This is a genomic window from Chloroflexota bacterium, from assembly GCA_026708035.1.
Lineage (GTDB): Bacteria > Chloroflexota > UBA11872 > UBA11872 > UBA11872 > JAJECS01.
In genome coordinates this window covers 1-57,671 of the sequence record JAPOVQ010000013.1, presented here as the reverse complement: position 1 = coordinate 57,671, position 57,671 = coordinate 1, and the positions used below count along the sequence as shown (strand labels likewise).

Genomic DNA, 57,671 nt, shown 5'->3' with positions numbered 1-57,671 from the left:
GGACCTGAACGTGGTCAACGTCTTGCAGTCGCAGTGGGGCTCGCTCTTCACCAACACCGAGGACTTCATCGGCCGGCCACGCGTGTCGAACGACGGCCGCACCATCGTCTACGTCTCGCAGGAGAACCGGCAGCACTTCCTGGGACACCTGACCCTGCTGGGGCTCACGGACCCGGTGATGCCCTGGTGCTCCGACGGGCCGACCGAGGCGGAGCCGGGCGGATCAATGGAGACCACGCTCTCCCACTGGGCCGACGCCTGCCATGCCCAGGGCGGCACGGTGGTCATCCCGCATCTGCCGTTTCCCAACGGCGAGCCGGCTGCCCTGATCGCGACCGGCCGCGCCGACGCCGTCGAGATGCTCACCCAGGGGCCGTTCGCGCACATCGAGTACTACCGCTATCTCAACGGCGGCTACCGCCTGCCGCTGGTCGGGGGCACGGACAAGATGTCGTCCGAGGTGCCGGTCGGGCTCTATCGCACCTACGTGCGGCTGCCGTCCGACCAGCCGTTCAGCTACGAGTCCTGGTGCGCGAACATGGCGGCGGGGCGCACCTTCCTCAGCGGCGGGCCGATCATCAGCCTGCGCGTGGAGGGCCACGAGCCCGGCGACACGCTGCATCTGGATAGCAACGGCGGCAGCGTCACGGTTGAGGCGTCGGTCGAGTCGATCCTGCCGGTCCACAGCCTGCAGATCGTGCGGGAAGGGCAGGTGGTGGCCGAGGCGCAGGCGTCAGGAGGCGCGCGGCAACTGCGGCTGTCCGAGACGCTGGAGGTCGCGGCGCCCAGCTGGCTCGCGGCGCGCTGCGGCGGGCCGTCCTATTTCGACGCACCCGAGCACCACGACGGCTGGCACCGCCAGCGGTTCGCCCACACGTCGCCGGTCTACGTCGCCGACGGCGACGCCGAGTGGTCCATGTGGAGCGACGCCACGGCGCAATACATGCTCACGCTGATCGACGGCAGCCTGGACTACATCCGCCACCGCAGCACGCAATATCCGGCGGGTCACGCCAGCCACCACCACGGCGAAGTCGACCACGGGGCGTTTCTCGAGCGACCGTTCCACGAGGCCCGCGAAGCCATCCACCGGCGCATGCACGCGCTGGGGATCCCGCACTAGGCCGCCCGGCGGCCCAGGCTGCGCACAGCCTGGGAGACCCAACCGGGGCCAGTCCCACGCTGCACGCAGCGCGGGCCACCGGGCATCCGGGCGGCCGCAAGGACCGGCCGGACGCCGGATGCTGTCTTGTAGGGGCGGCCCTTGTGGCCGCCCGTTTGCCCTCTACGCCTTCGGCGAGCCGTTCGTGCCGTTTGGCGCGTGCCGCAGCACCGCGTCGGAGTCGATCGAGCGTACGTGCAGATCGCGCTGCGGGAACGGGATCTCGACGTCGTGCTCCCGGAACGCCTCGTCGATCTGGAAGTGCAAATCGCTGAGCGTGGCAAATCGCTCGCTGATGTCGGCGACGTAACACAGGATGCGGAAATTGAGCGATGAGTCGCCGAATTCGAAGAAGAAGATGCGGGGTTCCGGATCGTCGAGAATCTTCTCGTGGCCGTTGACGGCTTCGCGAATCAGGCGCTCGACTAGACGGGTATCAGAGCCGTAGGCGACGCCGACAATGAAGTCGACCCGCACGCGGCGGTCGTCGTGGGTCCAGTTGGTGACGGTGGTGGAAATGAGGTCGCCGTTGGGCACGATGGCCTGCGTCTGGTCGAACTTGCGCAGGGTCGTGGCGCGGATGCTGATGCGCTCAACGGTGCCCAACTCACCGCCCACGTCGATGATGTCGCCGACCTTGACCGGGCGCTCGATGAGGAGGATGACGCCGGAGACGAAGTTGTTGGCAATATTCTGCAGGCCGAAGCCGATGCCCACGCCCAGGGCGCCGAAGATGATGAGCACGGAATCCAGCTGCAGGCCGATCGACTGAAAGCCGATGAAGAGGCCGGCGAGGATGATGAAGTATCGGCCGAGGTTTCCAATGATGTGTAGCGTGCTTTCCTGGATGTCGGCGACTTCGCCAATGCGGCGCTCGATCAGCCAGCGCACGCGGCCGGCGATGATCCAGGTGACCGCCAGGATGACCAGCAGCACAAGGATGCTGAGGGGGGTGATGGGCTCTTCCCCCAGGCTGAACATGGGCGCATTGAAGGCGTCCCACACGTTGTTCCATAGCTCCATCAGGCGTCTCCGGGAATCGGTGCGAGCGTGGGCAGGTGCATCTTAGGCCAGTGTGAGCTGGTGGGGGCAGGTGATGGCATTGGCGGTCAGGACACTTCCAGCGAACTCACCGGGTCGCACTAGCACTCATCGCCCGTAAACACCGTTCGGTCAGATCGGTTACCTCGGGAGATCGTTCCAAGTAAGTGCCCATTCTCATCAAACACCGGGGATCCTGAATCTCCTAGCACTGCATACGCGTCAATGACGAAGTTATCACCCCAGGCCTCTTGTACCAGTCCGGTTTCCATTCGTAGTGCGCCAGGACCGTATCCCCAAAAGTGGACCTCTTCATCAATCTGAGCAGGAGCAGACGATCTGTAGATGGCTTCAATTGGCCGTGACCCGAAGACTCGGGGAGATACCTGTAGCCGGGCCCTGTCGATCGATGCACAGTGCTTGCGAATCGCCACCGGGATTCGTTGTGCAGATCCGGGTAACGAAATCTCCACCCTTTTGCAGTCGTTTTCGTCTGCGACTACATGATGCACGGTTAATATTGTGCCCTCTTCGGCATCTATAATCACACCTGTTCCTCTGTTTTCCGACGAGAGCCTTACGACACCGAAGACAGATGCTTCCTGAACGCAAAATACCTGCACAACATTTTCGCGAAGCGATCTGATAGATACTTTGGGATATGACTCCAATTCCAGTCCCTTCAATTTACATGCATACATGTGCAATACACCCGAATATTCACCTACCCCTCGGATTCTACCGATCACTGAAACGGATTCACCTTTTGTAATGTGCAATGCTGCTTCTGTATTGGCGTAATAGCAACGCAGCTCTTGAGCTGAGTACCCTTCCTGCGTGGGCGTGAGAACACTATAAAGTTCTTCGATACGAGAAATAAAGCCGGAGGTAGCTACTTCTCGTTTGCCATTCTGCTGGTATCGCAGTTGGGTATTGGCGCGCACTTTGTTTTGGTCATATTCGTCTAGGAGTTCGGCAAGTGCCATCTCGATGGGCGCGGGAGTAGGGGTAGGAGTGGGCCGCGGAGTGGGAGTCGGGGTAGGTACGGGGGTGGGAGTTATCGTAGGCGTAGGACTCGGAGGTGGGCTTTGGGTTGGGGTGGGCGTGCGCAAGAGTGCGGGTGTTGAGGTGGGAGCTGAACGAGAGGCTGGAGTAGGCGTGAGACGGAGAAGTAGAGCACGCGGGGCGGACGGAGTAGGTGTGCTAGCGAGAAAGTTCGGGGTGTAAGAAGGTTGGATTCTGGAAGCCTGATTGTCGGCCACGGCACCCACAATGAACGCGATTAGGACTACTAGGACGATTAGCCCCGTAAAGCTAGTGGTTAGCCACTTTGCCGCAGATCCGACTTGTGAGTGTTCGCCTGGTGACGCTGTCGAGCGCGCTTTTGATCCAGCAGTCTCAGGTTTGTCCAATCGATCGGCGATTGGTCTGCTGGATCGAGTCGTCGGCACTGTGCGCGATCGAGTGGTGGGGTCGACTTCTGGGTCGCGATTTGGTATCACTTTCCGCTGCTCGCCACCGGTGATGGCCAGGAGGACCCAGACGACTACCCATAGACCGACGGTCGGAATGCACAGAAGCAGGTGAAGGACGTGGTTGACGCGATGCCCTTTGACGAGCACTACGTGCTGGTCAGTTTCGCTTTCTATTCGCCAGCCCTGGCGGACAAGGGCGGGAACGTCGAAGGTCCGTGCCGCCCTATTGAATGAAATCTGCCTGATGATGGCTCCGACGAGAGCGGCGATGGCGCTCAAGACTAGGATCGCCAGGATTAGTTCCATGGTCAGTTCTGCACGTCGGAAGCCAGCCGCACTGTCAGGCGCGTGGTCGTCACTCTCACTTGCAACAGGACCGGCGCCGCGGCCTGCATGTGGCTGTCACTAAGCATGCACACGCCCCGCAATGCCTACTCGTTTAACGGCGCGTGAACGTTAGCACAGGAGAATATCCAGATATGATGAAATGTCTATATTCGAAAGCCGCTCGGACGAGGACCGCAACACACGGCCGCTAGGCAATATGTTGGTGCTTGGCCCGATCTGCGCCTCTGACCCACCCGGCGGCTTCGCGGGCGGATGAGACGCAGGCGGTCCTAGTAGTGCCGTCCGCGTACAGCTCCGCGATGCCAAAATTCGTAGTTCCGCCTGGATCGGCCCCAATCCAGACCGCCTGACGATCCATCAGCGCGGGGACCGCGCCTTAGCCCGCCATGATCCGCGCGTGGATGGCGTTCACCACCGCGTGGGCCGCCAGGGCGGCGCCTTCCTGCCAGCCCGGCAGTGCGGTGACCTGGTCGCCGGCGAAGTAGATCGGGCCGTCGGGGGCGAGGATCTCAGCGGGGGGCTGGTAGCTCTCGGGCCAGGCACCGAGCTGATAGGGCGCCTTGAGCCAGGCGCGGCTGATGCCCGACTCGATCTCCTGGGCATATCCGGGGTGGAGGTGCTCGCCCTCGGCGATGGCGGTCCGCAGGCGCTCCGGCGGGGTCATATTCGCCCAGCGCTCGCCCTGGCCTGGGAAGTCGTCCCAGATGTAGGCGCCCATGACGACGCCCTTCTCGCGGTGGTACCCGTTCGCCGGATACCAGATTTGGGTGATGTCCTGGTCGGTCCACGAGATGCCGCCATAGATGGCGTGGTCGTCTTCCCAGAAGCGGCGGCGAGCCTGGAAGCCGATCTTGACGGCGGGAACGAACGCGACGGACTCGATGGCGGCCTGGGTCTCGGGCGTGAAGTCGTTGGGGATGTCCTTCAGGACCGGCGCGGGGATGGTGCAGATGACGTAATCGGCGTCGACGGCTTCGCTGACTCCGCTGCGTTGGTTCCGGTGGACCACGCGGGCGCCGTCGGCAGTCTTGCGGATCTCCTCGACGGGGCTGTTGTAGCGGATGATCCGCCTGACCCTTGTCTCGAAGGCCTTGGCGATGGCGTCCATGCCGCCCACGGGTTGAAACAGGGTCGGATTCTGGTTGAGGAATTGGCTGAAGTGGAGCTTGTATTCCCAGAACTCCGACCGCAGCAGCTCGCTGAAGTCCAGGGGATCGTTGACGTCACCCGGCGCGAGCCCCGCATTGACGCTCTCGCCCTGGTAGCCGGCGCGATTCGAGCCAGCGTAAAGATAGTCGGCGTCCAGGCCGCCGAACTCGACCAGCATGGGCAGGAGCCGCTCTTTGTCGTCGGCGGTCAGGTCGTCGTCCAGCGCGTTGCGGTTGATGGCCTTGGCCAGCAGCTCGGCGATGTAGCCGCGCTGGTCGGTCATCACCCGCCGCCCCACGACCGGCTGCCCGCCAAACCGCTCGGCGTTGTGGAAGAAGGCGGCGCGGTTGTCGTTGGTGAACATCTCGAGCTCGACGCCGAACGCCTTGCAGTAGCCAAGGATGGCGCGGTGGTGGTAGGGGATGCGGGCCGGGCCGAGGTTGGCGTAGAGATGGTCCTCGTGGTCGAAGTCCACCCATTGCCGGCTGTCGACCTCGTGGATCACGTCACCCGCGCGAGCCGTCAGATTGCGACCGCCGGCGCGGTTGGTGGCTTCCAGGATGGTGCAGTGATAGCCCGCCTTGGATAGCTCGTAGGCGGCCGTCATGCCGGAGATGCCGGCGCCCAGGATCACCACGCGCTTGCCGAAGCCCGAGCCGTTCGGCAGGTCCGGCGTCGCCGCCTGCGCGCTCGCCGGGCCCAACAGGCCCAGCGTGTTCATGGTGTGGTAGGTCGCCGCCACGCCGGCGGCCGATCCGACCAGCCGCAGGAACTGCCGCTTCGTCAGCCGCATCGTCATCGATGACATCTATACGCCTCCCTTGTGTGCGCGCTCAACTCGCCCGCCGCGCGCTGCCAATACGAGCATCCGACGGTTCTATTACGAATGAAAACATTCCAATCTTGCATTCAACCACACTCTACAGCCAAACCGAGAGAAAGACTGTTCCAACCGACAGCTCCACAAGCCTTCGGGCCAGGACAACCGACACTTGCAAAGGTCCATATACACAATAACGAGCGATGGCTGTTCGGCAGAGTCACTATAGAGCCACATAGTAATCATGCATCTTTCCAGCCATTAACCTTCGCCGTTCTATAAGAAACCGGTCATAGTCTCCAGCTGTAGCCGAATCCATCCCGCCAGGGATGCAGTGAGAACCAAGATTGTCTTTCAGTTCATCGGCGTCAGTAATCCCTCCGTACCGAGTCTGCCCATTGTTACATTGGTGCCATAGCTCGGAAAAATATGCCGATGGAGCATTGTCTCCAATTGCGATGTTGATTTCCGGCTGCATCACTACATAATTCGCAATCTGATTATACCGCCTTCGTTGCAACCCATGCTGCCTCAAGTAGTTTCGGGGGAAAACATGATGAATGTGCAGTTGACCTTCGATTAAGTCACGAACGGTTATGTCGCGCGAGAGAAATCCCTTGTCCTGTGCTCTTATTTGACTGGCAAGGTAAACGTTGACATAAGGGCTGCTAGCCACAGACGAATCCATCTGTTGAGGCAGACCAACATCCCAGAACGCGCTTGAGAGCTCACCGCGTTCGATGGTATCAAGATAGGCAGCTGCGCCTTGCGAATCAATGTTGCCAATATCGACGCCGAAGGCGGTTTCAGGAGAGCCAGTATACCGGCCAGTCAGGATTGACATCACAAACCAACGGCGAACGAGCCGTTCTATCCGATGAGGAGCTTCCTGCTGTTCACGTAGTGTCAGATAGAGTATGTAAGCAAAATTTACAGTATTGTGGGACCGTATTAAAGACGAATCTACGAATCCAGCAGAGCGTAGGATCATAGTAAACCGCTTGAAGTTAGTCTCGTTCATATAGCTCAGGATGCCATTCTCAAGTGTCTCGAATGACTTCTGCGCCGTTGCTTCTTCAAAGACTCGGGTCTCGAAATTACGGCCCGAGAGTAGTGCAACCAAATCTTCTAAGCTTCCGCGCTTGAACCGTGATGTGAATGCGACCCGCAGCATATCTGTATATGAGGGATCATAAAGGTCGTCTTTTTCGTGCTTCAGCCACTCCAATGTACGAAAGTACTCAGTGGAGGCAAAGTCTCCATCGTTCGCTAGATTCGAGTACGCTTCCGGAGCAACTGCAAGGTGGCAGAAGTAATCGATGCACTTGCGTAGCAGGTGGCCGTTGTGCTGTTCGGTTGCCGCCATCTTGGACATTGCGAAATCGGCCGCATTGAGCGTCACTCCCTGGCGGTTGATGCGCACGAAGATCTCCGCCACGGTCTCCACCTCAAGATCCGAGTTCAACTCGATTAGGCCGAGATGGTTACTGGTAATCCCGCGAAGCTTCTCAAGGCACTCGTAGGATTTGTCCCGGTCTGCCGCTGGATTCGCGTTACAATATTGATCTAATATCTGTAATATCTTAACGTCTGACGAGAACATGGTAGAGATATCGGCGATCCATCCGCGGTCGCGGCGAATTGCCGCATTCGTTACTTCGAAGCGTTCTTCACCGGGGTGAAAAGCTATGGAAACTCGGGTGCGCTTGTAGGCCTTGGTGACTACTTGCTCGCCAAGCAGTGCAGCCAGTAACGCGGTTACGCGCTGCTGACCGTCGATCAATATGCGCTTGCCTGCCGACTGAGTTCCGTCCTTCAGTCGAACATCGTGGTTCCGCCATGCGATCAGATAACCGACGGGATAGCCGTTGTAGAGAGAGTCTATGAAGTCCCTCACCTTAGCCGCGTTCCAAACAAATGGTCTTTGGATCTCTGGGATAGCGATCTCATCCGTCTTGATCCAGGTGAGTAAGGTCTCGATTGGATATTGGTTTACCGAATAGCGTTGTACGGGCATCCTATTCCTTTCGTCAGGCATCTACAGCAGACGGTTGCGGGGTTTGGCCGGTATTCCATCACGCTAGAGCGTGCCCGAAAGTACGTGTTGGAAGTTGAAACGCACGCAGCGCGCATTCCGTCCGGTGCGCCGACGATCTCCAATTGCTCATGTTCGGCAGGCACGTCTCATGCAAGCTCGTAGAAATCAATGGCGTTTCCGCCAAGCAGCGCCGCGCGTTCGCTGGGGCTGAGCCCGCCCAGTGCGGCCGTGACCCGCTCGAACGTGTCCTCGTAGGGGGCGGCCATCAGGGCCACCGGCCAGTCGCTGCCCCAGATCAGCCGGTCGATGTCGAACGCGTCGAGGACCGTGTCGACCGCCGGCTGGATGGTTGCCGTGGTCGGCGACGAGGGGCACTCGGTGAGCAGGCCCGAAACCTTCACCCGCAGGTGCTCGTAGGGCGCCAGCGCGCGCATGCCCTCATGCCACGCCGAGAGGTCGCCCGATTCGAACGGCGGCTTGGCCATGTGATCCACGATCAGCTTCCCGCCATCGTTTTCCCGCGCGATCGTGGGGATGTGGGGCAGGTGCGGCGTCTTGACCAGCAGCTCCACGATGTAGCCGCGCGAGACCACGGTACGGATGCCGCGGCGCACGTCGTCGCGGGCCAGCCAGGCGGTGTCGGGCATGTTCTCGGCCCCGGCGCGCAGGCCCTTGAACCAGGGACTGGCCGCAAGCTTTTCCAGCTTCGCTTCGAGATCCGAGGCCGTAAGATCCAGGTTGGCGATCACGCCGACGACGAAGTCGTACTCGTCGCACAGGTCCAGGTACCAGGGCTGCTCGGCCCACTCCGTGCTCGCCTCGACGATGACCGAGCGATGCACGCCCGCGGCGTCCATGCGCGGCTTGAGGGTGGACGGGGTGTACGTCCGGCGCAACGTGTCGGGGATGGAGTCGTCCATCCAATTCAAGTGGGACTTCCCGATCACCCAATAGTGGTTGTGGGCGTCGACAACGATGGGCGCGTCAGACGTCATGGCTGATCTCTCGCACGCGCGGGATGGCCGAGGGTACCAACGCGCCCTGGGTCATGTGTCGGATGACGCGTGGTCGCCGATGGGCTTGCCGCAATGGGGGCACGCCTGCACTTGCCTCGCGGACCGGCGGGCCTCGATTTCGTCCACGAAGGCCGACCCCAGGATTCCGGCGGGCAAGGCGAAGAGCCCAATGCCAAACAGCGCGACCACGGCGCCCAGAATGCGACCGACCGGCGTCGCCGGCGCCAGGTCGCCATAGCCCACGGTCGTCAGCGTCACCATGCCCCACCACATGGCGGCCGGAATGCTCGAGAAGCCTTCGGGCTGCGCGTCGCGCTCCGCCAAGTACATCAGCACCGACGCCATGAACAGGAGGACGAAGGTGACGAACAGGGTGGAGAGCAACACCTCGCGACGACTGCGCAGGACCGAGCCGACGATTGTCATGGACTCGGAATAGCGCGTGATCTTGACCAGCCGGAAGACTCGCAGCAGCCGCAGCGAGCGCACGAAGCGCAAGTCGGCCGTCACCAGCAGCGGGATGTAGAACGGAAGGATGGCGATCAGGTCCATCAGCACCATCGGCTGAATCGCAAACCGCAGCCGTCCCTTTATTGGGTGGGCGAAGGCCGGATCTTCCGTGCACGCCCAGACGCGCACGAGATATTCCACCGTGAAGATCGCCACGGATACGATCTCGAAGACAAGAAAGGCGCCGCCGGCCCGCTCGTCAAGGGGCGAAATCGTCTCGAGGGCGATCGCCAGCAGGTTGAGCGAAATGAGCGTGATAAGGGCCATGTCGAAGAAGTGGCTTGGGCGGTCGCCTTCGGGCGTCGGCTCGACGATCTCGTAGGCGCGGCGCTTGATCCGGCTATACATCAGGCGCTGATCTCGGTGGTGGTGCGGCTATGGCGTACCGGCCGAGCCGCTCCCTGTCAATGCCGCGAGCGCGTCACACCGGGACTGTCAGCGGCTCCAGCATCTCGTCGGTGATGTATTTGCCCAGCGAGAACAGCTTGCGGTCGGTGTACCAGAGGATGCGGCGCCCGTCGCGCTCGGTGAGGCTGGAATACATGGACAGCCACCACATGAAGAGCGGAAAGACGCCCACCTTGTGCGTGTCGAACAGCAGCAGCGGCTCGCTGAACCACACCGGCTGATGGGCCTCCGGCCGGTACTCGCCGACGGCCAGGAACTGCGGGCGGCGGCTCTCTAACGCGAGCGGTCCCTTGCCGCCATAGCCCCAGCCGTCGTGGTTTTGGAAGAGGAGCAGGTAGCGCCCGTCCTCCAACCGATACATCGGCGACGGCGAGTTGGGGTTGAGCATGGGCTCTCCGCCATCGCGAAAGCGCAGGACCTCGGTGGGACGCCAGGTGAGCGCCTCGGCGTCGTCCGACACCGTGTACCAGAGCTCGCCGTTGGCGGTGCGCATCTCGGCGAACAGGCGGCCGTCCGGCAGCAGCACCAGCCCCGGCTCCTCGCAGAAGGTGTAGCCGTCGGAGGCCTGCGGCTCGAAGCTGACCGGCACCTGGATCAGGTTCTCGTCCTCGGGCAGCCAGGTGATCTGCACGTCAGTGGGGTCCGGTCCCTCGTCGATGTTTTCGAAGCGCAGGAACTCGCAGCGAAACTCGCGGAACATGCCGTTGGGCCGGTCGCCCATGTGCGGCACGTAGGGCTTGGGCGTGATGTACTGCGCGGCCCAGCGGGTGAACGCCACCACGTGGCGCCCCTTGGCGTCGCGAATCGGCTTCTGCCAGACGATCCCCATGGGCGGAACCGTGGGATCGGGATGATCGATGGGCGTGCGGCGGTACTCGATGTCGACGCCGCCGTCGATCCAGGTGTGGCCGTCGTCGTCGGAGTAGCGACAGCGCAGCACGGCGTTGAGAGCGTTCTCGCCGTAGCCGACGGACCGGTTGTAGTAGCAGTAGATGCGCCCGCTGGACGCAATGACGGGAAAGCCGAAGCTGCTGACCTGGCCGGCCGTCCCGGCCTCGTGAATCTGCGCCGGCTCGGTCCAGGTGTGGCCGTGATCCGAGCTGCGGGCGAAGTAGACGCCGTAGTCGCGTGCGTCCGGCTCATAGGCCAGGGTCCAGATGGCGAGCAGGTCGCCGCCCGGCGTGTAGTCCACCAGCACGTGGTCCTGGTGCTCGGGGTGTTCGGGCACCCGCGTGGGCAGGTGGAGCACCAGGTCCGGGTCCGTGCGCCGCCAATCCTTGCTGTAGCAGGCGTAGTCGCCTTCAACCGGCATTGGCGCTTTCCTCTCTTCGGCTAGGCCTCGTTGCAGTGGAACACGCCGACGCTCCAGGGCTCCATGGTGACCTGGAAGCCGCTGTCATCGATGGCGACCGGGGCGTGCGCGATAAGGTCCGTGACCTCCGACACCGGCCAAGCCGGACGCAGCGTGGCCGAGGCCCCCTGCCGCGACAGGTTCTGCGTGAAGATGAGCCAACCGCCCTGCTTCGATCGCCTGAGAACCGGCACGATGGGGTCGCCGTCGACGTCGACCGGGGCGCTGACGCCCGCGTCGTCGACCGCGCCCTGCACGACGGCGGGAATGGCGACGTCGTCGAATCCCGCGGACAGGGTGAGGCCGTACCAGGTGATGCGGCCGTCTCCGCTGCGCACGGCAACCGTCTGATCACCCAGATGGGCGATGGCTTCGGTCGAGCCCTGAGGTTCGAGGATGGCGTAGCCGCACGTGGTCGTGACGGGTACCGGGCCGTGGGGCGTCTCGAGGACGTTGCGCCCGTTTGCGATGTCGGTCTCGGTGACTGCCGAGAGGTCCGCCACGCGCACGCCGATCCGGTCGGCGAAGCCCTCGGGCGGGTTGTAGCTGGACTGGCCGTCATGCGAGTAGGTGCCGAAGCTGCCCTCGATCAGCACCTGGACCTCAGGGTCTTCGTCGAGCGTGCGCGCCAGGCGGTCGCGCGTCGCGTCGTCCATCAGCGCCACGTTCGGCAGCACCAGCAGCCGGTAACCGGACCAGTCCATCTTGGGCGTGACCGGGTCCGCCGGGATTCCCCGCAGCCAGAGCGTGCGGTAGACGCCGCGAAAGTCGGCCATGAAGCGCTCGTCCTGCTCGCCGAATTGGAACAGCTCGTGCGCGTGGGCGTCGTAGACGATGGCCACGTCGGCGCGCGGTACCTCCAGCGGCAGGTGATCGCTCAGCCCCTCAATCTGCTCCAGGGCCTCGACCACCGCTCGGAAACGGGGCGTGGGCTCGCCGTCCAGCGCCACCATGTTGTAGCCGGGCGACTCGAAGCTCAGGTATTCGGGCCGGTACTGCCAGAACATGGCGCCGGCCGCGCCGCCGATCAGCGTCATCCAGAGCAGCATGGTCTGTTCACAGGGGTGCGACTGCTTCTTCCAGGTCACGCCACCGCGCGACATGCCGGCGTAGATCTCCTCGTTCCACCAGCGCCCGTTGCGCCCCACCTGGCGTGACCAGTCGAAGCCGAGGGCCCGGTCGGCGATGAAGTTCGGGTCGTCCACGGTCAGCAGGTGGTTGGACGACATGGACATGCCCCAGCTGTCGACCAGCGGGGCGCAGTACTCGTCCTTCGGCTGCGGCCGCCAGCCGCCGTGGGCGCGCTTTTCGTGCACGGGGTCGATAGAGTTCGCCAGGTCCATCATCCACTTCAGATAGTCGGCGATGTTCTCGTGATGGAAGCGCCGGTACCAGCGCATCTCGACGACGTTGCGGTTGGAGCGCGGCGGCTCGACGTCCTCCCAGCGGCGGAAGCGGCGGTCGAACACCACGTTGAGCTCGTCCAGGGTGAATTGCTTCCGCAGCCAGGCCTTGTAGAGCGCCAACGTGTGCACGCAGTAGCAGGGGAAACCACCGCCCTGGGCCGCCCAGGCCGACGACAGGTTCGGTCCGTCCCAGATGCCCCAGATCAGCAGATTGGGCCGGTCCTTGTAGCGGTTGATGGCGTGCCGCAGGAAGTCGCCGGCCAGGCGGCGAAACTCGGGGTGATCGAAGCAATGGACCTGGGCGCCCTGGGCATAGGCCGGGTGCGCGTCCTGCACGACCAGCTCGTTGCGGTAGTTGACGACTTGCATGTCGGGGTAGTGGCGCAGCAGCCAGTCGGGACCGGCGCCGTGAGTGGCCGTGGGCACGTCCAGCCAGACGTAGAGCCCGTGCTTCTCGGCGGTGTCGAAAAGCAGGTCGATGTCGTCCATCTCGTAGACGCCGGGGCTCGGCTCGAACCACTGCCAGTAAGGGAACGAGCGCACGACGCGCAACCCGGCGGCGCTGAGTCGCGCAAAGTCCTCGTCCCAGACCTCGGGCTTGGGCGTGGGCGGGCGGTAGTACTCCACCCCGACGGGAAACGGCACGCCGGGGATGCCGAATCGGTTGTCCTGCGCCATCACGCCACCCCCACGCCTCCGCCACCACGTGCCGCGCATCGTACCCGCGTGGGAACGCGGACGTGAGGGGCGCTGAATCGTTCGCGCCGCTGCTTGGGACGGACTAGGCTGCGGCTAGCCGGACGGAGCGCGTCCGGGGTGATGGTGAGCGGGGTGTGTCATGCCGGTCGAGGGCGACTACGAGTGCTTTAGCGACGATTGGCGCCGCACGAATCCTGACCTGGTCTTCTTCCTGCCCAAGCAGCCGCCGGAGTGGGTGGAGGCGGTGGACCACGTGCTGGTGTCCGAGACGCCGGGCGGCGATCTGCTGGCCATCTGGACCTATGGCACCAAGCAGGACGCCTCGGACCACACGGTGCTCTACGCGCGCAGTGAGGACGGCGGGCGCAGCTGGTCCGAGCCGGGCGAGTTCGACCCGCCGGGACCCAAGCCCGGCCAGGCGACGTGCTTCGGGTTTCCGGTGATCAGCCGCACGGGCCGCATCTATGCCTTCTACAACAAGGGGACGGGCGTCGGGCTCAGCTATCAGACCAGCTTTCTGCGCTGCAGCTACTCCGACGACGACGGCCGCACCTGGACGCCGGGCGGCGTGGACATTTCCTACCGGCGCACGATCCTGAGCCATCCCGACCCGAGCATTGGCACAAACTCCATCGTGTGGCAGAAGCCGATCCGGGACGCGCTGGACCGGGTCCTGGTGGGCTACACCGAGTGGGCCTCGCCGGCGGCGCGGCAGGTAACCGGGGTGCGCCGGCCGGACGGCAAGGTGCAGTACTACCGCAGCGACTGCCGCTGCCAGTTCATGCGCTTCGACAACATCGACGAGGACCCGGATCCGCGCGACGTGAAGATCACCTGGCTGCCGGACGACGAAGAGCTGATCACCGTGCCGCTCGAAAGCGACCCGGACGCCCCGGAAGGCTCGTCGTTCTGCCAGGAGCCGGCGCCGGTGCTGCTGCCGGACGACCGGCTGATGACGGTGATGCGCACGCGCAATGGGCAGATCTGGTACACGGTTTCGGACGACCACGGCCACTCGTGGCGGCCCACGGAGATGCTCCGGTACAGGGATGGCGGCGAGCCGATGGAGAACCCGGTGTCCCCGACGCCGCTCTACCGCCTCAACGACGGCCGCTATCTCCAGCTGCTCCAGAATCACGACGGGTGGGGCTATGGCTCGGTAGGCATCGGCGACTCGAACAGCAGCCGCCGGCCGCAGTTCATTTCGCTGGGCGAGTACCGCCCCGACGCGCATCAGCCGATCTGGTTCAGCGACCCAGTGCTGCTCTTTGACACCAACTGCGTGGGCGTGCCGCCGTTCTACAAATGGTGGCTCTCGATGTACGCCAGCCTGACGGAGCTGAACGGCGAGCGGATCTTCTGGTACTCGGACCGCAAGGTGTTCGGGCTGGGTCGCTACATCACGGACGAGATGCTGGCGGAGATGCCGGTGCCGGAATGAGGTAGGCGGGCGGCCGATCGCCGCGCCCGTTGTGCAGGCGATCATGGCTGAACGGCCCAGTTAGCCGAGCGGCTGCGCAGATTGAAAGTACTACTTGCAATCTGTGCGAGCCGCTGATGGCGGTTGGCATTTCGGTGCGGCTCTCCGATCCCTGCTTCCGCTGCGCGGCGAGGCCAACGCGACTTGGGATCAGGTCCAGGGTTGGGGCAGCGCGTTCAGAATCTCGGCATCGCCCGGCTCTATGCATGAGTCCGGCCGGAGCCGGTCCGTGAAGATGGCGATCGTGAAACCCGCGCCCGTGGCGGACGGCGCCAGCAATCCTTCGAGACCGAGGTAGTGCGCCGCCGTTGCGACCTTTCGACATCGCCGCAAGTCGTCGCTGCGAATGGCATCGAGACTCAGACCCACAGCCTCCCGGCCGCTCGCATCCCGCAGGTCGAGACAATGGTGGAGCGCTATGTAGAAGCGATAGACCGCTCGCGGCAGCAAACTCTCGGGCGGAATTCCGAATCTGAGCGCCGTACGCTTCAGTTCCGCCAACATCGTGGGACGGTCCAGCGCCAGGTAGAGCGTGGGAAAGCTCCTTGGTGGGTTCCACCGTCCGCCGTGTAGCCGGGCGCCTTCGCCCGACATGGACGAGTGTGTCGGGGAAACGTGCCGATAGGCGCGGCCGCCAAAACCAACTGGCTCGATCGAATCGATGCGTTCGACGATCCGCGGGTCCAACACGACGGCTAGACAAACACCCCTTCGGCCAACGCGTCGATCGCGCCCAATACTTCGCGGTAGCGGCCTTGGGCGAGGAGATCGGCGGGCTTTCGATGCTCGAGAGCCGGAATCGGTGAATAGAGCCAGTCGTAGGCGGCCTGCCCGTGGACGGTCTTCGACAAGGCGTTCAACACCGCGACGAGCTCCAGTATGCGCTCGCGCGTATCTCTTCGCGGCGCAGTTTCTTCCTGGAGCCAGCGCGCCACGGTGCGGGGACTCGCCCCAAGGATTCGCGCCAAGTCAGCCTGATCGAGACGCAGTTCCGTTGCTACCTGCCCCAGGCGCTCTGCGAGCAATGCCATTGTCGTCTCGCGGATCAAGTTGGTGTCGTGGATTATGGCATAGCAATGACAGCATGTAAGACCTGCTAATGACAAGAGCGCTGGAATTCTGGCCGCAGATCATTCGATCTGGCGCTCGAACGCAAAGTAAAGCGTCAGGTGATTCCCGGCGGCTCTTCGCCGTCAGGCGGCGGTGACTTCGACCCTCAGGCTGCGCCCTAGGGCCCTGAGCGCCTTGTGGACCTGGCTGACGTGGGAGCGATGGTCCGGGTTGGTGAGCTTGCGCGCGGCCGACTCGCTGATGCCCAGCCGGCGGGCGAGTTCGACCTTGGTGATGCGCTGCGTTCGCATGGCCGAATACAGCGCGAGCTTGGCGGCCACGACCGGAGACACGGGGACCAACGCCTGACCTTCTACCGCTTCGCTGGGCGCGGGGATCTCCCGCTTTTCATGCACGTAGCCGGCCAGGGCCGCGGCGAGGGCGTCCTCGGCCATCGCCAGGGCTTCGGAACGGTCCGCGCCGCCGGAAATGGCTTCCGGGACATCCGGAAAGGTGGCAATCAGGCTGCCGTCGTCCACCGGCGTGAGCTCGCAGGGGTAGGCGTAGGTCATGGTCAAAAACTCCTCCCGGTCAATGTTCAGTTGCCAAAGCATTGCGGCAACCAGACCCCTCGACAGTTCGCCTTGCTTCACCGTGGTGAAGCGGGAGCCGACGTAGAGACTCGGCTCGGCATGGTGCATGTTCGCACCTAAAGGTGCGATCGGCGACGGTGACTACCCAGTGGCCCAGGCTGCGTGCAGCCTGGGAGACACGATCACGGCCGGTCCCACGCTGCACGCAGCGCGGGCCACCGAGCCAACTACCTGAAGATCCTTCACGGCCGAATACAGAATCTCCGAGTGAAGCGAGGAGTCTCGGACCATCCGTTTCAGGTGTCCGACTGGGACCCGGCCGCCCCGGACCTGGCTTCCGGCCTTCGCCGGAATGACGGAGGGGTTGCGCGAAGGTCTCGCTAGGCAGGTATGTGAAGCGTGAGCGGACTGTCCAGATGCACCTCGCATCCGGCATCGAACTCCACGCGACCGACGTCCGTGAGCTCGAAGGCGCGCAGGCGGACCTCGCCGCCGAGCACGTCCAGACGCACGTGCCAGCCGTGGTCGTTCTTGGTGCGGGTGCAGGTGCCCCAGGCGGAGCCGTTGGACCAGAAGGCCGTGCCGGGGTCGGCGGCGAAGCGCATCTCGGCGCGGACAGCGGAGTAGCCGAAGCCGGCGACGGCGACCACGGCACCCCAGGCGGCCATGGCGCGGGCGTAGTGATGGCCGTATTCCGGCTCGTCGAACGGATTGCGCCGCGCGCCGTCGTGGCGGGCGCGCACGGCCTCGATCACTTGCAGCGCGGCGTCCGGCTGGCCCTCCTGCAGCATGCCGACGGCGGCCGTGTATTCGAGGCCGGACCAAACCTCGTTGCAGTAGGGGAAGGGGCGCTCGGGGCGGTCGCCGCGGGGATAGGCGGCGATGACTAGGCCGGCCTCGTCGGCGAGGGCGTAGCTGCGGAAGTGGTTGACGTGGCCCCGCATCGACGGGCGGAAATTGTGGCGCATGATCGACCGCAGCGTCGCGGCCACGTGGTCGGGATCGAGCAGCGGGCCGAGCCCGCCGAGGCGGGCGGCGGCCTGGCCGACGAGCTGGCCGACCAGACAGCCGCTGCCCACCTGGTGCTCGGGGTCTTCTAGGTTCTGGGCGGCGTACTTCTCGGGCCGGCGCAGGCCCGGGGCGATGCGCGAGCGGTCCGGCTGCGGTCGGATTTGGTGCTCGAAGTAGTCGCCGTTGAAGAGGTTGGCGTCGATCCAGGCGCGTCCCTGCTCGAAGAGGCGGCGGCACTCGGCGGCGAATTCGGTCTCGCCGACGTGGGCGGCCATCTCCTCCCCCGCGCGCAGCGCCGCCAGATACCAGCCGCCGATCTCGGGGTTGGGGCCGAAGTACTCCACGTCCATGGTGTTGTGCTGGCAGCCCTCCATGACGCCGTCGCGGTCGGCGTCCCAGCCGCCCTCGATCCAGCAGAACTCGAGCGCGCGGCGCGCACCGGGCCATAGGCGCCGCAGGAAGTCGTCGTCACCGCTGAGCTGCCAGTCGCGGTAGAGCTTGACCAGGCAGCCAAGCTGGCCGTCGGCGGCGGCCAGACCCCAGGCGGAGGCGCGGCCGCGGGGGAGCGCCGCGCGGAACTCCATGTGGCCGTCGCTGGCGGTGGACTCGTTGAACTCGACGTCGCGCATGCCCCGCGCCAGGTCGCCGAAGAGATAACCCGTGGCGTGCTCGTAGTTCCAAACGTGGGTGCAGGTGCCGAAGCCCGCGCCGGCGTCGTCGAAGCAGCCCTCGAAGCCGTAGAAGCCGCCGTCGGCGCTGCGAAAGGCAGTCTGGGAGCGCAGCGTGCTGAGGTTGAAGAGCGCGGCTTCCTTTATCGCGTCGGGAATGTCGGCGTCACAAAAGGCGCGCACAAACCGGACCGTGTCGCGCTCGAGGTCGGGCAGACGGGCTGCGGCGTCTTCGGCGGCGGTCCAGGCGTCCGGGACGCGGGCGGCATAGTGATTGCCGACCCAGTCAGCGCGGTCATCGCCGGTGCGCATGACGTCCCAGGTGAGGCGGTTGGGGAAGTGCCAGGCGAGCAGGAAGGTGACGGCGCGATCCTGGCCCGGTGCCAGGTCCACCGTTGCGGCGAGTGAGGCCGTGGGCGAATCGGCGGCGCCGGGCGGGCGATCGTCTAGCCGGCCGTCGGCGCTGAAGTCCTCCCAGAAGTCCAGCAGCGCGTCGCCCCAGGGCACGTCGTACCAGGCGGTGCGGGCGGTGACGGTCTGGTCAGGGGCGTCGAGGACCGTGAGGGCCAGGGTGCCCCACTGCTCGGCGTCGGCGGGCACACCGTCGGAGCGCATGTCGAGCCCGCGCAGGCCGTTGCCCAGGCGCCAGCGGTTGACGTTGCGCTTGGGCTGGCCGTGCTTTCCGTCGGTGCCGATGAAGTTGGCCAGGACGGCGCAGACCGAAACCTGCATCGGGACGTCCGACGGGTTGCCGGCCATCCAGCGCAGCACCGCCACGGGAAGTCCGCTGTCGTCGGCGCGGCCGGGGATGAGCGGGTTGAACGCTTCGAGGCGGAGGTCGACGGGAACATCGGGATCGCGCAAGCACACCTGCGCCAGCGGATAGGCGGTGTGAAACGAGGCGTCGGCAAAGCGCGGCAGGCCGTGGTGCGACGCTGGGGAGCCCAGCGTCCCTTCATATTCGACCGGATCGAGATCGCCTTCGAGCAGTCGGGTGACAGGAGGATGGCCCTGGACCTGAACTCGGGCGGCGAAGAATGCGCGCGGCTCGGTCATGTTGCGCGTGATGGGGACGTTGGGGACGAAGCCCTTGGCGGGGCGGTTGACGATTTCCCAGTCGCGGAGATTGCCGCGTCCGCCCAGCGAGACGGTGCCGGTGCCGATGCCGCCGATGGGCATGGCCACGCGCCGCAGGTGCTCGCCGCGATAGCGGCGCAACACGGGCCAGGCGGGATTGAGGGCCGGCTGGTCGGTGGACATGAAGGAATCGTGCCTCACGTGCGCGAGCGCGTCAGCATCCGCTGGGAAACTCGATGCAGATTTCACCGCACGGGCCATCGGCACAGGCGAGATGATCGAGGATCGGTCGGCGGTGACAACCCGTTGTAGTTCGACGGAGCCTGCCCTGAGCTTGCCGAAGGGCTCACCACGAACGGGCCGGCGGATCACATGGGCTGTGGTCGCCTGCCACGTTCTGATCGTGAACGCGTGGCGCACGGGCGCTGCGGCGCGTTGTACACGGCGAAAAGGCCGCTAGGGCGCTGGAGTGAACAAAGGAGTAGCCAGGAATGCCAAAGCCCACCGACAAGCTCAAGCTGCCGCATCCGGAGCTTCAAGAACTCGTGGCGGTCCTCAAGGCCAATGTGACCCGTGTGGGTACGTGCGAGGTGGAGGGGACCGACGTCCGCTATTTCATCTGCGATCCGTGGCCCGAGTGGGCGGACCTGGCCATGTACGACGAGGACGGCAACATCTATCTGCCGGAGAGCTTTGTCAGCGCCGAGCCGGAATTCGCCTACCTGGTGGTGCTGCACGAGCACGTCGAGATCGTCCACAAGCTGGCGGGGCGATCCCACGCCTATGCCCATCGCCGGGCATACCTGGCCGAGCTGTTGGCGGCGAAAGAGATGTTCGACGGACCCGGTGAGTTGCGGCAGTTCCTCAAGAGGAGGATTGGCGGATATCCCGATTGGAAGGTGCCCAACAAGGCTGAGGTCGAGGAGCGGCTCTACGATCTGTTGCAGGCGACGAGGCCCTTGCGGGGTCGGCTGATCGAGGTGATGACGGCGGCGAGGCTCTAGGCGGACACGAGTGCTGCAAGTGAGGGCCGGTTCGGCGCCGGCTCGGATGGAATGGACGATACTTAGCGGCGTCTTGCCATTCGGTGACGATCGCGGGGGAGCGGCGCATGAGCGATGGCGTTTACATCGCGCTGCTGCGGGCCATCAATGTCGGCGGCACGAAGAAGCTGCTGATGGCCGACCTTCGGGCGATGTTCGAGGCGTCGGGCTGCTCCGATGTGCGGACGTATATCCAAAGCGGCAACGTCGTGTTCCGGGCGGAGCCGGCGCTGGCGGAGCGTCTTCCGTCGCTCATCGAAGCTGAGATCGCCGCAAGCCACGGGTTCGAGGTGCCGGTCGTGACACGGACGGCGGCCGAGTGGACCGCGGTCGTGGACGGCAATCCGTTTCTGGCGGCGGGGGCCGACCCGGCCCACCTTCATGTGGGGTTCTTGGCGAGTACGCCGAGCGCAGCGCGGATCGCGGAACTCGATCCGGACCGCTCGCCGCAGGACGCCTTCGAGATTCGGGGACGCGAGGTCTATCTGCACTTTCCGAATGGCACGGCGCGGTCGAAGCTGACGGTCGACTACTTCGACCGGACATTGGGAACGACGATCACCATTCGCAATTGGCGCACGGTCGGCAAGCTGCTCGAGATGGCTGGCGCCGACTGAGCGGGAGACCCGCAGTTCGGGATGCCGACGCCCCGAGTGGCTGGATTCCGGCTTCCGCCGGAATGACGGACATGGCGGCGCCCGATAGCGCGCCTGAGGGTGCAGTTTGGACGGAGGTGCGGCTGGAGCGGAGATGCTGGGTTTGTGCGTTCGGAATCCCGCCGCCTAAAGTAAGTTCACCTCTGCGGCGCGGGATCTAGTCGCGGGGCTGAGACATCCACCGCAGCCCCTTCAAGTGGGTGAGGTGTATATGGCAGACGGCATCGCCGACCGCGGGTTGGTCAACGACCCGGTCTACATCACCGACCTGAGCGACGTGCAGCCGCCGGACGCCGTGGGCTCGGTGCCGGCGTTTCACCGCTGGCGCGCGATGTCGTACACCGCCGGCGACATGAGCGGCCGGATGCTGCTGGCGGGCCCCGAGACGGCCGCGCCGGACGTGACGCTGGACCTGAACGCGGCCGGATGGCACGCGGTATCGCTGGGGGTGATGCCGCCGCCGGGCTACGAGAGCGCGCGGCTATGCGTGACGGCGCGGCTGAGCGGCGACGCGACGCCGACGATGCTGACGGCGCAGCCGGCGCATCCAGAGGTCGGGCACGACCTGCAACTCGTGGAGCTGTATTGGCGCACGGCGGACCTGACGGGTCAGCAACTGGTGCTGGGGCAGCCGCAGTGGCAGACCGCGCCGGTTGACGAGGTTGGCGCGTGGCGGTCGGAGATCGTGCGTATTGCTTATGTCAAGCTGACGCCCTTGTCCGACGCTGAGGTGGCCGAGGCGCAGGCCGAGCGACAGCGCACCGACACCCGCACACTCTTCGCCCACCAGGACGCGCACGGACCGCACTACCTGTGGCGATTGAACGATGCCGAGGGCATCCGGCGCGAAATCGAGCCCTATCGTCACACCGACTTCTCCCGCATGTATTGGGAAGCCGGCGAAGGCGACATCAGCTACTACTTCAGCAAGATCGCGCGCTGGTGCACGTTCGACGAGGCCGAGGATTTCGCCCGCGTGGGCGACCGGTTGCACGCCGAGAGTTGGCGGGAGTTCCGCGAGCTGGGCGTGGATCCGCTGGATGTGGCCATCGAGCACTGTCACGACGTCGGGTTGGAGATTCACGCGTCGTACCGGGTCGCCGGCTTCCTGTATCCGCCGCCTATGGACTACATCAACGTGGGCGACACCTTCGCCGCAGCGCACCCGGAATGGCGCGGGGTGGACCGCAACGGCCAGACGACGCCGCGCATCGCCTATTCCTATCCCGAGGTGCGGGCCTACATCGTTTCGCTGCTGCGCGAGATGGCCGAACGGCCCATCGACGGGGTGTGCCTGCTCTACAACCGGCGCCTGCCGCTGGTGGAATACGAGCCGCCGGTGGTGGCGGGCTTCAAGGATGAATACGGCCTCGATCCGCACGCGCTGCCGGCGGACGACGAGCGCTGGCTGCGGTTCCGCGCGCGCGAGCTAACCCAGTTCATGCGCGAGGTGCGGCAGGCGATGGATGAGATGGGCGCGGTGCACGGCAAACGGCTTGGCGTGTCCGCCGTGGTGGTGAGCAGCGAGCAGGAGAACCTGCAGCATGCAATTGACCTGGGAGCCTGGGTCGAGGAAGGCATCGTCGACACGCTGATTCCCTTCACCTCGGTGCCGATGGGTGAGCCGCGCGAGGAGTCCTGGGAGGATCCGGAGGATCTGGCGTACTTCGTGGACCTGGTGCGCGGGACGGACTGCGTGCTGGCGCCGGGGATGCTGCCGCGACACCGCCCGCCCGAGGAGGTGCGCCGTCAGGCGGCGGGCATCTACGGCGCGGGCGCCGATCACCTGTTCTTCTGGGATTCGGCGGGCGGCGCCGGCCGGGCGAACTTCGGCGCGATGTGGAATGCGCTGCGACGTCTGGGACATCGCGAGGAGATCGAGGCCTGGCGCGCGGCGGGGGAGCCTCCGCTGCAACCCACCGCACACGACGTGGACGTGCTGGACGAGTGGGATCTGTCCTACACGACGCCGGGATGATGGCGGCCCTCGGTTGTGTGCCGGATCACCCTCGCTTCAGCCCTCTCCTATCGAGGGACGGGAGTCGGGTCGCGGCTGCAGCGGTTTCCGAGAGCGCGAACACGGGCGTCCCCTCACCCCAACCCTCTCCCCCCGGGAGAGGGGGCCGGACGACCTTCGCCCATCGAGGGAGAGGAGGGCGGTTCGCGAAGCCCCCCTACCCGGCCGGACGATGCGCGGACAGCGGCATGAGCGATAGGAGGCGGGAGGCATGACGACAGCCACGACCGATCTCTTTGCCGACGGCTGGCTCAGCAGCCCGCCGCAATACCGCACGGACCTGGACCGCTGCGAGCCGGCCTCGGCGCTGAGCGCGACGGGCAAGCGGGGGCACTGGCGAACCATGTCATTCGAGGCCGACGACGTGGCGGGCACCATGATCACGGCGGGGCCGGAGACCGCCGCGCCTGCGGTGAGCTTTCCGCTGCGCGCGAGCGGCTGGCACGCGGTGTCGGTGGGCATCGTGCCGCACTTCAAGTGCACCGACGACACCGCCACGGTGGCCGTGCCGGTCAAGCTCAGCAGCGAGGACACCTATTCCCTCCTGACGCTGGACCTGTCCCCGCTGCAAACCCGGCTGCTGCCGGATTGGCCCGGCGGCGGAGTGGCGGAGATGTTCTGGAAGATCGCCGACCTGACGGACCGGAGCCTCGATATCTGCCAGCTGGTCCGGCGAGTGGCGCCGGGCAACGCGCCGGGGTCGTTCAGCGGTCCGGCGGCGCGGGTGGCCTACGTCAAGCTGGTACCGCTGACCGACGACGAACTCGAGATTTGGCAGGCGGACCAGGCGCGGACGGATACGCGGCGCCTGTTCGCCCACAACGACTCACACGGGCCGCACTACCTGTTCCGGCTCACCACCGAGGAAGAGGTGCGACGCGAGATCGAGCCTTACCGCGACACCGACGTATCCCGCATCTACTGGGAAGCCGGCGGGGGCGACCGCACGCGGTTCTTCAGCCGCATCGCCCGCGCCGAGATCATGGAGGGCCAGGAGGACTTCGGACGGCGCGGCGATCGCATGCACGCGGAAAGCTGGCGCGACTTCCAGCAGCAGGGCGTGGACCCGTTCGACGTGGCGCTGGCGCACACGCACGCGCTGGGCATGGAGTTCCACGCGTGCTACCGCGTCGCGGGGTTCAAATACCCGCCGCCGCTGGACGGCGCGAGCCTGGGGGAGGTCTTCTTCGACCGGCATCCCGAGTGCCGCGGCGAGGATCGGGCGGGCAACCGCACGCCGCGCATGGCCTACAGCTATCCCGCGGTGCGGGAGTTCGTGATCTCACTGCTGGGGGAGATCGTGGAGCGGCCGGTGGACGGCGTGTGCCTGCTGTTCAACCGCCGCATGCCGCTGGTGGAGTACGAGCCGCCGGTGGTGGAAGGATTCCAGCAGGAATACCGACTCGACCCGCGGGAGCTGGCGGCGGACGATCCACGCTGGCTGACCTACCGCGCGCGCACGCTGACGGGCTTCATGCGCGAGGTGCGCGCGGCGATGGACGAGGCTGGCGAGGCGCGGGGGTCGCGCATCGACGTGGGCGCGGTGGTGGCGGCCACCGAGCAGGAGAACCTGCATGACGGCATCGACCTGCGCGCGTGGATGGACGAGGGATTGATCGACACGCTGATTCCCTATAGCTCCGAGCCGGTCTACGACAGCCACCACTCCTCATGGACGGACCCGTCACAGCTGGCGTTCTTCGTGGACCTGGTGCGCGGGACCGACTGCGTGCTGGCGCCGAACCTGATGCCGCGGCACCAATCGCCGGAGGATTTTCGCCGTCGGGCGTCGACGGTCTACGAGGCCGGGGCGGGACACATGTTCTTCTGGGACGCCGCGGGCGGCTGCGGGCGGGCGAACCACCAGCCCATGTGGAGCGGCCTGAAACGCCTGGGTCACCAGGACGAAATCGCGGCCTGGCAAGCCGCCGGCGAGCCCGACCTCCCACGCACCATCAAGCCCCTGCGCAAGTGGGATGGGTGGGACTTCGCCTACGAGACGCCGGGGTAGGACCCGAAATCGCAAGGCACCGCCGCCGATCAGGCGCCCTGGTTCGACACGCCGCCGCGCCGTGCAGCAGCTAGGATTCGGCGGGGAGGGATGGCCGATGAGGGCGGAAGAAGACCGGTTTGGCGACTACTGGTTATGGAATGACGCAATTGCGAGGCACTACCTAAGCGGAGAGTGGCGCAATCGCCCGCTGTATCTGGATTTGGACGCCGAAAGGCTCCAAGAACTCGCGGCGCAAATCGACGCGAGCATTTCGGATCCCAAGGCGGCCTTTCGCCGGGCCGTCCGCAGGACGCTGGACATCGACTGGCGGGCCAACACCTTCAAGTCCCATGCCTCCCTGCTCGAAGAATGGGAAGAAGCAGAGGACGGAGACACGCCGCCTTTCATGGGGCTGCTGGCATTCTTCACCCTCGCGGCTGAGGCGATGCAAAGCGATGCCAAATTCAGGGCAACCAACTACTACGGTCGACTTGCGCAAGCCGTAGAGGTCGAGATCGACCACCCGCTCGGGAAGAAGCTCCAGCGAGACTTCAGAAAGTGGTCGCACCTATTCTGGGACTCGCTGAACGCATTTCTCGTCAAGCGAGACGGGCGGCTTGGGCGGCCCACCGCGTTTGCTTTCGACTCGCGCGTACACGTCGGCATTCCCATCTCCCAGGCGCTTATGCGCGACGAGGATCGCCAGTGTTTGTCTGAACTGTTCGCGGAAAACGAACTCGCGCCCGGGTCATTTTCCGTGGAGGAGATGGAGCAGTTGCTCGATGAGTGGATCGGTCGTTCGAGCAGCCAAGCGTCGAGCAATCTCCGCCGACTCTGGGGACCATCGGAGCATGTCCACGAAAGAGGGGAAATCCGAATACAAATCGCGGCCATCGCATGCGATGAGCTTGCGGCATGGGACGGCGTGGCCGCCCAAAGCACTGCGCCAGGCCAGAGGCGATTTCCCCTCCGTCTGGTTGCTGACGTGCGGACGTACCCCAGCCGAAGGCTCGATTTGAGGCTGCGCCTCCGCGCCGCCGAGGCGCTGCCCGGCCAAACCGTCACGCTGTCGGATGCCAGTGAGGCGGCACGCGCGGCATTCGAGACCTGCGGCGACTGGCTCACGCTGGCCGAATCGATCCCGGACGGCTGGTGCGGGTTCAGCGAAGACGCACGCATATCCATTCCCGACGTGCTGATTGCCAACGTAAAGCTCTCCGATCGCGACGGCGACATCGAGTTGGAGCGTCGCGCCAAGCAGATTGTCATGCTCGCCTTCGACCAGGAGCGTCATTGCTACGTCGAGATCGACCGAATCTCCCTTTTGGCGAACCACGCCCTGCTCGTACGTAGTGGTCTCGAATCGGAAGTGATGGGGTTCTTGGAGAAGTACGCTCGTCCCGGATGTGAACGATTCGAAACCAAATCGATGTCCGGCTGCCCAGAAGGGTGGACTCTCATCCGGAACGTCTCGGTGGCAGCAGTCCCGGAGGACGAGTTGTCGGATGACCTGCTTCCGCTCGTGCCCACGTCATCGGCCGCAATCGCGTTCAGCGGCGGCCTGGCCCTGCCCGAACGGCAATCGTGGCACGCGGCACTGCCCCCGGAAGTGTCGTTCTCGACGGATACCAACGCATCGATCGATTTGGTCGTACAGCCAATTCTCGAAGCATCGGGCGCTGATGGAGGCGAGATTGCACTGGGCCGGTTCGAGGCTGTGGGCGTGGCCGGTCTGGGCGAGTCCAATCCGGCCGCCGGGGAGTATCGTGTGGCGGCCTATGGAGTCGGTAAATCAGGCAAGCGTTCCAGCCGCCCTGTCGCGACGGCGACGGTTCGTCTGCGCTCGGCCAATGCCGCGCGTCCTCTCGACCAAGCGGCCGGGCTGCGTCGGGCCGTTTTCGGCGATCCCAGCTGGGCCACGGTTTCTGCCATGCGCGGGTCCACTGAGCCGGGCGAACCTGTTGTGGCTGGCGGCGTCGCCGAGCTCGAGCGCGTGACCGAGCGAGGCGGACTGCTTCCGTCGCGAACTCTAGAGCCAGCGCACCATGCCGAAGATCGCGACGAGGCGCCAACTCAAGGAACGACGGCGCGAAGCGGTGCCGCGCCAAGCTGTTTCGTTCGGAGCGGTGCCCACTACTGGGACCTCGGTGAAGGCGTGGCCAATGAGAACCGGCGCCGGCTTGGTCGGTGCAAGCGCTGCGGACTGACGCAGTGGCAACGCACGAGGCCAACTCGGCGAAGGCGGCGAGTGCGCGACGTGGGTGGGAACCAAAGCAGGTCCGAGCGTCCGGCGCGTGCCTTACCGCGAGTCATAGCAGAATCCATGAGCGATCAGTCGCGGACAAACTTTGGGATAGTCCTCGACGCCATTTCCCTGATTGGGGAAGGCACGTGGGCCGCACTCGCCTCGCTTGCCCGTCACATCGGCGATTCGCCGTGGTTTACCTCCGAGTTTGCGCGGCAGTTGGCGGGGTTGGGGTACATAGAGATCGAGCGAAACCGCGAGACGCTGGCGGTGGAGCGCTGGTCAGTCGCCCCTCCGGCGCTGGCAGGATTGCCCTATGGTGACGCCTTCCTGACGGGGTTTAGGTCCGACCGGCTGCTCGACCAGTTGCGAGGAGATGTCGAAGAACTTGGCGGTTCGTTCGATGTCGAGCCTGTGGACGGCGTTCCGCCGCGCGTCCGTGTGACTGGGCTGGAGCACGCCGACCTCTGCCTCGCAACCGAATCGTCAAGCGCTGCGCTTGGGTTCGAGGTGCGGGCAGTCGACAATGTTGCGGCGCGGCTCCTGTCTGGGTTGCCGCACATCGCCAGGCTCGTTGAGACGCTCCCCAAGTGGCGACTGCCTCATGACGACATCGAACGGTTCAATGCGGCATCTGGCCGTTGGACGCGGACAGATCGATCCACCGCGCCTGGCGCGATTCGCACGCGTTCCTTCCCGCGCACATACGCCTTTGTCCCACCGATCACGAACGGCCGAACCGAGGCACGGCTCGGTTCGGCGCGGCTCGTCAAGCACTTGGAGTCGGTGAGGTCCGGCGCGCCACTGGTCGCCTACGACCCCGAGCGACGCGAGCTGGCGGTACGGCTGGGAGCGCAGCTGCCCGGGCTGTACGAGCGCGTTGCCATGCTCTGCAGCGGTTCCCCGCCGCAGCGGTTCGATGATGGAACGCACCGCTACGCAAGCGTTCCGCCGGAGATTGCGGCGGGCCTGTGGACTCGCCTGCAGTCGAATGGAGTCGCGATTTGACCAACGCGATGCGCAGCCGCGGCGGGCCCGCCGCGCTTTATCAGGACATCCGCGACAGCTACCTGCGCTACTACGACACGGCGCTCTGGCTGCGAGACGACGCGATGCTGCACGAGCGGCGCGAGCTCTTGGAGCGCCCTGGCACGGTGTTCACCGATCCGCTCATCGAGCCTGTCCTGTCCTACCCATCCACCACTTCCATCTTCGATGCTTGCGCTTCGATAGGCACTGATCGCGAGACCGCCGATCTCCTTGGCGCTGCGCTGTTTAGTGAGGACGGGCACTTCCGTTTGCGCGAGCATCAAGTCCAGGCGCTGTCCACGCTGCTACGGGATGGTGCGTCACAACGCAACGCCGCCGTCACTTCGGGTACCGGCTCCGGCAAGACTGAGTGCTTCCTACTTCCCATCTTCGCCCGGCTGCTAGCGGAGTCGCGCGCGTGGCCCAACGACCGTGACGAACATCGCTGGTGGCGGGAAAGCGGCGGTAGGTGGCGGAGCGTTAGGTCGAGCGCGGAGCGACCAGCGGCCATGCGGGCCATGATCCTGTATCCAACCAACGCGCTGGTTGAGGATCAGATTTCGCGCTTGCGGTCAGCCGTATCGCGCCTGCGGGACGAGGGTTCACGGCGCCTCTACTTTGGCCGGTACACCGGCGTGACGCTCGGCGCTGGCGACCGTCCAAGGCTGAACAGTCATCCAAGCGTTCGCGAGGCGGCGGAAGCGCTTCGCTCAATGGAACATGAATGTGACTCTATTGTCCAGCTTGACCGCTCGACTCGCGTTCAGTTTCCCGATCCCCGCGAAGGGGAGTTGCTCACGCGGTGGGACATGGTGGCGGATCCGCCAGACATCCTAGTCACGAACTTCTCCATGCTCAACGTCATGCTCATGCGCCACCGCGAGGAACCGCTATTCGAGCAGACCGCAGCCTGGCTCGCCCAGAGCGTCGATCACACGTTCACGTTAGTGGTTGACGAGCTGCATCTCTACCGAGGCACGCAAGGCAGCGAAGTGGCGCTAGTCATCCGGAACATGTTGCGTCGCCTGGGGCTCGCTCCCAATTCACCGCAGTTGCGCTGCGTCGCGACAAGCGCGTCCCTGGCTCAAGACAATGCGGGGCGCGGGTTTCTCGAACAGTTCTTCGGCGTACCGCGCGAGACGTTTGCGATCATTCCTGGCAAGCCAAGCGAGATCAGACCGAATCAGCCGCTTTCTCGGGCGACCTACGGCGAGCTTGATCACGCGGATGCTTCGCTTGCGACCGACCTGCGCCTACGGCAGGCGCTTGAGCGCGACGACCTTCGCGCCGCACTGGCCAGCGCGTGCCTTGACGAATCGGGCGCACCGCAGCCAACTACGCGAGTCGAGGTCGACGAGCGTTTATTCGATGCGCCGGCAACGGCTGAAAAAGACCAAGCGCTGGACGCCGTGCTCGCCGCCGTCGCAAGGGACAAGGCACGGCGGGGCGAGCCGACCTTCCGCGCGCACATGTTTGTGCGGACGATTCGTGGGCTCTGGGCGTGCAGCAACCCCGAGTGCCCGGCGGTTGACGATCGCTGGCGCTCGCCCGACCGCCGCATCGGAAAGCTGTTTGCGCGACCAACCCATACGTGCGCCTGCGGAAGCCGGGTGCTTGAACTCCTTTGCTGCGATCAGTGTGGCGAGACTTTCCTGGGCGGGTTTGCGGTCCGGCCGCCTGCTGTGGGGAACAACGAGCTGTGTTGGTACCTCGGTCCGGGACCGACCGAGCTCGCCGAGTGGGATGTTGCGCCAGTGCACCGGCGTAAGTGGGGCGACTACATGTGGTATTGGCCGCGGCGCGGTGCACAGCACATCAAAGACTGGACGCATACGCCGCCTGGGGCGACGAGTTCTGCCACGTTCAGTTTCGTGCCTGCCGCGTACAGTCACCGTACGGGGCTGCTCCAGCCACGCGCCGTCGGGAGCGCAACAGGAACAATGTTCAACGTTCCGTCGCAATCCCGCAGCGGCAAGCATCGGGCACCAGCACTGCCCGAATCTTGCCCCCATTGTCAATCGAGAGGATGGAATCGTGACCCTCGGCTGTTCTTCCGCGGCGTCGTCCGCTCGCCGGTCCGAGCGCACACGACCCGGGTCGCGGTTACTGGCCAGATCATCACGGACCGCTTGCTCGCCAGCTTGGGTTCCGAAGACGAACCGTCGCGAACGATCGTCTTTACAGACAGCCGTGCGGATGCCGCAGCCACGGCTGCGGGACTGGAGTTGAACCACTTCCGCGACCTCGTGCGTCAACTCATATGCACGGAGTTGGCGGAGTTTGCCTCCCCTGCGGAGATCCTGCGGCGAGCAGCAGACGGCAAGTCGCTTGCCTCGTCCGAGGCCACAGTCGCAGGCCGCCTGCAACGGCTGCACCAAGAAGTTTGGGTGGCCTATCTCCTGCGCGCTCGCGGTGTGGCCGATCCTGAACACGAGCGCCTGATTGGCGAGTTTGAAGCGCGGGAGCAGGCACGGCCGTCGGGCCGCGCCTGGGGTGACCTATTGCTGGCCTTGCAAGATCGCCTGGTACGCCTTGGCGTGAACCCGGCGGGTCCCGGCGCCTCGGTGCAGGAATGGAACCGCCAGCCGTGGTGGCGAATCCACGACCCGCCGCAAGTTGAATGGGAGCCAATCGACTCCCAGGAGTTGCGTGGGCGGGCCAACGATGAACACCTCGAGCGCCTTGCAGTTCACGCCGCCGACGTCCTGTTTGGCAGGGCGAGCCGCGACTTGGAATCCGCGCGCCTCGGGTATCTCGCGCCGACCACAATTCCCATTTCAGATATCCCGTTGCGCGGCGAGTATGCGGAACAGTTGGTCCTCGGCGCGATTCGCATTTGTGGACTGGCCGGGCGGCGCCCAGGATCCCGTTGGCCGCCTTCGCCGAACGCACCAAGAGTGCTGCAGGACTACGTATCAGCCATTGCCGACGCGCACGGCGTCGAGGCGAATGACCTTTGGGAGGCTGTCAAGACAGGCTTGCGAACCGCAGGTGTTGTCGATGCGCACTGGCGCTTGCCACTGGACGACCTGAACGCCCCGTTCGCAGTCGTGCGCACGCGGCCGGACGCGCCCGTTTGGGAATGCCGGACGTGCGCCCGCGCCCACCTGCACGCCAGTGCCGGCGTGTGTACGAATGGCGCCTGTCTCTCGACGAGCCTGCAAGACAGGCCTGGAGAGCATGGATTCGACGACTACTACGGCTGGCTGGCCCGCAATGATCGCCCACGCCGGCTCCGGGTCGAGGAGTTAACCGGGCAGACTCGTCCGCTGGCGGTTCAGCGCCAGCGGCAGCGGTGGTTCAAAGGAGCGCGTCTCGATCCACCGCGTGAGAACCCGCTGACCCATGGCATCGACGCGCTGAGCGTGACGACCACGATGGAAGTGGGTGTCGACATTGGGTCGCTAGAGTCGGTGCTCATGGCCAACATGCCGCCCGAGCGCTTCAACTACCAGCAGCGCGTTGGGCGGGCCGGCCGGACTGGCCAGCCGTTCGCCTACGCGCTGACGCTGTGCCGCGACCGCGCGCACGACGACTTCCATTTCAACCACCCGAAGCGCATGGCAGGCCTGCCGCCTCCGTATCCCTACCTGGACCTGCGGCAGCCCCAAATCAGCCGCCGCGTGGTGGCCACGGAGTGCCTGCGTCGGGCGTTTCGGAATCTGCCGCCGCATGAGCGTCCGCGAACCGGCCGGGACAGCATTCACGGCGCCTTTGGGCGTGTGGACGGCTGGAAGTCCGCCTACCGCGCCTCCGTCGCGGCGTGGTTGCGCGACTCCCATGAGATTGACTCTATCGTCGAGGGGATTACGGCGTTCACTGGACTAGACCCCGGCGAGCGGAATCAGCTTGCGCCGTGGCTGCGTACGGATCTAGTGCGTGCGATCGATGCCGCGATCGATAACCCGAATTACACGCAGCAGGAGTTGAGCGAGCGTCTGGCCTCGGCCGGCGTGCTGCCGATGTTTGGATTCCCCACGCGCTCACGCGATCTCTACCGCGACCAGCCGCGCAGTCTGCGGGAGCAAGATCGCGCCATTGTTGCTCAGCGCGATCTCGAAATGGCGATCTCGGACTTCGCACCCGGCGCAGAGGTTCTCCGAGACAAGGAGATACATGTCTGCGCGGGGTTCGCTGCGTGGGGGTTTCAGGGGCAGAGTCCATACCCCATCAATCCGCTGGGTACGCCCCTGCGAATTGCCCAATGTGCCAATTGCGAGTCAATTGTTGAGGATGTTGAGGGAGAGCACCAAGGAAGTTGCGTCGTCTGCAATGGCGACGACATAAATCGGTTCAAACTTTTCCAGCCTCGTGGATTCCGCACGACGTACGCCCCGAGGGACTATGACGACTACACCGAGCGCGGTCCACTACTGCCTTCGCCGCAGCTAGGAATCACATCTGAGGATGACGAATCATTTGCGGTTGGCATGGTCACCGTTACTCGATATCCACAGGCTGACGTCTTTGTCGTGAACGACAACAACGGCGAAAGATTCGAGATGTACCAAGATGGACGTGAGGTCATAGTCCCGCAGCCTGATCTGTACGGGCGAGATTCGCCTTTTCCAGAGCCAGAGAATACTCCAGATGACGAGGGCGCCATCGGCTACGTGAAGCGCACCGACGCTTTGGTTGTAGCGTTTGATCGCTCCGAGCTTCCGATTCCCGGCGGGTTCGTCCCCCGCGACAACGACGCGATGCCCGGTGGAATAGCGGCGCTGTGGTCGTTCGCGGAGTTGCTACGCCGCGCTTGCGCGTCTGAGCTAGACGTAGATTCCAGAGAGCTTCAGATCGGGCTGCAGCCGAGGCGAGGCAGTCGTGGGTTGACCGCGCGCGCCTTCGTCGCGGACCGCCTCGAGAATGGGGCAGGATACGCAGCCTTCCTCGCGCGACCCGAGTCAATGCGGCGAGTCTTACACGTGATGCGCCGTGAGATTGGCGTGACGTTTGAAGACCCAGCACACGCAGAGACCTGCGACGCCGCTTGCCCGGACTGCCTGCGCAGCTACGACAATCGGCAGCTTCACGGTTGGCTCGACTGGCGTCTCGCGCTCGATCTGACCGAGGCCGCGCTGGGCAAGGCGCCCTCTTTCGATCGGTGGGCGCAACTGGCCGACAAGCAGACACGCGCGTTCGTTGGCGGTTTCCAAGACGCGTTACCTGGCCTCCGTCTTGAGAAGTTTGGGCTGCTGCCAGGGATCGTTGCACCCGATGGAGAACGAATCGCGGTCGTTGGCCATCCGCTATGGCGGCGTGATCCAGCGCACTACACTCGGCAACAACACGAGGCGGCAGCAGCAGCTCTAACCGCGCACCCCGCCGCGAGAGTTCAGGCGTTCGACGTTTTCACCATCACGCGCCAGCCGTATCACGTATACACATGGCTCGCCGCCGAGGCTTAGGCGAACTCATACCCTCGTTGAGGACGGTTTGGTAAAGGTCGCAAACGGAAAACCGTTTGCCGCCCTTCCCAACTCAACCCGCGCAAGGGCGCGGCTACCGCCAGGAGAGCTCGCGCCTCTCGGTGACGGTGGATTCGTCGATGTCGAGGCCGAGGCCGGGGGTGTTGGTGGGGGCGATGCGGCCGTTGACGGGCTGGGTTTTGTGCTCGAGGTGCAGTTGGCGGATGTCGTTCCACTTGATGAGGTATTCGACGTAGGGGCAGAGGGTGGGCGGCAGCGCCGCGCTGACGTGGACGTTCACCGGCACGCTGGATCCGTGGAGAATGATCGGGACGTCGTAGACCGAGCAGATGGTGGCCATCTTCATGGTCTCGCTGATGCCGCCGCACCACATGGTGTCGGGCTGGAACACGTCGACGGCGCCGGCGCGCATGTAGTCGCGCGTGCCCCAGCGGGTGTATTCGTGCTCGCCGCCGGCAATCGGCACGGGTGAGGCGGCGCGGATGCGGGCATAGGCCGGGATGTCGTCGGGCTTGACCGGCTCCTCGATCCAGCGCGGGCGGAATTCGGCCATGCGCCGGGCCATGTCGATGGCGTAGCGCGCGTTCCAGCTGTTCCAGGCGTCGAGCATCACCTCGACGTCGTCGCCTACGGCCTCGCGCACGGTTCGCGCCAGCTCCACGTTGGCGCGGGCGCCCGGCTCGCCGTCGTCGGGACCGTGGCGCATGAACCACTTGGTGGCGGTGAAGCCGGCGTCCACGACCTGGCGCGCGCGGGCGGCGACGCGGTCGGGCTGGAGCGAATAGCCGAGCATGCTGGCGTAGGCCGGGATACTTTCTCGCACGGGACCGCCCAGCAGACGGTAAACCGGCTGGCCGAGCCACTTGCCCTTGAGGTCCCACAGCGCCACGTCGAGGGCACTGATGGCGAACATGGGCTGGCCCTTGCGGGCATGGATGAGCTGGCGGTAGAGCTTGTCCCAAATGCGCTCGATGGCCAGCGGGTCCTCGCCGATGACGTGTGGCGCGACGTCGGTGTCGATGACGAAGGCCGTTTGCCGGTCGATGGTCCCCGCCAGGCCGGTGATGCCCTCGTCGGTCTCGACCGAGACGAAGATCGACGAGACTGGATAGGCGCCATGCGCGTTGCGCTGCTGCCCGACGCCGCCGCTCGCTATGGGATAGCCGCGCTCGTGCTTGTGCTCGGGGTAGACGTCGATGGGGCGAACGACGCGCTCTTCCCACAGCTCGCCGTCGTAGTCGAGCTCGCCGTGAAGCTCGAAGAGCCGCACGCGGGTAATGCGCATGGCGGAGTCCAGGTGAGGCCGGGCGGCCGGGGGTGAGGCCAGTCTATAGCGGCGGGTGATAAGTGCCGCCGCAAACGGTCGGTGACGGTCCCCCTCACCCCGACCCTCTCCCCGTGGGAGCGGGAGCCGGACTGGATTCGGGCCTTCGCCAGAATGACGAGTCAGCGCGGCCCCCTCACCCCAACCCTCTCCCACGGTGGGGAGAGGGAGCCGGACGTGGGATTCCGGCTCGGGGATCAACTCGGGGTAGATTCCCGCCTACGCGGGAATGACGGAGGGGTGACGCGTCACTTCCGGCGGCCGTGGACGAACGTCCTGGATTCCTCGCTGCTCTCGGAATGACGGTGGGGCCGACGAGGTTCTTTGGGTTGGCGTCTCGGTGGCCCGCACAGCGTGCGACGTGGGACTGGCCGTGGTTGTATCTCCCAGGCTGCCCGCAGCCTGGGCCACCGGGCAGGATTGACCGGACTTGGATTCCGGCTCCCCGCCTGCGCGGGGACAGGCGTCGCCGGAATGACAGAGGGGGGCGCGGAAGTGGTCGGGAGGCTCGCCCTTCGACAGGCTCAGGGCGAACGGGCGATGGTAGGTGCCGTATCCTTGCCGCATGAAATCCTTGGTCGTTTTGGCCGCCGTCGCGCTGGTCGGCAGCTTGCTATTGGCGTGCGGCGAGGAGGGTCCGCCGGAGGGCGCGGAGATCGCGCCGGACTTCACCGTGCAGGACGCGCACGGGAACGCGGTGACGCTCTCGGGCCTGGTTGAGGACGGTCAAGGCGTCATCCTGGTGTTCTACCGGGGCTTCTTCTGAGGAATCTGCCGCGCGCAGCTCGTGGAGCTGCAGGGAGCCATTCCCCTCTTCGCCGAGGTGGGGTATCGACCGGTCGCCATCAGCACGGACGATGTCGAGGGAGCCGCGGATATGGCCCGGTACGTGCGCGCCGAATACCCGATCCTCGCCGACCCTGATCACGCGGTGGCCGAGAGCTTCGGCGTATTCAATCTGCTAAAGGACGATGTGGCCGCGCCGGCGGTGCTGCTGATCGGGAAGTGGCGCGTGGTGCATTGGCGCCAGGTGGGTACGAACATTGGCGACCGTCCGTCGCTCAGCACGATTCTCGACGCGATTCTCGAGGTGGAGGGGACGCTGGACGGGAGCTGAGGGCGCGGGGCGACAAACGGTGCGGGAGTGCCAGGGGACCCCCTCACCCCAACCCTCTCCCTCGAGGAGACCTTTGAATGAATGGTCGACATCCCATTCCCAAGCCGCGAATCACCCTCACCCTAGCCCTCTCCCATCAAGGGAGAGGGGACCCGACCTGCCCTCAAATCTGTACTGGAGGGACTAGGCAAGGGTCTCCTCAAGGGTGAGGGCGTCGGGCGCCGAGAGACAGCGGGGGGGCGGCATCGTTTGTGACCGTTGCTACATCTCAAGGCCGGTCCGTGCGGTACCGTTCCGCCTGGCTGCCGCCTGACCCGTTTGCCGAGCACGCACCTGATGTACGTCATCCGAATTCTGCGCAACCTGGCCCGCCGGAGATTCCGTACGGCGCTAACCGTCGTCGGCATCACGATCGGGATTTGGGTGCTGGTCGTGATGAGTTCGATGGCGAACCGAATCAGCTTCATCGTCGACGGCGGTTCGACCTACTACCAGGACAAGATCATCGTCAGCGATGCCACGAATCCCGCGTTTGGCCTCGGGTCCACCCCAATGCCGCTCAGCGTGGCCGACCAGATTGCCAACGTTCCCGGGGTAGCGGTCGTGGTTCCCGAAGTCCAGCTGCTGCTCGATCCGAACGAGGCGGGGGGCGGGGGCTTCGGTCTGCCGGACTTCATCGTCGGCGCCGTCGCGGACGCCGACCAGGGGCGTGAAGCGTTGCAGGTCCGGGCGGCCCAAGGGCGGCTGACGACGCCGGACGACGAAGGAGCGAACGTGGTGGTCCTGGGCGCCGATCTCGCCCGGAAGTTCGGCAAGCGCGCCGGCGACTCCATCGAACTGCGTCGGGTGCAATTCGACGTCATCGGCGTTCTCGAGCCGACCCTGACCGGCCCTGACACCTTCGCTTTCGTCCCGCTCCAGGCGGCCCAGGCGCTGCTCGCCGCCGACGCGCCCATTCTGGCCACGGCCGGCCTGGGAGCCGACCAATTGATTTCCCAGGCGACCGTCTATCCGGAAGCGGGTGTGGACACGGAAGACCTGGCCGACGCCATCGAGGCCAGCGTGGCGCAAGTGGGCACGCTGACAGGGACGGACTTCGACCAGGAGATCACCTCGGCGACGGAGATCTTCAACGCCATCGTCATCGGCATCGGCCTCATCAGCCTGGTCGTGGGCGGCCTGTCGGTGATCAACACCATGGCCATGAGCGTGGCGGAGCGGACGCGCGAGATCGGCATCAAGCGAGCGATCGGGGCCACCCGCGGACGGATCATGCGCGAGATCGTGATCGAGGCCGCCAGCATCGGCCTGCTCGGCGGCCTGCTGGGACTGGGGCTCGGCGCCATCGTGGTAAGCGTGGCGAACGAGCTTGGACGCGATTCAGGAAACATCCTGTTCCAACTAACGGCGCCGACCGCGGTGGTGGCGCTGGCATTCGCCACCGTGCTCGGCGCGGTGGCCGGACTGCTGCCGGCCTGGAACGCCGCCCGGCTCGATCCGGTCCAGGCGCTCAGGTACGAGTAAGGCGCGCATGGCATTCCTCGAGGCCCGCCACCTGCATAAGACCTATCGGCTCGGCCGACAGAATCACGTGCTCGCGCTGCGCGGCGCCGACATTTCCATCGAGGCCGGGGAGATGGTGGGGATTATGGGTCCTTCGGGCTGCGGCAAGAGCACCCTGATGCACATCCTGGGCCTGCTGCACTCGCCCGACGACTCGGACCCGCCGGCCAGCCTGGTGATCGGCGGCACGGACGTGGCCGACCTGTCGGACCGCGAGCGCACCAAGATGCGGGCGGAACGGATGGGTTTCGTTTTCCAGGCGTTCAACCTGGTGCCCACGCTGACGGCCATCGAAAACGTGGCGCTGCCGGCCGAATATGCGGGCCGCCGCCGGTCCGAGGCCATGAAAGCGGCGGCGGAGGCGCTGGACTGGGTTGGGCTCGCGGATCGGGCCGACCACCGGCCGACGGAGCTCTCGGGCGGCCAGCAGCAGCGCGTCGCCGTCGCCCGGGCGCTGGTGACCCAGCCCGACCTGATGCTGGCCGACGAGCCGACGGGGAACCTCGACTCGGAGAGCACGAACGAGGTCCTGGACCTGCTGCGCCGGTTCAACACCGAGCGCCAGCAGACGATCCTGATGGTCACCCACGATCCCCGCGTCGGCGAGGCCTGCGGCCGGATCGTCGAGATGCTGGACGGCCGGATCACGAACGGGGAGGCGGTCTAGCAAGGCCGCGGCCTTTGACCGTCCGGTCGCTAAGCTTGGGCCGGGTCGGTAGCTCAGTTGGTAGAGCAGCGGACTTTTAATCCGAAGGTCGTGGGTTCGAGTCCCACCCGGCCCACCCAGTTTGTCCAGCGTGACGATGTGGCCAGCTTGAGACGCGCACCCGACATCCCGGTCGGCCAAGGCCCACGGAGTCAGCAACTGGCGTGATCGGGAACGTGCGGCGCCCGCAAATCAAGTGTCGGTGGCGTGGTCCGCCCGTAGTAGCGTTGCGGGGTGGACCGGCACCATTGCCGCAGCGTTGGCAAAGGGACCATCAGTGACCAATCCCACGGATCTGACAACTGAGCGACTGCTCTTGCGGCCGTTCAGGCTGTCGGATATCGACGACGTGCTCAGATACGGCAGCGATCCCGAGTGGGCCGAGTTCTATTCGCGTCCGTACGAGCGGGGCGCCGCCGAGCACATGGTGGCGCAGGCCGTGCTGGCGTCATGGGACAAGGGCGCCAGGTTCGCCATCGTCCTGAAAGATCGCGTCATTGGCGTGGTCAGCCTCGACGTCGATTCCGAGGACCAAACGGCCGAGTTGGGCTACGACGTGGCCAGAGATATGTGGGGACGGGGCATCGCGACCGAGGCGACGGCTGCCGTCTGCGATTGGGGCTTCCGCCAGTACGGGCTCGCGAAGATCTACGCGGCCGCCGACGCGCGCAACACGCGCTCGCTGCGAGTGATGAAAAAGCTGGGAATGGCCCGCGACGGAACGCTTCGGAGCGAAGTGATGGGCGGAACACGGGTCGATGCGGCCTACTACTCCGTGCTGCGGGACGAGTGGAGCAGGCTCGTCGAGCCTCTGCCTCCAATCCCCGCACCGATCGACGAGTACGACTCAACCGACCGTGGCGAGCTCCGCGAGTTGACCACCCGCCGGCTGCTGCTGCGGCCATTGGAACCAGGCGACGTAGACGGCGTGTTTGCGTTCACCAGCGACCCCGAGTGGGCCAGGCATCTGCTGGACGAGGCGCCGCGGCCGTACACACGCCGAGACGCCGAGGAGGTGGTTGCGCGTCATTTGCTCGATTCGCCGGACACCAGGCCCTCCTGGGCCATCGTGCTGGACGGCGCCTGCGTCGGGATCATCACCCTCAGCATCGACGCAAGGCACGAGACCGGCGAGCTGCACTACGCCTTGGCGAAGTCGAACTGGGGCAAGGGCCTCATGCCGGAGGCCGCCGGCGCCGTGATCGACTGGGGGTTTCGACGGCGTGGCCTGGCCAAGATCTGGGCCCGAACCGACGCCGAGCATCGGCAGTCCCGGCGGGTGATGGAGAAGCTGGGTATGCAGTGCGAAGGTCTGGCCCGAGACCACTACAAGGCTCCCGGCACCGGCCGTTCGCGGGTCGATGTCGTGTTCTACCGCGTGCTGAGCGACGAGTGGGAACAGGCCGACGCGTAACTCGGCGAAGCTGAATATTCGGTTGCTGGCGTCGTCACCCGGTTTGCGTCACAGCCTCTTCACATAGGCACGCTCCAGACCCGAGCCGCCGGAGTTGTCCAGGCGCAGACTCGCGCTAGCAGCGGCTCGTGCGCCGCCACCGCCCGTCGACCGTCGGACGGCCGCGGGCAAGCCCTAGATTGAGGCTACTGCCACAGGAGGGGATCGGGTCGCCGCATCAGTCCGAAGCCCAGGTATCCATACCAGATCACCAGCAGGACGTAGAGGCTCCGGGCCAGCGAGATGAAGGTGTCGCGGCCCTCGTTGCTGAGTATGGCTACCGCGAAGAAGACCATGATGGCCAGGCTGACAAGGGCAGCCAGCAGCGAGACTATCCGGCTGTGGTCGTCGCGCGTGGAAAGGCCCAACGCGAAAATGAAGCCGCCGAATCCAAGGGCAATCCCGCCGGCGTAGACGAGGGCGGAGCCGGCGTAGTAGACGGGAACGCTTCCGCTGATCTGGTCGCTGGTTTGAGCATCGGCCAGAATGAAGTCCATGCCGCCGGACAGGATCCAACCGGTCAGTCCGACGAACATCATGAAAAAGCCCATCTGAACCAGCGCCTTGCCGTTGCCCTGCAAGGTCACGTTCCGCATGAGCGCGTAGAGGCCGGAGAGGATGAGGGCCAGGCCAAGAATGATTCCGATGTTCGTGACATTGGTCAGCGCGGCGTTGTCACCTTTGGCCGTGATGGAGCCGACGGCGTCCGACACGGGGGCGCTGTCTATCAGTAGCCCGCCCGGCTCTACGAGAAAGAAGACGAAGGCGATTATCGGGCCGAATATGAGGGACAGACCCGCTAGTCGGTTCACGGATATTGTGCCCATGTTTGAATCTCCCCTATGTGATGTCGCGAGAAGGATCCACTGGGTTCGATCCCTCTTCGCATACATCGTGACGCAAGTGTTGTGGCATGGCAATCAGGAAGTAACCCTTTCCTACTAGTTGCATCGCCCACCATGTCCGTTTCGTGGGGTATTCGCGCCTACAAATGTGTCCATAACCAACCCTCTGAACCGCGGCGGCTGGAGGCTGGCTAAGGGCCTAAGTCAGTTTCCCCATATGGGAATCTCCCGGCGAAGAGCGATGAATTCAGCCATACCTGCCTCACGTGCGCGCAGAGTTTGCCTCCCGGAGCGGGTGATGGGGCGAATCGACGCTCCTCGCAATCACCAGGGGTTGGTGGCGTCCATCTCCCATTTCACGAGGTTCGTGACGCCGATAGGCCGATCCTCGGTGAAGAGCTTGAAGTCTTCGCTGTCGTCCCTGGTGGGGTAGACCCGCTGGACGATGCAAATGCGTGAGTTGACGAACATCTCGACGACGGAGCGGTCGACGAAGAGGTCGATGTCCAGCCGCGCGTCGCGCTCGAGCGCAAAGGGCACGACCTGTCGGCGGACGCCCCTGGAGTAGACTCCGGCGTCGTAGCCGTAGGTCAATTCCTCGTCTTCGCTGGCCCGCTCAAAGTCGACCACGAACTGCTGCCGCTCGGCGTCGTAGGTCACCACCGTTTCCTCCTGGCCTCCGGGCGCGCACAGCACCTTGATCCCGAAGCGGGCGGCGTCGTTGGGCTCGATGGTCAGCTTGACCTCCATGCAGTCAGACCCGAATTCGCGGACGGTTCGCTCCTCGCCCTCCGAGAGGGTGACGTCGCCATGCCGCCGCTCGTCGTAGCGCAGGGCGCGCAGCTCCGCCACGGGGTCGATGCGAAGGCTGTGGTCGCCGGCGGGGGTGAAGTGCCAGGGCAGGGTCATGACGCCGTTCCAGCCGTGTTTCTCCCATTCGTGCTCCCGCGCGTCCCTGATCCATCCCCAGAAGATCCTGCGGCCCCGGTCGTCCACCAGCGTCTCGGGGCCGGCAACCAGGCTGCCCAAATGGCTCAGCTGCCCGTGGATTTCGGGGGTGAACCGCTCCTGCTCGTAGCGTCCGATGTAGTACTGGGCCTTGTTATAGGGCCAATGGGTGTGCATCAAGAGCATGTGCCTGTCGCCGAATGGAAAGAAGTTGGAGCAGGCGCAGTCCTCCACCTCCGCCGTCCACCGCCGATCGGACTTGTAGAACGGGCCGACGTACTCCCACTGCCTGAGGTCCCTGGACTTGAACAGGCTGGTGGAATCTCCCTCGTAGCCGGGGCGGAGGTTCTTGTTCCCGACCAGGGCGTAGTAGACATCGCCCTGCTTCCAGCCGCTGGGATCGAAGATCACGCACTCCGGAAACTTGCTGGAGGACTTGGGCGGTGCTCCCTCCTCGGGCGGGTCCAGGGGTATGACGGGGTTTTCGGCCAGCGGGACCCAGCGGTCAAGGTCGTCGTCGTGGCATTGGTAGATGCAGATGCCCCGCGTGGGCATGTTGGTGATGATGGTGGGCGGGGCCGTGCCCTCCATCACGTCTCCGCTGTTGAAGTAGTCGCCCTTGGCGCCTTCCAGGGGCTCTCGCAGCGAGGCCGTGTGGTAGCGCCAGTGGAGCAGATCCCGGCTGCTGATGTGCTGCCAGCTTGAGAAGTAGATCTCGCCAGGACCATTGGCGATCTTCTGCAGGTAGCCGAGGTGATATCGGCCCTTCCAGAAGATGGCGCCGTTGATGTCGTTCCAGCGGCCTTCCGGCGGAACGAAGTGGTATCGCGGTCGAAACTTGTCCGCGACGAGCTTCTCCCGCAGCTCGTAGGACTCCATCAGGTAGTCGTCGAAGTCAGTCATTTGCGCGACTGCCTGCGGCGTGAGCGTCGGGCGGGCGGAGTCTAACGTCAGGCACCGTCGCGATTGCTGCCTAACACCTCGACGCAGTCAAACGCCGGCCGCAGAGACACTCAGGGGACTGCACGCAATTGCGCTGAGGCGCAGTCGGCTTCAGCCCTGGAGCATTGAGCGCGAATCCTCGACAAGCTCCGACGCCAGCCGCGCTGATCGCGGCTGGCGTCGGAAGTGGACGGCGTGCGCTCGATCGGCGCTACATCATGTCCATGGACATGTCGCTCATCTTGTTGAGCTCGTCCTCCGAGGTCCCCACGCCGTAAATCACACCCTCGTCGGTGCCGGCCAGGAACTCAGCCTCGGTGCCTCGACTGATCACGTCGACCGCGATGCGGTGCGACAGACCCATGCCCATGTCGTCCATGCCCATGTCGTCATCCATGGACATGTCATCGTCCATCGACATGTCGTCGCCCATGGACATGTCATCGCCCATCGACATGTCGTCGCCCATCATGGCCATACCGGCAGCGATTCGAGCTTCGGCCACGGCAACGATGCGGTCGTAGTACATGTTGTCGGTCGGCGAGTCCATCATCATCATCATCGAGTCGAGCTCGGCGTTGTGATCGTGAATCCACTGACCCGCGGCGTCGTCGCCGTAAATCGCGCGGTAGGTCGCCTGCACATCAGCGGACTGATCTTCGAGCCGCTGGCCGTCTTTGGCGGCCGGATGCATGTCCGCCAGTGCCGGCGACAGCGTGGCGAGGACCAATGCGCTCACGACGACCAAGAGCATCAGCGCACGCAACCGCGCGGGCACGTAGCTAGTTCTAATCAATGGAGCACGCCTTTCTCCAGTTTCGCCCGCCACCTTGGCGGGCCAAGGGAGCGCAGTCTTTTACACCAGCGATGATTTCAAGTCAAACCTCCCGCGCGGACCGTGAGATGGCTTACCGAAATGGGCTCGAGCTACTCGTACACGCCATAGAATGGCGGGCGGCCGGGTGGGCATCCGGCCCGGCCACAGGCACGTATAGGTGTGTGGGAGCGCTGTGCGCCTAGGAGGACCGGATGGCTGACGAGATCGCCCGGCGGCTGGCCCGCATTTTGAAGTCCTGGGCGCCCGCCGGCCTGGCGGGGGTCTTATCCGGACTGCTGGCCGTGGGTGTCAGCGAGCTCTACGCCGGAATCTTCGGTGGCTTGCCGTCGCTGCTCGTCTCCATGAGCGGCCGAATCGTCGACTTGAGTCCGCGGGCCATGGAAGAGTTCGCGATCAGCGTATTCGGCACCAGCGACAAGCTGGCGCTCATCATCTTCCTCGTGGTGCTCACCGCAATCTTCAGCGCCACGCTCGGCGTCGTGGCCTTGCGGTCGCGACCGGTGGCGGTGGCCGGCTTTGTGGCATTCGGCATCCTGGCAGGTCTGGCGAACGCCTTCGACGCCCAATCAACGCCGGCCCATGGAGCGGCCTCGGCTGCGGTTTCGGTCGGGCTGGCGGTGGCGGCGCTCCTGTGGCTGGTCCGCCTGACTCGGGAGCCAGCACCTGCCGCTGAGACGCCACTGGCGATCCAGATGCGGCGACAGCGACGGCTCTTTCTTGGTACGGCCACGCTGGTTGCCGCGGCCTCGGTTGCGACCGGTGTCGTTGGACGCAATCTGATTGAACGCGCCAAGGTGGTCGTGGCCAAGCGTGAGGACGTGGTGCTGCCACCCGTGAGCGACCGCCCGGCGGTGACGCTGCCGGGACCGGCGCCGACGATCAGCGTCGCGGAGGCGCTGGCGCCAACGCCCACCCCCGAGCCCACGCCGACTCCCACGCCCGAGCCGACGCCCACGGCCACTCCCGAGCCCACACCCACGGCCACGCCTGAGCCGACGCCTACGTCGACGCCCGAGCCCACGCCGACTCCCACACCGGAGCCCACGCCCACTCCCACGCCCGAGCCCACACCGACGCCCACACCCGAACCGACGGCCACGCCCACCCCCGAGCCCACGCCGACCCCCACACCCGAGCCCACACCCGCGACCGTGGCCCGCGCCGAGCGGACAGCCGCGCCTGCGCCCACACCTACGCCGGAGCCCACGCCGACTCCCACGCCTGAGCCCACGCCTACCCCCACACCCGAGCCGACACCAACTCCTACACCCGAGCCAACCCCAACTCCCACACCCGAACCGACACCGACTCCCACACCCGAACCGACGCCCACGCCTACGCCCGAGCCCACACCGACTCCCACGCCGGAGCCGACGCCCACTCCCACGCCCGAACCCACCCCAACACCGACGCCGACGCCCGCACCGGTCCAACCGCTGACAACGACGACGGTTCCGGTGGACGGGATGACGCCGCTGGTCACGCCGAACAACGACTTCTATCGGATTGACACCGCGTTCTCGATTCCACGCGTCGACGTCAATAGCTGGCGGCTCAACATCTCCGGCATGGTGGAGCGTCCGTACAGCATTTCCTTCGACGAGTTGCTCGGACTCTCGACCTTCGAGGAGTTCATCACGCTGTGCTGCGTCTCGAACCAAGTGGGAGGAAACCTCATCGGCAATGCCAAATGGCAGGGCGTGCCGATCTGGCACCTGATCAACCACGCCGGGGTGAAGCCTGAAGCCACCCAGATCGTCGGGCGGTCGGTCGACGGCTTTACGGTCGGGTTCCCGCGCGATGTGGCGTTCGACGGACGTCCGGCGCTAGTGGCCGTGGGCATGAATGGCGAAGCGCTGCCATTCAAACACGGCTTTCCGGCGCGCCTGATCGTGTCGGGGCTCTACGGCTACGTATCCGCCACCAAATGGCTGCAAGAGATCGAACTCACAACCTGGGAAGGGTTCAACGGCTACTGGATCCCGCGCGGATGGTCCAAGCGCGGTCCGGTCAAGCTGCAATCCCGAATCGACGTTCCCAGGCCCGCAGCGACGATAAGCCCCGGCCGGCAACCCATCGCCGGTGTGGCGTGGGCGCAGAATCGCGGTGTCAGCAAAGTGGAGGTGCAGATCGACGGCGGCGACTGGCAGGAAGCCAGGCTCGCCCTGCCGATCAGCAAGCACACCTGGGTGCAGTGGGTGCACGAATGGGATGCCACCCCGGGCGCGCACACGGTCAGGGTGCGGGCGACCGAGGCCAACGGCGAAGTGCAACCCGAGGGTCCCAGGCCCCCAGCGCCGAACGGCGCCGAGGGCTGGCATCAAATCAGGTTCAACGTCTCGGACTCATAGGCGCCGCCGACTGAAGCACGCCGGGGCCACCCGCCCTACGGCTCTCACGTGCGTCGGCGCCGAGGCGGCGCACGGGGAGACTACGACGGGCGAGGCCGGTCGGCAGACTCCATCCGGTAGCTGACGAGCACCTCGACGCTGGCGAGGCTGAGCTGACAGTCGATCATGGGGTTGCGTCCGATCACCGTGACGCGGAGCCGGTTCCAGCCCTGTCGCGCAAGGGGTGGCGACACGTCGAATTCGAGCCAGGTGTCGTTGTAGAGCTGGCGCGTTCGGGCCTGGGATGCGTCGAGCGTGTGGCCGTTCAGGTCGAGCTGGAGCTCGTCAGGCGCCGTGAGCTGCTCGACGAGCAGACGCAGCGTGACCGACGTGAGCGACCCGTCCCCGGCGGCTGACGCGAGGTCATCCGCGACGTCGACCGAGACTTCGACTTCATCTCCGGGTTTCTCGAGCGTTGCCGGCAGGGGACCGCCGGCCCACTCTCGCTGATCCACCAGGTAGTGCTTGTCTTTGCGAGCAATCAGGTCCGGGTCGGCCATCTCCTTCCAGGGTTGGCGGTCGTAGCCCAGGTCGCGGGTGAAGGGGATGAGGTGGTTGTTGAAGAGGTAGATGCCGTCCGCGCCGGCCCGCCAGTGGGCGGCGGCTACCGCGCGACACATCTCGGTGGAGTAGTAGTCGCGCTCGTTCCACAGCAGCCGGGCCGAGAACGATCGGTTCTGGCCGAACAGCCCAAGGTTCTGTGCGATGACCTGCACGCTGGTGCCCCGCGCCGCCTCGACGTACTCCTCGACCGGCAGCCGGTGCTTGTTGCCCAGGGTGTGACCGACGACGAGGATGTCGAGCAGACCCTCAGCCAGCCACGCTCGAACGTCCATTCCCTCGGACCGGGCTTGATCCAGCGAGCCGGGAATTCGGGCGGAGAAGTGGACAGGCCGGCCGGCCTGCCGGCCCTTGGCGTCAAGCGCGGCTCTGATCTCGCGCATCAAATCGGTCAGCAGCACCGAGCCCGCTTGCTCTTCGCCTTCGGGGAATAGCCTTGGATAGCGGCAGAAATCCCAGTCGAGGCCGTCCAGGTCGTAGTTGGCAATGGCCTCCCGGGCCAGGGCCAGCTTGTAGTCCCGCACCTGCGGAATGGCGAAGTTATAGGCCGTGCGCGCCCGACCTGCGTCCCTTCGGATTGCCCGATCTTCGGCGCGCTCGGGAGCATCCTGCCCCAGAAGCCAGTCGGGATTGGCCCGCTTCGTGGGCGACATCAGCGGATCGTCCAGCCCACCGGCGAGCCTGAGGTCGTGCACATCGTTGACGCGCATTGAGAGGAAGACCTCGAGCCCGGCCCGGTGGCCGTGCTCGATGACGACGGCGGCGGGATCGGCGCCCGACTCGGACATCTGCCTGGCGTTCTCATGGATGCGCCAGTTGGAAGCGGTCGTGAACGGCGATCCGTCCTGGCCCCAGCGCGGGCCAACCGCGGTGTCGTGGCTGTAGTGGTCGGACAGGCGATGCGTGGGCGTGCCGAGGAAGGGATCGGTGCCGAGCTGCCAATACAAGGTGTCGATCTGGGTGTCGCGGAGGGGGGCGATGGCCAGCCGCGCCAGCCCTTCGGCGCCAATCGGCGCTTCCATGGTCGGCGCGACCAGCGTGCCTCCGTCGTTGCAAAGGATCAGTCGGTGCGGTTTCATCCCGCCACGCACTCCGTTTCCGCAGGAGCGAAACCCGACGGTCCCGCGCCCACAGGGTAAGGGCCGCACCGAAGATTTCGCACCTGGCCGCTCTTTCTTCCTACCGTGCCCCACATGGCGTCAGCGACGCTCTTGCGGCAGGGCGCCGATTCCTGGACTAAGCTCCGGACTAACACTCCGCACGTGAACGGCCGGTGGAAGCCCATGAACTTCGACGTCGACCATCACCTCGGGGCGATGGAGCGCTCGGTGTCATTGCGGGATCGCGATGGACGACCCGCCGGCGGGGTCACGCTTGCGCGCAGCTACGAGACGACGCTTGCAGACCTGTGGGACGCGGTGACCAACGGCGAGCGCATACCGCGATGGTTTGCGCCGGTGAGCGGGGATTTCCAGCTCGGCGGGCGCTACCAGGTGGAAGGCAATGCCGGCGGCGCGATCACCGACTGCGAGCAACAGTCACACTACGCCCTCACATGGGAGTTCGGCGGGAGCTTGAGCTGGGTGGATGTGCGCGTGGCCGATAAAGGATCGGGCCGCGCACGGCTGACGCTCACGCACACGGCGCACCTGTCGGAGCACTGGGACACCTACGGGCCGGGGGCGGTCGGCGTCGGGTGGGAGATGGGCTTCCTGGGATTGGCGCTGTATCTCGCGGAGCCGGACGCGCCGAAGCCTGACGAAATGGAGTTCGCCACCTCGGCGGACGGCAAGGCGTCCATCACCGGCAGCAGCGAGGGCTGGGGACGAGCGTCGGCGGCGGCCGGAACGGATCCCGAATCCGCGGCCGCGGCGGCGAAGCAGACGACCGCGTTTTACACCGGGGAAGCGCCCGAGTCCATGTGAGGCGTCGGCGCCGTCAGGCCGACCACTCGAGGAACGACTCCTCGCCTCGCTCTTTCTGCTTGCGCCTCGCCTCGGCGATTTCTTCGTCCGTCAGTCGCTCACCGGCCGTCACCACCGTCCGCTCGATGAGCTCGAGCTCTAGCTCCCGTTCGGTCAGCCATTCCCAGCGGTCGACATTGACCGGATGCGGATGCGGGTGGACGTCATCGGGTCCAATCTCTTCGGCAACGATGTATAGAAATCCGGGCGCAGCACCGTCATGCCGAATCCGGGCTGTGACGGACCATGAAACGAGTGACGGTAGGTGCGAGAATGCCTTCGCGACACTCTTCGCCTTGGTGATTGAGCTTCCGCGTCTGAGTATGGTTAGCTTTCGATCGGATCCGTGATACCAGGGGCCGCCATAGTTGTGTTTACGACTAACCATATCACTTAGTTCTTGTGAACATTTTTGCTCTTACCGGGGGCGGCAATCTCGACAATGAGCCACGAATCAAGTATCGCGAAATGTTGCGCCTTCCATGATCAATCCACGCGTGTATTCTCATGAGATATCAACTTGAGGTCAAGCCAATGAAACTCGATCCAACTTCAAGGCGTGCTAGAGTGCGGGCGGCTCGGCGCAGAGTCTTGATGGTTGGCGACCCGACGCAAGCGGATCGAGAACGCCCCGTTGCCCTCTCCGTTTCCCGAGGGCTGGTATTTCATCGCCAGCCGGGCGGACCTCGTCAAGTCCAGGCTCATCCAGCGGACGTGGATGGGGGAGAACATCGTCGCCTGGTGTGACGCCGGCGGGCGCGTCTGCGTCGCCGAGGCCTATTGTCCGCACCTGGGCGCCGACCTGGGGCCTGACGCGGGCGGCCGGATCTGTGACGGCCGGCTGGTGTGTCCGTTTCACGGCTATGAGTTTGACGCCGGCGGCCAGTGCGTCGCCACGCCCTACGCCGACCCGCCCAAGACCGCGAAACTGCGGGTCTTCGAGACGCAGGAAGTAATAGGCCTGGTCTTCGCCTGGTGGGGCATCGAAGGGCGGGCGCCGCAATGGAGTCTGCCGCCGTACCCGCGGGAGGAGCCCGGCTGGACCGACTTTAAGATCAGGACCATGCGCTTCGCCGGTCACCCCCAGGAGACGACGGAGAACTCGGTGGACCTGGGTCACCTGCGATACGTGCACGGCTACGACAACGTCGACCGTGCCGAGCGGCTGATCGTCGACGGGCCCTGTCTGAAGAGCGACTTCGACTTCAAGCGAGTGAGGACAATTGCCAAGATCGCCAAGCTGACGTTCGAAATCACCGCAAAAACTCGAATCTTCGGGCTGGGCTATTCGTACGTGAAGATTCGCGAGCACACCATCGGGATGGATTTACGGTTTTGGGTGTTGTCGACGCCGGTTGACGGCACGCTGATCGACTTGTCCTTGGTCTCGCAGATGCGGGAGATACGCAGACCGAAGCGCTTGATTGCCGGCCTCGGCTTTCTCCCGGTGAAGCTTCGCGCGCCGCTAATGAACAGATTTATCGCGGCCATGCAAAACCGGGACGTCTTGCAGGACGTGGTCATCTGGGAGCACAAGCAGCACCGCTCCCTGCCCCGCCTCTGTCGTTCGGACGGTGAAATCATGCCGTTTCGAACGTACTGCAAACAATTCTATTCCGACCCACTCGAGGTTACGAATCCACTCCTCAAGCAACCCGACGAAATCCTACAATGACCGGCCAAGTTGGCCCTGACTCCCAGGCACCGTATCGGGACGCCATGCGCAACGCGTCACGAACCCAATCGAGATTGAAGGGCAGGCTATGAATCAGGTACTCGGCACGCTGAGCCGGCTGGTCACGGCGCGCCCGTGGATCACACTCCTCGTCCTTTTCCTCGTCACTCTCGCGCTGGGAGCCGGAGCCGTCGTCCGCGCGCCGCCTCCGACGACCGCGGAGACGCTCCCCGACAACAGTCCCATTTCCGACGCGATGGCCGAGATTAATGAGCTCTTCGGGGACCACGGCGAGATCAGCGCCGTCACCCTCATTTTCCGCGGGGACGCGCTCACGCCCGCCGGGCTCGCCCAGATGGACGGTCTCGTCAATGACATCGTGAGCGACCCGGCCGTGCAAGAGCTCCTGGCTCCGACCAATCCAGTGTTTGCGCCGTCGGGACTGATCAAATTCGCACTCCAGACCGATAGTTTCGACTCGGTGACGCAGGCCCAAATCGATACTGTCCGCGTACTCCCGGAGATTCAGCCGGCCCTTGCGGCGATGACCGGCACCGACACCGACGGCACGCGGGTCGCGATCGGCAGTATCAGCTTGCTCGACACCGGCGACGAGCGCCTGAAGACCGCTGAGCGAACGATCAATGAACTGTCTAAATCTTCTGAGGGTCCGCTAAGCGCAAGCAGCGTGTCGTTCATCATCCTCGAGGACGAGTACACGGAGGCCACGGAGACGGGAATGGGTCCCCTCATCGGCGTGGCTTTCATTCTGATCGCGTTGCTGCTGGTGCTCTTCATGCGCACGTTGTCCGACATGTTGCTGACGCTGGGCGGACTCCTCGTGTCGATCATCTGGATTATCGGCGCCGAAGGCTGGCTCGGTCCGAATGCGCTGGGGCTCATCGGCCCGCCGAACTCGCTGACCACCATGGTGCCGATCATCGTGATCGGCCTCACCGTGGACTACGCCATTCAGACCATCTCGCACTACCGCGAGCAACGTCTCGAGGGCGGAGAGGTGCGCCAGGCCATTCGCACGGGACTGCGCATTGTGGCCGTGCCGCTGCTGCTGGCGGCGATCACGACGATCGTCGGAATGTTGGCCAGCCTCTTTTCGCCAATCGGCATCGTTCGTGACTTTGGCGTGGTCGCGGGCATGGGCATTGCAATGAGCCTGATCGTCATGCTGACGCTGGTCCCGGCCAGCCGGACGATCATGGACCGGCGGCGCGAGAAGAAGGGCACGTTGAAGCCGCCCCGCCCAATCGTCCACGCCTTGCCGGGCATTGAGCGTCTGGCCGGCCTGCTGGGCCGCAGCGTGACCCGCCGGCCGGCGTATTACATCATCGCCGTGGCCGCGGTCACGATTGGGCTGGGGATTGCGTCAACCGGGCTGAAGTCGGAATTCAACATCCGCGACGTGCTTCCCAGGGGCGGAGCCGTGCTGGCGGACCTGGACACCCTGGAAGCGGCCATTGGCGGCACGGCCGAGGTGACCAATGTGCTCATCAAGGCCGAGGCCACGGAAACACGCACCCTGCTCAACATGCAGGACCTGACCACCGCTTTCGCGGACGAGACCCGGCGCCCGCCGGCGGCCGCAGGGCCGATTCAGACCTCGTTTGAATTGCTGCTGCGCGACTGGACGACCGACAGCGGCGTGCCGGGCGACAAGTACGACCCCGAAATCGCAGCTCTCTTCCAGGAGGCCTCAGCGGGCCTGCAGCTCGATCCTGAGCTGATGCAGGAAATCCTCGACCGGCTCGAGGCCATGGACCCGGCCGTTGGCCGCCTGCTGGTCAACGATCCGCAGGGCGTCGACTCCCTGCTGGTTCAATTTCAGAGCTACGGGGGCGACCCCAACCTGACGACGGCGCTGCAGCAGGATCTCGAGGACCTGTGGGCCGGCGACGACGAGGACATCACCGCAACGTCGGAAAGCATCATCTCGATCACGGTCACGGACTCGATTACCGAGCGACAAACCGAGGCGATCGCCACGACGGTCGCGGCGGCCCTCACGGTGCTGGCCCTGTTCTTCTACTTGACGGTGCGCCAGCCGGCGCTCGCGGTTGTCGCCGTGGGGCCCATCGTGCTCGTGCTGATCTGCGTGCTGGGCACGATGGCGCTGCTGGGAATCCCCTACTCGCTCATCACGTCGATCATCACCGCGCTCTCGATCGGCATCGGCGTGGACTACACCATCCACGTGATACATCGCTACCGGGAGGAATTCGCCCGTCTGCGCAACCCGGAGGAAGCGGCGGTGCGCACGCTGGCGACGACGGGCTCGGCGCTGCTGGGCTCAGCCATGACCACGGCGCTCGGCCTGGGCGTCCTGGCGGCTTCGCCGCTCCTTGCATCCCAGCAGTTCGGTATAACCGCGGCGATCACGATCGCCTATTCGCTGATCGTCAGCATCGTGTTAGTGCCGCCGGCCATGACCGTGTGGGGCGCCTACCAGAACATGCGGCTGCGCTCGATGGTCGAACGCGAGTGGGCCGACCTCGACGTGGCCATCGAAGAGGTGTATCGGCGCCACGAGGACGACGAACAGGCTTCGCCGACGACAGATTCATGACATGCCGGGCGCGCTCGCGTGTCCCCGGCCGCCGAGCGGCTGCTTGAACCAGGCGTGCAACTCCCGCTAGCCAAGGAGCTTGGACAGCTCCGCAACCTTTCCCGAGGGCTGAAAGGCGCGTACCGCGGGGGAGACGCCAACCGCCGCGTGCGGCACTTCAGCGGATGGCTGCGCCGAGCGACGGAGGATGACGACGGCGGGAGCGGCTACGACCACGCCACAACCGTGAAGGAATACTATGACCTCTGCGGCGAATTCATGGTGTTCGGCTGGGGCGAATCGCTCCACTTCGCGCCGCTGTCACCCCGCGAAAGCCTGGAGGACTCCAAGACCCGGCACCAGCGGCTGATAATCGACAAGCTGGAGCTGCGCGAGGGCATGACGGTGATCGACGTCGGCTGCGGCATCGGCGGCCCGATGCGCCGGGTCATCCGCGAGGCCCGCGTGAGCGTCCTCGGAGTCAACAGCAACGACATCCAGTTGGAGAAGGCGAAGTCGCTCGACGCCGAGGCTGGTCTTGACCACATGGCCGACTACCTCGCGTGCAGTTTCATGGACATGGGCGCCATCGCGGACGACACCTTCGACCGGGGCTACGCAATCGAGTCGACGTGCCACGCGCCGGACAAGGCCGGCGCGTTCGCCGAAATCTACCGCGTGCTAAAGCCGGGGGCGCTCTTCTGGGGTCAGGAAATGTGCCTGACGGACGCGTTCAATCCCAGCGACAAGCGGCACCGGCACATCGAACAAGAGCTCAAGTACTCCATCGCGCTCAAGGACATCGCGACGATGGGCCAAGTCAACCGCGACCTCGAAACGGCGGGCTTTCAGGTCGTCGAGGGGCGGGATTTGGCCGTCGCGTCAAATGATGCGACGACTCCCTGGTATCAGCCCATGGTGAGCCAGCGCCAAACGCTGAGCAATGCCCTGCGCCGAACACCGCTCGGCCGACGAGCGCTCATCGCGACCTTCAAGCTGGTCGAGAAGCTGGGAATGTTCCCGAACGGCTCCGCTAACGTCGTCGCCCTGATGCATCGCACTGCCAACGCCTATGTCGCGGGGGGCAGGGCCGGGATCTTCACGCCGCTGTACTGTTTTCTGGCTCGCAAACCCGGCTAGGCTCGGCGCGTCACTCGGGCGAGCCGAGGCGCCCTAGACGGTCAGTTCGCGGCGCTGCTCGGCAATGCGGAACTTCAGCTTCTTGCTCGGTTTGCTCGACGGCAGCGGGCTAAACCCGAGCTCGAAGTTCGGCGGGGACGTCTCAATCGTGAAGTGGCGCGCGATCATCAGCACGTTGACCGCAAGCTGCAGCTCCACCCATCCCGTCCCAAGGCACCGGTGCGTGCCCAACCCATAGGGGGCGTACCCGGGACCGCGATGCTCATTGCGCGGCGGCTGGTAACGGTCGATGTCGAACTTGAAGGGGTCTGGAAAGACATCCTTCATGTAATGCGTGGCCGTCTGGGCAATGTGCAGCCGGGACCCGACGGGCAGCTCGTAGCCTTCCACCACGCACGAATTCATCACGTTCCGAATGGACATCGGGACGATCGGGTACACCCGCAGGCACTCCATGAGGAAGCGGTGGGTGACGTCAATCTCCCGTGGCCTGAATGCCTCTCCACTTGGGTCGCCATTGGCAAACAAGGCGTCAGCCTCGTCACGGATTTTCGCGTGAATTTCCGGCTGCGACGCCATGGCGTACAACACGAAGCTGAACATGTCGCCAAGGTAGACGCTTGCGATCAGCGCGGCCGACAGCGCGAAGGGCAAATTCGACTCCGGGACGAACTGCGGATCGCTCGCGTGCAGGCTGAGAAGGTCATCCGCAAGATCGCGCGGACATCCAGCCCGCTGGGCGGGCGTGTGGCCAATCCGCACCCTCTTCAGCAGGATGTCCAAGGATCCCATCCGGCGTTTCATGCCTGGGGTCCGCAGCATGAACTTGGGCAGAACCTTTGCGACGTGAACGCTCAGCGCCCGTTCCTTGAATCGCGCCAAGTCCGCGAAGACATCCTGCGAATCAACGCTGATCAGAAGCGGCGAAAGCTGCGCGTTGATCATTCGCCGGCACATTTCCGTCGCTTGGTAGGTTGCTCCAACCTCCCAATCCGCCATATAGCCCCGCGCATGCCGGTAAACCTGGTCCAGCTGCCCCGCGAGCCTGCCGCGGGAATACCCTGGGCCCAACGACTTGCGAAGCCGAAAGTGGTCGGCGCCATCCAGGGACGGCAATACGCCCGACGCGCCATAGACCTTCTCGAAGTCCGCAAAATAGTCCCTCGTCCTCAGGTATCTGCGCCCACTCCGATGGACCCAGCGGTTCACCTCGAGGCCACCGATGAAAATCATTGGCGCCACAAGGGGCGGACGGATCATGAATACCGGCCCGTACTCTTCCGTGAGCTGCGCGAATAGGGCCGGAAAGTTCCCGCTGCGAACATGCCGATTCAGCAGCAACCGCCACAGCGGGACGGTTGGAATCTTCTTGGACAGGGCGGAATGCTGGAGCAGCGGCGCGGCAAGGCTCTGGGCCACGGCATCGGCGATTGACCGGCCGATCAAGTCCATATTGCAGATGAAATGAATCCGCTCCTCATCCCGTTCTTCAAGCTGGAATATGAAGCGAAATACATCACAGGTATTGACGAGGCAAATGATGATCACGTCTCGCGGGTCGGGAATCTCGTTGTTGAAGATCGCCTTGCCGATGCGGGTCTTCACAAACTGCGCCGCGGATCGCTCTGAGGAGCCGCCGAACACATCCGCCTGCCGCGCGGCCCGGGCAAGCGTCCAAAACCCGCCCTCGTGATGATCCAGAATCCCCACTTCAACCAAGCGATCGAGCGTGAGATCGATGATTGAATCGGCGCGGGGCGCCAGCCGTTCGATCCAATACTGGGCGTTATGCCGGCCCGGCTCGGTCGCAATCTCCTTGAGAATGGGGTCCAGCGTCGGGTCGCCCGTCTCCGTCCCGTCGACGAGAAACAGCGACTCGATATCCGTGTCGATGCGCGACATGAGCGACAGCTCGGCCAGCGCCGCGCCGACCACGGCGCAGTTCAGGCGCCATCCTGGAACCTGGTGAAAGTAGCCGCTCTCTTCATTGAGCAACATCAGGAGCAGCTCTTCGGACAGGCTTAACTGACGGGTCGACGTACTGTCTGCGACGGCCATCCGACCTAGTCCTTGTGCTTGCCCTAAGCTCGCAAGGGCCTGTCGTCCCTGTGCCGCATTATACAACTCCACCTGCCCAGCGGCAACGAGATATCAATAGACGAATCAACGATTAATAAGGACGAGTGCTACGACAGACTTTCGAGTATTAGCCTTTCGCCTTTTTGAATCGCCAACCATGCATGATGCTTCCATAGTGATTGAATGACCGCCGTGCCCTGGCGTCGTCAAAGGGATAGTCAGCCCCAATCTGAGTTGCGACGGCCAGACCGCTTACAAAGCATGTTTCCTGACTGTTGACCAGCGTATGCGCCCCGCAATGCCATGTCTGCCTTCTGCCTTGAATGAATTGGAAGAGATTCATAACCCATGCCACATGGCGCACATCGTGCACGATATGTTGGAACCACCATCTGTCGACAATCTTTTCACTATCGATCGCGCTGATCGGATTGTAGGTGACGAGACAAGGTTTGTCGGACTGCTTGGCCCAGGGTTGCTGGTTGTGCATGATGTACGTGATTTCATAGTTGTCTGGTCGCGCGCCGTACTGCTCGATATGGTTGCTCCGCGTTTCCAACGGCATCGCTTCATTGTCGGGAAGAACTGCGGCGTCGGAGTGCACGACGGTGTGATTGTGGAGCTCGCTTTCATACCGAATTGAAGAGAGGATATAGCGCTCCAGCAGCGTGGGTTTGTCGAGAATCATCAACGTCTGGTTTGCATTGCACGCGAAAACCACCTCGTCGAACGTTTCCGTCACGCCGTCTTCGTCCTCGACGACGACGCCGGACGGCTGCCGGTACACCTTTCTGACAGGTCGGTTGAGGTAGAGCTTGTCTCGAAAACCCGCCGACAGGTTCTTGTAAATGCGTCGCGTCCCCTGGTCCCATGTCTGCATGGGGGTGGCGGTCTCGATATCGAAGAAGTCGAGGTACCTCGCGAAGAGCGCGGCGGGCATATCGAACACGTTGGTCGCCATCAGGAAATTGACGAACATCGGCTTCAGGATCTTGTAGCGGAAATCCCCGGAATATCCGCCCAGATTCAGCACCGTGCCCATGCTGATGTAATTGAACGGGTTGAGCGCGTTCAGCAGCTTGGACCGGGTGCGGCTCAGCCAGCCAATCCAGTGCAGACGGCGCAAGAGTCGTTGAAACTTGGCGATCTCGACCTGCAGCTGCTCTCTGATCTCGGAGTCGAAGTCGTGGGCGTAGATCTGGCCGCGATACTTCACGCTGTAGCTGAAACGGGTGTCGACCAAATCAATCTCGAACTGCTTCATCAGCAGGACGATGTGGTCGTACACCGACGGAATGCATGCGGTCACGGAAATGTCGAAGGGAATGGAGCTGCCGTCGTCCTGCGGCATGTCGGCGGTGATTGCGTTTCCGCCGATCCGGTCCCGCGCTTCGAATAGCCGGAAGTCGAAGCGGTCCGGGTGGTGATGCAGGCCCCATGCGGCGGCTAGCCCCGAGATCCCTCCGCCGATGATGGCTATCCGCCGCACGGTCGTCCTCTCCCGTCGGTTCGCGGCGCCGCCGAGCCCTCGGAGGCCGCGCGTGGCCAGCCTGGAAGCGTGGCGCGCGGAGGGATTCGGTCCCCCGCCCCCTGATTCCGAAGGCCCGATCCGTCCATCTGACGAGGCCGGACTGGACGAAATCGAGAACCGTGGCCGATTCCTGGGTCACCCCATCGTTGGGCATGGGAATGGTGTATGTGAGCGTGGCCTCGTCGTCGACCACCTCGATGCCCTCCACGAAGTTGCGGATCAGGGCCTTGCGCTCCGGGATCGTGCCTTCGCGCAGGAAGTTCCGAAAGTCCGCGACGTATCCGCGGATGTCCTCGGTGGTGGGCAGGTCGACCCGGCGCTGTT

At 64.8% G+C, this 57,671-nt stretch carries 38 protein-coding genes and 1 tRNA gene (1 of these 39 running past the window's edge); 19 read left to right on the top strand and 20 right to left on the bottom strand.

Features of this window, described 5'->3' with window-relative positions; genetic code table 11:
* A protein-coding gene (locus OXG33_05420) for a CehA/McbA family metallohydrolase (GenBank protein MCY4113368.1) crosses the window boundary here: on the top strand, window positions 1-1,123 show its 3' portion. Its footprint begins 1,388 nt before the window's first position; 1,123 of the gene's 2,511 nt are visible here — the last part of the coding sequence; its start codon lies beyond the left edge, outside the window; the stop codon is at window positions 1,121-1,123.
* A gap of 162 nt (window positions 1,124-1,285) precedes the next feature.
* Here the strand turns inward: OXG33_05420 and OXG33_05415 are convergent, their stop codons facing one another.
* The 8 genes from OXG33_05415 to OXG33_05380 all read right to left on the bottom strand — a co-directional run bounded on the left by OXG33_05415 (window position 1,286) and on the right by OXG33_05380 (window position 13,402).
* A complete protein-coding gene (locus tag OXG33_05415) occupies window positions 1,286-2,185 on the bottom strand; it encodes a mechanosensitive ion channel (protein ID MCY4113367.1) in 900 nt (299 codons plus the stop codon).
* Between the two features lie 119 nt (window positions 2,186-2,304).
* The gene (locus tag OXG33_05410) at window positions 2,305-3,189 is read right to left on the bottom strand and encodes a serine protease (GenBank protein ID MCY4113366.1); all 885 of its coding nucleotides are present in this window, start codon (window positions 3,187-3,189) and stop codon (window positions 2,305-2,307) included.
* A gap of 1,213 nt (window positions 3,190-4,402) precedes the next feature.
* A complete protein-coding gene (locus OXG33_05405) occupies window positions 4,403-5,983 on the bottom strand; it encodes a flavin monoamine oxidase family protein (protein ID MCY4113365.1) in 1,581 nt (526 codons plus the stop codon).
* Window positions 5,984-6,218: 235 nt separating this feature from the next.
* Entirely contained in the window at window positions 6,219-8,012 is a 1,794-nt protein-coding gene (locus OXG33_05400; GenBank protein ID MCY4113364.1) for a DUF262 domain-containing protein, read from the bottom strand.
* A 167-nt stretch (window positions 8,013-8,179) separates the two neighbouring features.
* A complete protein-coding gene (locus OXG33_05395; protein MCY4113363.1) occupies window positions 8,180-9,028 on the bottom strand; it encodes an amidohydrolase family protein in 849 nt (282 codons plus the stop codon).
* A gap of 51 nt (window positions 9,029-9,079) precedes the next feature.
* Window positions 9,080-9,907: an ion transporter gene (locus OXG33_05390; protein ID MCY4113362.1), complete on the bottom strand. Its 828-nt coding sequence runs from the start codon at window positions 9,905-9,907 to the stop codon at window positions 9,080-9,082.
* A gap of 73 nt (window positions 9,908-9,980) precedes the next feature.
* On the bottom strand, window positions 9,981-11,279 hold the full coding sequence (locus OXG33_05385) for an exo-alpha-sialidase (protein MCY4113361.1): 1,299 nt from the start codon (window positions 11,277-11,279) through the stop codon (window positions 9,981-9,983).
* Window positions 11,280-11,299: 20 nt separating this feature from the next.
* Window positions 11,300-13,402, bottom strand: a complete 2,103-nt coding sequence (locus OXG33_05380) for a beta-galactosidase (protein ID MCY4113360.1) — start codon at window positions 13,400-13,402, stop codon at window positions 11,300-11,302.
* A gap of 160 nt (window positions 13,403-13,562) precedes the next feature.
* On the opposite strand from OXG33_05380, the gene OXG33_05375 reads away from it, so the two are divergent.
* Window positions 13,563-14,864, top strand: coding sequence for a sialidase family protein (locus OXG33_05375; GenBank protein ID MCY4113359.1), 1,302 nt, complete (start codon window positions 13,563-13,565; stop codon window positions 14,862-14,864).
* 189 nt (window positions 14,865-15,053) lie between these two features.
* Here the strand turns inward: OXG33_05375 and OXG33_05370 are convergent, their stop codons facing one another.
* The 4 genes from OXG33_05370 to OXG33_05355 form a co-directional block, all read right to left on the bottom strand.
* The gene (locus OXG33_05370; protein MCY4113358.1) at window positions 15,054-15,593 is read right to left on the bottom strand and encodes an RES family NAD+ phosphorylase; all 540 of its coding nucleotides are present in this window, start codon (window positions 15,591-15,593) and stop codon (window positions 15,054-15,056) included.
* 5 nt (window positions 15,594-15,598) lie between these two features.
* Window positions 15,599-15,952, bottom strand: coding sequence for a DUF2384 domain-containing protein (locus tag OXG33_05365; protein ID MCY4113357.1), 354 nt, complete (start codon window positions 15,950-15,952; stop codon window positions 15,599-15,601).
* A 144-nt stretch (window positions 15,953-16,096) separates the two neighbouring features.
* Window positions 16,097-16,654, bottom strand: coding sequence for a hypothetical protein (locus OXG33_05360; protein MCY4113356.1), 558 nt, complete (start codon window positions 16,652-16,654; stop codon window positions 16,097-16,099).
* Window positions 16,655-16,926: 272 nt separating this feature from the next.
* Complete coding sequence (locus tag OXG33_05355) at window positions 16,927-19,485, bottom strand: GH116 family glycosyl-hydrolase (GenBank protein ID MCY4113355.1); 2,559 nt, start codon at window positions 19,483-19,485, stop codon at window positions 16,927-16,929.
* Window positions 19,486-19,793: 308 nt separating this feature from the next.
* On the opposite strand from OXG33_05355, the gene OXG33_05350 reads away from it, so the two are divergent.
* The 6 genes from OXG33_05350 (at window position 19,794) to OXG33_05325 (ending at window position 33,690) form a co-directional block, all read left to right on the top strand.
* Window positions 19,794-20,306: a hypothetical protein gene (locus OXG33_05350; protein ID MCY4113354.1), complete on the top strand. Its 513-nt coding sequence runs from the start codon at window positions 19,794-19,796 to the stop codon at window positions 20,304-20,306.
* Window positions 20,307-20,413: 107 nt separating this feature from the next.
* Complete coding sequence (locus tag OXG33_05345; GenBank protein MCY4113353.1) at window positions 20,414-20,962, top strand: DUF1697 domain-containing protein; 549 nt, start codon at window positions 20,414-20,416, stop codon at window positions 20,960-20,962.
* A 250-nt stretch (window positions 20,963-21,212) separates the two neighbouring features.
* Window positions 21,213-22,979, top strand: coding sequence for a family 10 glycosylhydrolase (locus tag OXG33_05340; GenBank protein ID MCY4113352.1), 1,767 nt, complete (start codon window positions 21,213-21,215; stop codon window positions 22,977-22,979).
* Window positions 22,980-23,229: 250 nt separating this feature from the next.
* Complete coding sequence (locus OXG33_05335; GenBank protein MCY4113351.1) at window positions 23,230-25,029, top strand: family 10 glycosylhydrolase; 1,800 nt, start codon at window positions 23,230-23,232, stop codon at window positions 25,027-25,029.
* 97 nt (window positions 25,030-25,126) lie between these two features.
* Entirely contained in the window at window positions 25,127-28,264 is a 3,138-nt protein-coding gene (locus OXG33_05330) for a hypothetical protein (protein MCY4113350.1), read from the top strand.
* Complete coding sequence (locus OXG33_05325) at window positions 28,261-33,690, top strand: DEAD/DEAH box helicase (protein ID MCY4113349.1); 5,430 nt, start codon at window positions 28,261-28,263, stop codon at window positions 33,688-33,690. The genes OXG33_05330 and OXG33_05325 overlap by 4 nt, the downstream gene beginning before the upstream one ends.
* Window positions 33,691-33,784: 94 nt before the next feature.
* Here the strand turns inward: OXG33_05325 and OXG33_05320 are convergent, their stop codons facing one another.
* A complete protein-coding gene (locus OXG33_05320; protein ID MCY4113348.1) occupies window positions 33,785-34,996 on the bottom strand; it encodes a mandelate racemase/muconate lactonizing protein in 1,212 nt (403 codons plus the stop codon).
* A 604-nt stretch (window positions 34,997-35,600) separates the two neighbouring features.
* Here OXG33_05320 and OXG33_05315 point away from each other — a divergent pair.
* From OXG33_05315 to OXG33_05295, 5 genes are all read left to right on the top strand, one after another.
* Window positions 35,601-36,152, top strand: coding sequence for a peroxiredoxin family protein (locus OXG33_05315; GenBank protein ID MCY4113347.1), 552 nt, complete (start codon window positions 35,601-35,603; stop codon window positions 36,150-36,152).
* Between the two features lie 336 nt (window positions 36,153-36,488).
* Complete coding sequence (locus OXG33_05310) at window positions 36,489-37,676, top strand: ABC transporter permease (GenBank protein MCY4113346.1); 1,188 nt, start codon at window positions 36,489-36,491, stop codon at window positions 37,674-37,676.
* 7 nt (window positions 37,677-37,683) lie between these two features.
* Window positions 37,684-38,382 (top strand): ABC transporter ATP-binding protein, encoded by a 699-nt coding sequence (locus OXG33_05305; protein MCY4113345.1) that lies wholly within the window; start codon window positions 37,684-37,686, stop codon window positions 38,380-38,382.
* Between the two features lie 42 nt (window positions 38,383-38,424).
* Window positions 38,425-38,497, top strand: a tRNA-Lys gene (locus tag OXG33_05300).
* Between the two features lie 201 nt (window positions 38,498-38,698).
* Complete coding sequence (locus OXG33_05295) at window positions 38,699-39,835, top strand: GNAT family N-acetyltransferase (protein MCY4113344.1); 1,137 nt, start codon at window positions 38,699-38,701, stop codon at window positions 39,833-39,835.
* A gap of 185 nt (window positions 39,836-40,020) precedes the next feature.
* Here OXG33_05295 and OXG33_05290 read toward each other — a convergent pair whose 3' ends face one another.
* The 3 genes from OXG33_05290 to OXG33_05280 all read right to left on the bottom strand — a co-directional run bounded on the left by OXG33_05290 (window position 40,021) and on the right by OXG33_05280 (window position 43,405).
* On the bottom strand, window positions 40,021-40,701 hold the full coding sequence (locus tag OXG33_05290) for a hypothetical protein (protein MCY4113343.1): 681 nt from the start codon (window positions 40,699-40,701) through the stop codon (window positions 40,021-40,023).
* A 342-nt stretch (window positions 40,702-41,043) separates the two neighbouring features.
* The gene (locus OXG33_05285) at window positions 41,044-42,570 is read right to left on the bottom strand and encodes a glycoside hydrolase family 32 protein (protein ID MCY4113342.1); all 1,527 of its coding nucleotides are present in this window, start codon (window positions 42,568-42,570) and stop codon (window positions 41,044-41,046) included.
* Between the two features lie 250 nt (window positions 42,571-42,820).
* Window positions 42,821-43,405: a hypothetical protein gene (locus OXG33_05280; GenBank protein MCY4113341.1), complete on the bottom strand. Its 585-nt coding sequence runs from the start codon at window positions 43,403-43,405 to the stop codon at window positions 42,821-42,823.
* A gap of 233 nt (window positions 43,406-43,638) precedes the next feature.
* Between OXG33_05280 and OXG33_05275 the strand changes: the two genes are divergently transcribed.
* Window positions 43,639-45,798, top strand: coding sequence for a molybdopterin-dependent oxidoreductase (locus OXG33_05275; protein ID MCY4113340.1), 2,160 nt, complete (start codon window positions 43,639-43,641; stop codon window positions 45,796-45,798).
* 80 nt (window positions 45,799-45,878) lie between these two features.
* Here the strand turns inward: OXG33_05275 and OXG33_05270 are convergent, their stop codons facing one another.
* Complete coding sequence (locus OXG33_05270) at window positions 45,879-47,477, bottom strand: hypothetical protein (protein ID MCY4113339.1); 1,599 nt, start codon at window positions 47,475-47,477, stop codon at window positions 45,879-45,881.
* 204 nt (window positions 47,478-47,681) lie between these two features.
* Between OXG33_05270 and OXG33_05265 the strand changes: the two genes are divergently transcribed.
* Window positions 47,682-48,323, top strand: a complete 642-nt coding sequence (locus OXG33_05265; protein MCY4113338.1) for an SRPBCC family protein — start codon at window positions 47,682-47,684, stop codon at window positions 48,321-48,323.
* 13 nt (window positions 48,324-48,336) lie between these two features.
* Here the strand turns inward: OXG33_05265 and OXG33_05260 are convergent, their stop codons facing one another.
* Window positions 48,337-48,750 carry a hypothetical protein gene (locus OXG33_05260; protein MCY4113337.1) on the bottom strand — a complete coding sequence of 138 codons (414 nt, stop codon included), beginning with the start codon at window positions 48,748-48,750 and terminating at the stop codon, window positions 48,337-48,339.
* Between the two features lie 210 nt (window positions 48,751-48,960).
* Here OXG33_05260 and OXG33_05255 point away from each other — a divergent pair, with 210 nt between their 5' ends.
* From OXG33_05255 to OXG33_05245, 3 genes are all read left to right on the top strand, one after another.
* The gene (locus OXG33_05255) at window positions 48,961-50,037 is read left to right on the top strand and encodes a Rieske 2Fe-2S domain-containing protein (GenBank protein MCY4113336.1); all 1,077 of its coding nucleotides are present in this window, start codon (window positions 48,961-48,963) and stop codon (window positions 50,035-50,037) included.
* A gap of 88 nt (window positions 50,038-50,125) precedes the next feature.
* Window positions 50,126-52,618, top strand: a complete 2,493-nt coding sequence (locus OXG33_05250; protein ID MCY4113335.1) for an MMPL family transporter — start codon at window positions 50,126-50,128, stop codon at window positions 52,616-52,618.
* Between the two features lie 18 nt (window positions 52,619-52,636).
* Entirely contained in the window at window positions 52,637-53,737 is a 1,101-nt protein-coding gene (locus OXG33_05245) for a class I SAM-dependent methyltransferase (protein ID MCY4113334.1), read from the top strand.
* Window positions 53,738-53,770: 33 nt separating this feature from the next.
* Here OXG33_05245 and OXG33_05240 read toward each other — a convergent pair whose 3' ends face one another.
* Window positions 53,771-55,795: a cytochrome P450 gene (locus OXG33_05240; protein MCY4113333.1), complete on the bottom strand. Its 2,025-nt coding sequence runs from the start codon at window positions 55,793-55,795 to the stop codon at window positions 53,771-53,773.
* A 148-nt stretch (window positions 55,796-55,943) separates the two neighbouring features.
* Entirely contained in the window at window positions 55,944-57,305 is a 1,362-nt protein-coding gene (locus OXG33_05235; protein MCY4113332.1) for an FAD-dependent oxidoreductase, read from the bottom strand.
* 52 nt (window positions 57,306-57,357) lie between these two features.
* Between OXG33_05235 and OXG33_05230 the strand changes: the two genes are divergently transcribed.
* Window positions 57,358-57,671: hypothetical protein (locus OXG33_05230; GenBank protein MCY4113331.1), on the top strand; the 314-nt coding region annotated here is incomplete at its 3' end.

Bases quoted from the DNA above. Each gene is read 5' to 3' on its own strand.
- OXG33_05360 (MCY4113356.1), bottom strand. From the start codon at position 16,654: ATGCACCATGCCGAGCCGAGTCTCTACGTCGGCTCCCGCTTCACCACG.
- OXG33_05410 (MCY4113366.1), bottom strand. From the start codon at position 3,189: ATGGCACTTGCCGAACTCCTAGACGAATATGACCAAAACAAAGTGCGC.
- OXG33_05390 (MCY4113362.1), bottom strand. From the start codon at position 9,907: ATGTATAGCCGGATCAAGCGCCGCGCCTACGAGATCGTCGAGCCGACG.
- OXG33_05290 (MCY4113343.1), bottom strand. From the start codon at position 40,701: ATGGGCACAATATCCGTGAACCGACTAGCGGGTCTGTCCCTCATATTC.
- OXG33_05375 (MCY4113359.1), top strand. From the start codon at position 13,563: ATGCCGGTCGAGGGCGACTACGAGTGCTTTAGCGACGATTGGCGCCGC.
- OXG33_05320 (MCY4113348.1), bottom strand. From the start codon at position 34,996: ATGCGCATTACCCGCGTGCGGCTCTTCGAGCTTCACGGCGAGCTCGAC.
- OXG33_05355 (MCY4113355.1), bottom strand. From the start codon at position 19,485: ATGTCCACCGACCAGCCGGCCCTCAATCCCGCCTGGCCCGTGTTGCGC.
- OXG33_05395 (MCY4113363.1), bottom strand. From the start codon at position 9,028: ATGACGTCTGACGCGCCCATCGTTGTCGACGCCCACAACCACTATTGG.
- OXG33_05305 (MCY4113345.1), top strand. From the start codon at position 37,684: ATGGCATTCCTCGAGGCCCGCCACCTGCATAAGACCTATCGGCTCGGC.
- OXG33_05380 (MCY4113360.1), bottom strand. From the start codon at position 13,402: ATGGCGCAGGACAACCGATTCGGCATCCCCGGCGTGCCGTTTCCCGTC.
- OXG33_05275 (MCY4113340.1), top strand. From the start codon at position 43,639: ATGGCTGACGAGATCGCCCGGCGGCTGGCCCGCATTTTGAAGTCCTGG.
- OXG33_05310 (MCY4113346.1), top strand. From the start codon at position 36,489: ATGTACGTCATCCGAATTCTGCGCAACCTGGCCCGCCGGAGATTCCGT.
- OXG33_05330 (MCY4113350.1), top strand. From the start codon at position 25,127: ATGAGGGCGGAAGAAGACCGGTTTGGCGACTACTGGTTATGGAATGAC.
- OXG33_05285 (MCY4113342.1), bottom strand. From the start codon at position 42,570: ATGACTGACTTCGACGACTACCTGATGGAGTCCTACGAGCTGCGGGAG.
- OXG33_05265 (MCY4113338.1), top strand. From the start codon at position 47,682: ATGAACTTCGACGTCGACCATCACCTCGGGGCGATGGAGCGCTCGGTG.
- OXG33_05345 (MCY4113353.1), top strand. From the start codon at position 20,414: ATGAGCGATGGCGTTTACATCGCGCTGCTGCGGGCCATCAATGTCGGC.
- OXG33_05415 (MCY4113367.1), bottom strand. From the start codon at position 2,185: ATGGAGCTATGGAACAACGTGTGGGACGCCTTCAATGCGCCCATGTTC.
- OXG33_05260 (MCY4113337.1), bottom strand. From the start codon at position 48,750: ATGGTTAGTCGTAAACACAACTATGGCGGCCCCTGGTATCACGGATCC.
- OXG33_05385 (MCY4113361.1), bottom strand. From the start codon at position 11,279: ATGCCGGTTGAAGGCGACTACGCCTGCTACAGCAAGGATTGGCGGCGC.
- OXG33_05250 (MCY4113335.1), top strand. From the start codon at position 50,126: ATGAATCAGGTACTCGGCACGCTGAGCCGGCTGGTCACGGCGCGCCCG.
- OXG33_05340 (MCY4113352.1), top strand. From the start codon at position 21,213: ATGGCAGACGGCATCGCCGACCGCGGGTTGGTCAACGACCCGGTCTAC.
- OXG33_05240 (MCY4113333.1), bottom strand. From the start codon at position 55,795: ATGGCCGTCGCAGACAGTACGTCGACCCGTCAGTTAAGCCTGTCCGAA.
- OXG33_05405 (MCY4113365.1), bottom strand. From the start codon at position 5,983: ATGTCATCGATGACGATGCGGCTGACGAAGCGGCAGTTCCTGCGGCTG.
- OXG33_05335 (MCY4113351.1), top strand. From the start codon at position 23,230: ATGACGACAGCCACGACCGATCTCTTTGCCGACGGCTGGCTCAGCAGC.
- OXG33_05400 (MCY4113364.1), bottom strand. From the start codon at position 8,012: ATGCCCGTACAACGCTATTCGGTAAACCAATATCCAATCGAGACCTTA.
- OXG33_05350 (MCY4113354.1), top strand. From the start codon at position 19,794: ATGCCAAAGCCCACCGACAAGCTCAAGCTGCCGCATCCGGAGCTTCAA.
- OXG33_05270 (MCY4113339.1), bottom strand. From the start codon at position 47,477: ATGAAACCGCACCGACTGATCCTTTGCAACGACGGAGGCACGCTGGTC.